This is a genomic window from Acinetobacter sp. YZS-X1-1 (assembly GCF_000804305.1).
In the GTDB taxonomy this organism is placed as follows: domain Bacteria; phylum Pseudomonadota; class Gammaproteobacteria; order Pseudomonadales; family Moraxellaceae; genus Acinetobacter; species Acinetobacter variabilis.
Genome location: NZ_JWHB01000016.1, coordinates 1 through 57,671, shown reverse-complemented (window position 1 = coordinate 57,671; position 57,671 = coordinate 1). Strand labels below are relative to the sequence as shown.

The following is a 57,671-nucleotide window of genomic DNA, read 5'->3' as shown; positions in this document are numbered from 1 at the left end:
ACACCAGATCCAGTGTTGCGACACAGCCAATAAATACTGACAGGATATAGATGATGCGATAAGGGAATACAAATTTCTCACCGAGCAGATAGGTTGCACATTTTTCCCCGTAGTAGCTCCAGCCTAAAATGGTGGAATAGGCGAAGAAGATAATACCGAAGGTCACGATCCAGCCACCGATACCTGGCAGTAGTTTATTAAATGTAGAAACGGTCAGAACAGCACCGGTTTGTCCACCAAAATCACTGCCGGCCATGATGAAGCCCATCACCAGGACAATACCGGTAATCGAACAGACAATAATCGTGTCAATAAAGGTTCCGGTCATAGACACCAGACCTTGACGCGCAGGATGATCGGTTTTTGCAGCAGCAGCGGCAATCGGTGCCGAACCCATACCAGCTTCATTCGAGAAGACACCACGCGCGACACCATAACGAATTGCCGCACCAATTGCACCACCTACAGCAGCTTCACCAGTAAAGGCATAGGTAAAAATCATTTTCAGTGCAGGACCCACTAAATCCAGATGGGTGAAAATAATGATCAGACCGCCCGCTACATAGCCAATCGCCATGATCGGTACGATGAAAGAGGCAGCCCTAGAAATCCACTTAATCCCGCCCAGAATTACTAGTGCAGAAAACGCAGTAATCACGATACCTGTAACCCAGGTTTCTAGACCAAAACCATTTTCTACCGCGAGTGCAACGGTGTTGGACTGAACTGAACTACCAATTCCGAAAGACGCCACAGCACCAAAGAACGCAAAGATTAGTGCCAGCCATTTCCATTTCAGGCCACGCTCAATGTAATACATTGGACCGCCAGACATTTCACCGCGTTCATTTTTAACCCGGTATTTGACGGCCAGTACACCTTCGCCATATTTGGTTGCCATTCCGAACAGGGCAGTCATCCACATCCAGAACACGGCCCCTGGGCCGCCCAGTACACAAGCGGTTGCCACACCGGCAATATTACCGGTACCGATGGTAGCTGACAGTGCGGTCATGAGTGAGCCAAATTGGGAAATATCGCCTTCATGCGAAGGGTGTTTGCCAAAAACCTGTTTAAAGGCCAGTGGTAACATGCGGAACTGCCAGAACAGCAGGCGGAAGGTCAGGAATATACCGGTCCCGACAATGAGGACCAGCATATAAGGGCCCCAGACCCAGCCACTGACGGTTTCCATGATACTTTGTAAATTTTGCATAAATTTCTTCTTATTTATCCGTGTCAGCTTTATTTGAGATGTTGATTGAAAAGCAATTGCTATGCCATGCGCGCTCATCCTAAACGCGAATATTGGCGGATTTGTATTCTATTTTTTACATAGTTTCAGCGCTTTGACAAGAAAAATCCTGTATTCATTGCGCCTTAAAACCAAGACTAAAGATAAATGAATATTGATATAAGAAAAATAAATTAACTTGCAAGATTAGTTGGAAAATACAAATGATGCGAATTTTCTTTTTGTATTCCAGGTTTTTTACGTTAATTTGTCGCGATTAAAACTCAAAGTTGAAATGAAATAATGTCAGAAAAATATAGTCACTCATCATCGGAAGATGGTGAGCTACAGCGTAGTTTGTCCAACCGGCACCTGCAGTTAATTGCCATTGGGGGTGCGATTGGCACCGGCCTGTTTATGGGTTCAGGGAAAACCATTAGCCTGGCAGGACCATCTATTCTGGTGATTTATATGATCATCGGTTTTATGGTGTTTCTGGTCATGCGCGCGTTGGGTGAATTATTATTATCCAATCTGCAATATAAATCTTTTATCGATTTTGCCACCGATCTGATCGGGCCATGGGCAGGTTATTTTGTCGGCTGGACGTACTGGTTATGCTGGATCACGATTGGTATCGCGGATTTGTCTGCCATTATCTATTACTTGCAATTCTTCAATAACGGCCTGCCATTTACTCCGGGCGAAGGCGTACTGATCAGTATTGCCTCTATTGTCTTCATTATGGGCTTGAACCTGGCAACCGTGAAACTGTTTGGTGAAATGGAATTCTGGTTTGCTTTGATCAAGATTATCGCCATTATTGTACTGATCGCTGTAGGTTTATGGATGATCTTTACTGGTTTTACTAGTGATGCAGGTACGGTCGCTTCATTTGCCCATATCTGGGATCATGGCGGTTTGTTCCCGACTGGGACTATGGGCTTCCTAGCCGGTTTCCAAATTGCGATTTTTGCCTTTGTGGGTGTAGAGCTGGTTGGTACTACGGCTGCTGAAACCAAAGATCCAGAGCGTAACCTGCCTAAAGCGGTGAACTCGATTCCGATCCGTATCATTATTTTCTATGTGCTGGCTTTGATCATTGTGATGTCAGTGACACCATGGGATCAGATCAATCCAAATGTTTCTCCGTTCGTGAATCTGTTTAGTCAGGCAGGTATTGCGGCGGCTGCAATCATCATGAACCTGGTGGTGCTGTCATCAGTAATGTCATCAATGAACAGTGGGGTGTTCTCGACCAGTCGTATGCTGTTCGGTTTATCTCGTGAAGAACAGGCACCTAAAGCCTTTGGTCGTTTGAATTCGCGCGCCGTTCCAGCGAATGCTTTGTATTTCTCTGCGATTTGTTTATTGCTCGGTGCAGCATTACAGTACTTCGTGCCGAATACGGTTGAAGCATTTACCTTAGCAACGACTCTATCGACCATTCTGTTTATCTGTGTATGGCTGATCATTATCTGGAGCTACATGATCTATTACCGTACTCGTCCAGAATTGCATGCTAAATCCATATTCAAGCTGCCTGGTGGATTGGTGACTTGCTGGATCGTGATTATTTTCTTTGTCGGCATGATTGGTGTGTTATCGCTGGAAGATGATACCCGTCGTGCCTTGATGGTCAGCCCGGTCTGGTTCATTTTACTGATTATTGGATATTTAGGCTTCTATAAACAGAAACATAAATAATCCATATCAATAAAAACGTCAGCGATCTGCTGGCGTTTTTTTATGTCTGAATATACTCTCTAGCGTTTAGCGCTTTGGTCATGCGGATGATCGCGTTATACTTCATCGAAAATACTCATATAGGTGGTCAGATGCGTCAGATCATTTGCTACATCAGTTTAATTGCAATCGGTTTTGCCTTGGTCGGTTGTGGGCAGTCGGGAGCTTTACATCTTCCCAATGATCCAAACTACGATAAACGTGCCAAGTATTTACTCTATAAAAATACTGAATCTGCACCGCAAGTATCAGATGAACAACAGGATGCGCCGGTCAAGCAGCAATTTGAAGCGCCCGCTGAATCCGATTCAACACCATCTCCTTAAGACTTTCAGAGAAAGGATACATTCATGAGTTTCACCCGCATTAATGGGGTATTGCATGCTGAGCAATGTTCACTGCAACGGCTCGCAGAGCAATTTGGCACACCACTTTATGTTTATTCAAAAGCAACTTTTGAAAAGCATTATCTGGATATGGACCGTGCTTTTAGCTTTATCGATCATCAAATCTGTTTTGCGGTAAAGTCAAACTCTAATCTTGCGGTATTGAATGTATTAGCCAAGCAGGGTGCTGGTTTTGATATCGTGACTGGTGGTGAACTGGCTCGTGTATTGAAAGCCGGTGGTGAACCTTCAAAAATCGTATTCTCAGGTCTGGGTAAATCAGAAGCAGATATTAAAAAGGCATTGGAAGTAGGCATCGCCTGTTTTAATGTCGAGTCATATGCCGAACTGGACCGTATTCAGAAAGTAGCGGCTGAACTTAATGTTAAAGCGCCAATTTCACTACGTGTGAATCCGGATGTCGATGCCAAAACCCATCCATATATTTCAACAGGCTTAAAAGAAAACAAATTTGGTATTCCATCAGATAGCGTATTTGAAACTTATCAATATGCAGCGTCATTGCCAAATCTTGAAGTTGTAGGTATTGACTGCCATATTGGTTCACAGTTGACTGAAACCCAGCCTTTTGTTGATGCGCTGGAGCGTGTCATTGTCATGATCGATAAGCTGAAAGACATGGGAATCAACTTGAAACACATCGATATCGGTGGTGGTCTGGGTGTGACATATAAAGATGAAACACCGCCATCGGTTGAAGAATATGCCAATGCCATGCGTCCTGCTTTAGAAAAACTGGGTCTGAAAGTTTATATGGAGCCGGGTCGTAGTATCTCTGCCAATGCAGGTGTTTTACTGACCAAAGTGGATTTACTGAAACCAACCAATCACCGTAACTTTGCCATCATTGATGCCGCGATGAATGACCTGATTCGTCCAGCTTTATATGAAGCATGGATGGATATTCAATCCGTGACACCGCGTACGGATATGGAAACAAAAGAATGGGATGTGGTGGGTGCGATCTGTGAAACTGGCGATTTTCTGGGTAAGGAACGTGAGCTTGCCATTAAAGAAAATGATGTGCTGGCAGTACTGGGAGCTGGTGCATATGGTTTCGTAATGAGTTCAAACTATAACAGTCGTGGCCGTGCTGCTGAAGTGATGGTCAATGGTGATCAGGCGCATCTGATCCGTGAACGAGAAACGATTGAATCACTTTGGGAACGTGAGCGTTTATTGCCTTAAGGAGACTGAGTAATGTTGCTTGAATTTACCAAGATGCATGGCCTGGGCAATGATTTTATGGTGGTAGACCTGATTAGCCAGCGTGCTTATCTGGATACTCTCACTATTCAGCGCTTGGCAAATCGTAACTTTGGTGTGGGTTTTGACCAGCTCTTGATTGTTGAACCGCCTGATATTCCAAGTGCAGATTTTAAATACCGTATTTTTAATGCGGATGGTTCTGAGGTTGAACAGTGCGGTAATGGTGTGCGCTGTTTTGCCCGTTTTGTGCATGAGCGTCAATTGACCACAAAAACCAAAATCAAAGTACAGACCAAAGCCGGAATCGTGGAACCTGAACTTGGTGCCAATGGCTGGGTGCGAGTCAATATGGGTTATCCAAAATTCCTGCCTCAGGAAATTCCATTTTTGGCTGAAGAACCGGAAAATCTGTATGACATCGATCTGGCGGGTGGAGAGAAGCTGACGATTGATGTGGTCAATATGGGGAATCCACATGCAGTGACGATTGTTCCGGATGTATTGACTGCCGATGTGGCTAAGATTGGCCCACAGGTGGAATCCCATGTGCGTTTCCCGGCACGCGTTAATGCTGGATTTATGCAGATCATTGATGAAAAGCATGCTCGTTTACGTGTTTATGAGCGTGGTGTAGGCGAGACACTGGCTTGTGGTACAGGTGCCTGTGCTGCAGCAGTGTCTGGTATGCGCCGTGGTCTGTTATCTAGCAAGGTCGAAATTGAACTTGCGGGTGGTAAATTGCAGATTGAATGGAAAGAAGGTGATGTGGTCTGGATGACAGGTCCAACCGCCAATGTTTATGAAGGTCGACTGGACTTGCGCTACTTCCAGGGTTAATCCCAACATTTATTTCTCTAAAAAGCACCGCACATAGTACGGTGCTTTTTTATGATAGGATGAATTCCATATTTAATTGATATCACAACACTGCTATGAATCAGCTTGTGTTTTTACCGGGTGCATCAGGCAGCCGAGACTTTTGGCAGCCCTTGTTGGCTCATTTAAAAACAGATCAATCTACAAAAATATTGGCATATCCGGGCTTCGATGGGGTAGAACCAGATTCGACTATTCAAAATCTTCATGATCTGCAGGAATTCATCACAAGGCAGATTGAAGATGATTCAATTCTGGTTGCTCAATCTATGGGGGGAGTATTGGCAGTTGCAATTGCACTGCATCATCCACAGAAAGTCAAAGGACTGGTTTTATTGGCAACTTCAGGTGGTCTGGATCTATCCCAGTTCGGTTGTGGTGACTGGCGGATAGATTATCGCGAGCAGTTTAAAGATGTTCCTGACTGGTTTTTACAAGATCAAACCATATTTAGCCTGAAACAGTTAAGCAATCTTGAGATTCCTGTTCTACTGATCTGGGGTGATCAAGACACTTTAAGCACCGTTCAGGTGGGGCAATGCTTAAAGCAAAATTTTAAACATGCAAACCTGCATGTAATTCAAGGCGGGGATCATTTCTTTGCGGCGACTCATCCAGTACAGACCGCAGAACTGATTGAAGCCTGGCTGGAGTCAATTGAATGGAGCAAGTAATAAACCTTTCTGCAAAAGACTTGCTCGAAATCTGGCTCAAAGAACGTGAGATCCAGAACCAGTCTAAACATACCTTGCAGGCCTATGAACGTGATGTGGCTGATTTTCTGGAATTCTGCGCAGTACAACAACTTGCACTCAATGATGTGGAAGCCACAGATTTACGTCAATTTCTGGCTGAAAAAGTCGAGCAGCACGGATTAAGTTCGAGTAGCTTGCAGCGGATGCTCTCTTCGATTCGCCAGTTCATGAAATGGGCAGAGCAGGCGCAGTATCTGGCGTTTAATCCGGCTGACGATTTTCAGTTGAAACGTCAGTCACGTCCTTTACCGGGTATGGTCGATATTGAAACTGTGAACCAGATTCTGGACCAGCCTGCTCCAGAAACCGAAGCGCAGCAACAAATGTGGTTGAGAGATAAGGCAATTCTCGAATTACTCTATTCCAGTGGTTTACGTTTGGCAGAAATTCAGAGCTTAAGAATCAAGGATGTTGATTTTAATCGTCAGCTCCTGCGTATTACCGGTAAAGGCAATAAAACCCGGGTGGTGCCTTTTGGTTCAAAAGCCAAAGATAGTCTGATGGAATGGCTAAAAATTTATCCGCTCTGGAATGGTGATTTTGTACCTGACGCGAATGTATTTATCACCCAAAAAGGCAATCCGCTCGGTGCACGGCAAATTGAAAACCGGGTCAAGTTTCAGGCACAGCGTGCAGGGGTTAATGTTGACCTGCATCCGCATTTGTTACGGCATTGTTTTGCCAGCCATATGCTGTCGAATAGTGGTGATCTTCGTGCCGTTCAGGAAATGTTGGGGCATAGCAATTTGAGTACTACACAAATTTATACTCATATTGATTTTGATCGACTTGCGCAGATTTATGATCAGGCGCATCCGCGGGCACAGCATAAAGAATAGAAAAAATTTAAAGTTTTCTTCCGCTTGTGGGATGATTAGGATTCATGGCATAAAACTTTCATGTATCATGCTTAAAATATGACCTGAACAGAATGTTTGAAAGATATTTCACTATTGTCTTATTTTTCAAATGGCTGTTTTTGGATATAAGTATAAATAGTAATCAATTTTTAAAAGAAAATCAGCGATCTCGATACTGGAATTTTTATGGACACAGCAATTATCCCGGATATACAACAAAAGCATGCGCAGTTAAGCCCAGCCCAAAAAGATATGTTTGCGGGTTATGGTTTACGCCAGATTAAACATTTTGTTGAGATTAGCTTGCCCACTATTGAAGCCGTTCTCCCTAAAGGAGCAATCGTGCAAGGGATTAATGCAGAAGGGAAAATGCAGGCTTATAATCCTGAAACAGGCCAGTATTATCTATGGATTTCTGATCTGCAATGGCAGACCACGCAGCGTGCCAGTCAAGCTGTTGACCTGAAAGAAGATGCGCTCGAAATCTGGAATATTTTCGATCTGAAGTCTTATGAACTGATTGAACTGAGTCATGTGCATCGTGACTTTCTGCAAGTTTAATGAACATGAAGGATGACTAAGGTCATCCTTTTTTATTGCTAAAATACTTTACAAGTCATCCAGCGGTAACTGAAAACTTTGCTTGATGATCTGGCTGGGTAAATCTGTTTTAACACTGGTAATGCCATTTTTCTTGGTCAAATGTGTGGACTGAAATTTGCGGTAACTTTCCAGATCAGGCACCACAACTTTTAACATCGCATCACATTCACCCAGAATGATATAACACTCCATCACCTGAGGCAGTTCTTTCATTGCCTCGATAAAAGTATCAATGGTTTCTGCATCCTGACCGACCAGCCAGATCCGTGAAAACAGAATCAACTGAAAACCGATTTTCTGTGAATCGACAATGGTGGTGTAATTCTGAATCACACCCGCATCTTCGAGCAACTTTACTCGACGCAGACAGGAAGAAGGGGATAGTCCAATTTCCCGCGCCAGATCATTATTCTGAATACGGCCATTGGCTTGCAATTGATGAATGATATTTTTATCAATTCGATCAAGTTTTACTCGCACAGATTTGGAAGATACTTTCATAAATTAGAATATAATTCGAAAAATAATGCTTATTATAAAATAAATTGAAAGCCTATTTTGTAAAAATTCATAGATACTAATTCCACTTTCCGAAGATTTAAAGGAAAAGGAAATGTCTGTATTTGCACTTTTTGCACTAACCGTGCTTCCCCTGATTTTTACACCTGGACCAGATATGCTGTTTATCCTGTCTCAAGTGATGGGTAAAGATGCAAAAGCAGGCATGATGGCAACCATCGGGATCTGTTCAGGTTATCTGGTACATTCCATTTTGGTAGCAATAGGAATCGCAGCGATTATCGTGTCTTTTCCGGTATTGTTTGAGGTGATTCGCTGGCTGGGTATTGCTTATTTGCTCTATCTGGCTTGTAGCCTGTTGAAATCAGTATTTAGTAAAAACTCAATGAAAATTGAGAAAAAATCTGCTGCTAATCCAGTGAAAAAAGGCTTCTTTACGGCCTTACTCAATCCTAAAGGTATGCTGATCTATTTTGCGATCTTGCCGCAGTTTATTGATAAAAGCGGAAATACAGTGAGCCAAGGCTTAATTCTCTCTTTTATTTTTATCGGCATGATTTTCATTGTTTATTGTGCTCTCAGCATTCTGTTCAGCAGAATTACCCGCAATACACAAATTGATGAACGTAAACAGAAATGGGTTGATGGCACCTCAGGTGGTTTACTTGCTCTTGCCGCAAGCTGGTTAATTATTAATTAAGCAATGGCGTATTTTAAAAAAGCATACTGCTCCCAGTATGCTTTTTTTATATTTATAGATTGATGACAACCCAATTTTTAGACCTGCCCAGCAAAGTAAAGCGGAGTAAATTGAGCAGATATGCAGAATAAATCCTGATTAATTTCGCTTTATGTCCAAACTGACCAAAGCGGTCATTTTTAAATATAAGTCATTTTTCACAAATCTAAGGACAGATTTGTACATTTAATAAGCAGAAATCAAAAGTTCTGATGTGTTTCATCAAATAAAAACATAATAAAAATCAAAGGTTAAATTTTATTAAATATTAATAAAATTCATTGTAATAAATCGATACGGATTAATTGTGAACGCATCGTTCAAGGAAAATTACGCATTTTTACAGCTCTTTGTTGAATTGTGACTTGACCGAAATGCCGTGCACATTGCAAGATAGGGCACCTAAAAAAATTTAAGTGAAGAGTTATTATAACTTTTCTCAACATTTACATTTGCTAAAACAGCCGAGGATTACATGAAGGCTCTTGTTGCTGTAAAACGTGTGGTTGATGCCAACGTTAAGGTTCGCGTTAAGCCGGACAACAGTGGTGTTGACTTAACAAACGTTAAAATGTCAATTAACCCATTCTGTGAAATCGCGGTGGAAGAAGCGGTTCGTTTAAAAGAAAAAGGAACTGTTTCAGAAATCGTTGTTGTTTCTATTGGTCCTAAAGAAGCTCAAGAACAAATCCGTTCTGCAATGGCGCTTGGTGCTGACCGCGGTATTCTGGTTGAAGCTGATGACAGCCAACTAGGTGCGCTAGAAGTTGCTAAAATTCTAAAAGGTGTTGTTGAAGCTGAACAACCACAATTGATCCTTCTTGGTAAACAAGCAATTGATGACGACTCTAACCAGGTTGGTCAGATGCTTGGTGCACTTCTAGGTGCAGGTCAAGGTACATTCGCTTCAGAAGTTAAAGTTGAAGGCGACAAAGTACAAGTGACTCGTGAAGTCGACGGTGGTCTACAAACTGTTGAATTATCACTTCCAGCGATCGTAACTACTGACTTACGTTTGAACGAGCCACGTTATGCAGCTCTTCCAAACATCATGAAAGCGCGTAAAAAACCGCTTGATACTAAGTCACCTGCAGATTTCGGTGTAACTACTACAACTAAACTGAAAACAGTAAAAGTTGAATCTCCTGCAGAGCGTAAAGCTGGCGTACAAGTGAAGTCTGTAGACGAACTTGTAGAAAAATTGAAAAACGAAGCGAAAGTGATCTAATACAGAAGGATAAAATCATGAGTATTTTAGTAATCGCTGAGCACGACAACAAAGCACTTAACGCTGCTACTTTAAACGTTGTTGCTGCGGCGCAAAAAATCGGTGGTGATATCACTGTATTGGTTGCTGGTTCTGGCGCTCAAGCAGTTGCTGATCAGGCAGCTAAAGTTGCGGGTGTAAGCAAAGTTTTACTTGCTGACGACGCTGCTTATGCAAACCAACTGGCTGAAAACGTAGCAAAACTGGTTGCAGAATTAGGTAAAGGCTACAACCATATCCTTGCTGCTTCTACTACAACTGGCAAAAACATTCTGCCACGCGCTGCTGCACTTCTTGATGTCAGCATGATCACAGACATCATCGCTGTTGATTCTGCAAATACATTCAAGCGTCCGATCTATGCAGGTAACGCGATTGCAACTGTTGAGTCTTCTGAATCAGTAATCGTTGCAACTGTTCGTGGTACTGCATTTGATGCGGTTGCTGCTGAAGGTGGTTCTGCTGCGGTTGAAGCTGCTGCTTCTACTGGTGATGCTGGTATTTCTAAGTTCATTAATGAAGAAATCGTTAAATCTGAACGTCCTGAATTGACAGCTGCTCGTATCGTGGTTTCTGGTGGTCGTGGTGTAGGTTCTGGTGAGAACTACCACAAAATCCTTGATCCACTAGCTGACAAACTTGGCGCTGCTCAAGGTGCTTCACGTGCTGCAGTTGATGCTGGTTTCGTTCCTAACGATATGCAGGTTGGTCAAACTGGTAAGATCGTTGCACCTGACCTGTACATCGCTGTAGGTATCTCTGGTGCGATCCAGCACTTGGCAGGTATGAAAGAATCTAAAGTGATCGTTGCGATCAACAAAGATGAAGAAGCTCCAATTAATGCAGTAGCAGACTACTGGTTAGTAGGTGACCTGAACACTGTAATTCCTGAATTGGTTTCTAAAATCTAATTTCTGAATCAGTTTCAAAAAAACGCTCCTTTAGGAGCGTTTTTCTTTTTTTTTAATCTAAATAATTAATCTAACTAACAAGTTGTCCATTTCTGACTCGAAATTTTGGCTATTGTATATTTTGTGTTAATATTAAGCTTTTATTAAGCTTTTATTAAGCTTGCCATTTGGCGGAGTGTTCGTGAAATTTGATTTTCAGTTACCAGTCAGTATTTTGGTGATGATGATCTGCTGTTTGATTTTCCCTTTTCTCCCGAGTCTGCACCTTCCTTTGTTAGGAGGTATGACGGTTACAGCAGTTGAGTCAATTCAAGCATTGATGTTGTTTGGTTTTGCCGTATTTAGTTTTTTCTATATCCGTCCATTTGAATTAGGTAAAGGTCAAAAACAATTTTGGCTCTGGTCAGTTGCATGGTGGATTATGCTGTTTGGTAGAAGTACCAGCTGGGGACGTGACTATTTCCCGGAAATGCCAAAAATCTATTTCCGTGGTATTTCGGTTCTTGTGATTGCACCCGTGGTGTTTATGCTGTTTTTAGCACCTTTGCGTCAAGAAATTGCTTATAAGTTTAAGCATGTATCACTTCCAATTTGGGCACTCATATTAGCTTTCATTGGCTTGCTGATGTCTGATGGCATTGAACATAATCGGTTTTTTATTCATTTTATTTTTACAGATTTTATCTATAAAGATTTGATGGAAGAACTATACGAATTTCCGCTTATTATCGGCTTATTCCTGGTCGCTTATCCATTAATGAAGCAAGATTGTGCTGTGACAAAATCAACTAGTCAGGTCATAGCTGAAGATGATTTTTCCGATATAGAGTCTAAACTTCATATTTAAGTGACTTGTTTTTTTAAAGAAAAAAATGAACCTCTGCAAGCAGAGGTTTTTTAATATCAAAATATTGTGAAGTGATTAAAATTTCTACTAAAAATCCTGTGGGTAGTTGGGGATGAAACAGATAAATTTAGCCTAGATTATGCTATACTGTACGACTAAATTTTAATATTGGTTCAGCTTTTTTTGAGCCGATTTATAGCTGGATTTACGACATATAAATGCAAGCTAAATCTGGCTTGTAGAATAAGGAGTATGCATGAGCGTATCGGAAATTAGACCGATTGCCATTGAGGATGAACTCAAGCACTCGTATTTAGACTATGCAATGAGCGTGATTGTTTCACGTGCCTTGCCGGATGTACGAGATGGTCTAAAACCTGTTCATCGTCGTGTGCTTTTCGCAATGCACGAATTGGGCAATGACTACAACAAAGCTTACAAGAAGTCTGCCCGTGTTGTAGGTGATGTCATCGGTAAATATCACCCACATGGTGATTCTGCTGTTTATGAAACCATTGTCCGTATGGCTCAGGACTTTAGTCTGCGCTACCAATTGGTTGATGGTCAAGGGAACTTTGGTTCGATTGATGGCGATAGCGCTGCGGCAATGCGTTATACCGAAGTTCGTATGCGTAAGCTGACCCATGAATTATTGGCTGATCTGGAAAAAGATACAGTTGACTGGGAAGATAACTACGACGGTTCTGAGCGTATTCCGCAAGTCATGCCAACTCGTATTCCAAACCTGTTGGTGAATGGTGCGGCTGGTATTGCAGTCGGTATGGCGACCAATATGGCGCCACACAACATGACTGAAGTAGTGAATGCATGTCTGGCTTATGCAGATAATCCGAATATCAGCATCGAAGGATTGATGGAATATATTTCCGGTCCAGATTTCCCGACAGGTGGCATTATTTACGGTAAGTCAGGCATCGTGGATGCTTATCGCACCGGTAAAGGCCGTTTGCATATTCGTGGTAAATATCACTTTGAAGAAGATGCTAAATCTGGCCGTACTACGATTGTCTTCACAGAAATTCCTTATCAGGTCAACAAAGCGAAAACGATTGAACGTATCGCCGAGCTGGTCAAAGAGAAAAAACTTGAAGGCATTTCTGAACTTCGTGATGAATCGGACAAGGAAGGGATGCGTATTGCGATTGACCTGAAGCGTGGTGAAAATGCTGAAGTCATCGTCAATAACCTGTTCCAGAATACACAGTTAGAAAATTCTTTCAGCATCAATATGGTTTGCCTGGACAACGGCCAGCCGAAGTTGATGAACCTGAAAGACATCATTGCGGCATTCATCCGTCACCGTCAAGAAGTCGTGACACGTCGTACCATGTACGAACTGCGCAAAGCACGTGAACGTGGTCATATTTTAGAAGGTTTAACCGTTGCTCTGGCAAATATTGATGCCATCATCGAAACCATCAAAACTTCTGCCAACCCAGCTGAAGCGCGTGAGCGTTTACAAGCAGGTGAGTGGGCAGCAGGCGGTGTGGCAGCCTTACTCGAAAAAGCAGGTGCTGTTTCTGTGCGTCCGGACGAAATTGAAGGCGAAGATCCAGAGCGTCCATTTGGTATTGATGGTGAGGTGTATCGCTTATCTCCTACTCAAGTCAACGCGATTATGGAACTGCGTTTGCACCGTTTGACCGGTCTTGAGCAGGATAAACTTCAAGCTGAATATTCTGAAATCTTAGGTCAAATTGCTGAATACACAGCCATCTTAAATGACTTCAACTTATTGATGAATGTTATTAAAGAAGAGTTGGCATTGATTCTTCAGCAATATGGCGATGCACGTAAAACAGATATTGTTGAATCTCGTATCGACTTCTCTCGTGAAGATCTAATTCCTGAAGAGCAAATGGTTCTTACGGTTTCAAAAACAGGCTATGCGAAAACTCAACCATTATCTGACTATGCTGCTCAGCGTCGTGGTGGTCGTGGTAAGTCTGCAACCAGCATGAAAGAAGATGATTACATCCAGCACATGGTGGTGACGTCGAATCATGCCACTGTGCTTTGCTTCACCAATGTCGGTAAGGTTTATCGTCTGAAAGTTTATGAAGTACCACAAGCTTCGCGTGGTGCCAAAGGTCGCCCAATGGTGAACTTGTTGCCACTGGATGACAATGAAACCATTACTGCTATCTTGCCAGTAATTGATGCACCGAAGAAATTTAAAGAACGTCTGGCTGACTTTAAAGTATTTGTGAAAACCAATGCTGCACAGCTGCAAACCAATGAAGTGATCAATAGTCACTTTGCGGCACTAGAAGCTGCACTTGCTGAATCGGAAGATGGTGCAGATGATATTTCTGATGCACTGCGTGTTCAGTTGAAAGAACTCGGCTTAGCACTTTCTACGACTGATCTTGATGATGACATCATCAATGACTTTGCTCAGCAGGCTGAAGCCGTTCGTAAAAATTTCTATGTGTTTATGGCGACTGAGTACGGTACGATTAAACGTGTAGAACTGGAACAGTTCTCAAATGTTCGTTCAAACGGTTTACGTGCGATTGAACTGAATGGCGATGACACCTTAATAGGTGTTGCGATTACTGACGGTGAACAGCAAATCATGTTGTTCTCGAACGAAGGTAAAGCTATTCGCTTCGCAGAAACAGACGTACGTTCAATGGGTCGTTCAGCTAAAGGTGTACGCGGTATGCGCGTAACGATTGGTGCTTCTCAAGTTGAAGATGCAGAAGATGTAGATGTTGAATCTGATGATGAAGATGCAACTGAAGCTAACTTCATTAGCCGTATCGTATCTCTAGTGGTTGTACCTGAAACCGGTGAAGTGCTGTGTGCTTCTGCAAATGGTTATGGTAAACGTACCCCGGTAGATGACTTCCCGACCAAGAAACGTGGCGGTAAGGGCGTAATTGCGATTAAGACCTCAGAACGTAACGGTGAGCTGGTCGGTGCGGTTGCGATTGATGCATCTAAAGAACTGATGCTGATTTCTGATGGCGGTACACTGGTTCGTACCCGTGCTTCTGAAGTGGCACAGACTGGTCGTAATGCACAAGGTGTTCGTCTGATCCGTCTGGCTGAAGATGAAAAACTGGTCGGTGTAGAGGCGATTGAAGCAGTTGAAGATGAGTTGGAAATATTGGAAGATATTGAAAATACTGAATCTGCAGCTGATGATGTGGCTGATGCACAAGAAGCTGAAAAAGATGATGATAATACAGTAGAGGAATAAGTTCTGCTACTGATGAAAAAGGGCGCTTCGGCGTCCTTTTTTACACATCGGCTAAATGAGAGGTAAATAATGAAAACCAGATTGATGCTTTTGACTGCAGCTATTGCACTCAGTGGCTGTAATAATGCTATGGACAGTATGCCTGATCCAAGCCCTGAACAGGAAAAGGCAGCACAGATGGCTTATGAAGATTTGCGTGATGGAAAATATGACGAGTTTTTAGCTCAGCTTGAGCCGAAGTTACAGGCAGAGTTTCAAAACAATGAAAAAATCATGAAGCGTTTTTCACGTTCAATTCCACAAGGTGAATATAAGTCCAAGACTATCATGAGAAAGAACTTCGAGGAAAATAACGGCAAACCGAGTGAATACAAGGTCAGCTATGAAATTGCCTATCCAAAAAACCTGGTTCAGTATGATGTGAGTTTTGACCAGCCGAATGGCAGTACTAAAATCCGCAACTTTAATATTCAGGTATTTGGCGAATAATTTTCGATGTAAATAGACTGAATAAATTCAGGTCTAAGAATGTGGGCGTAGCCGATAATAGCCTAAGCTCATACAGATGATGCCGATCACCAATAGATAAGCAAGCTTTCCTAGAACCATATAAGTAGGCACCCCCATCTGATTGAGTTGAATAAACATCTGCACGATTTGGGTCGAAGGTAAGGCTTGCCCAATGAGTTGGGCCCACACTGGCATGGCAGCATGCGGCCAGGCGACTCCTGAAAGCATAAAGAGCGGAATCGAAGTAAAAACAATGATATGACCGGCGCGTTCTGGCATGTCCATAAAACTGGCAAACAAGGTAGTAATCCCAATCATGCAGAATACAAAGATGGGTACAGCGAGCAGCATGCCCCAAAAATTTCCGCCACGGGGATAATCAAAATACCATAAAGTAAAACCAAACAGGTAATAACAGCCCAAACATCCAATGGTCAGAATCGCCAAACTGATTCCGAATAAGGTGGTTAAATTGATCCTCTGTCTACTTTCCCGATACAGCGCAATCAGCATACTGAGGCCAAGAAAGATCGTCTGATGAATAATCAACGGTGCAACAGCGGGAAACACATAGCTACCATAGCCAGAGAGTGTATTAAATAATGGAATCTGGTGAATGGATAGTGCAGGAGAGAAGTGTGAAATCTCGCTAAAGCGTTCCGCATATTCGCTTAAGGTATTTTCTACTGAAGAGGCCAAGCCCAAACCAATCTGTTTGGTAATTAAAAAGTTAGCAGCACTTAAGTACAGCCCAATCCCGCCATTTTCACCGTGCCGGATAGATTGTGAAAGATTATCTGGTAATAATAAAATCCCGTCGGCTTTTTGAGTTTCCACCCAGTGTTTAGCTTCAGCAAAATTTCCAGTCACCGCCTTGATTTGTACATTGGGGCTTTGGCTGACATGACTGATAATGGTATTGGTTAAAGCACTTTGCTCTTCGTCAACAATAATAATCGGCAAGGCTTCTGCCTGCTCTGCCTTATATGCGGTCGGATAGAAAAAGCTGTAAAACAGAACTGATAAAATCAGCGTGGTAAAAATACTGGTATTGCTAATAATGTCTTTAAAAGTTTGGCAATAAGCTTTCCAGAGTGATTTCATGCTGACACTCCTTTGGCTGTTTTTTTGAGAAAGGCATAGGCCAGCACAGCATAAAGCAAGACATAAATGATGAGTACGAATATCGGTTGCAGTGAAAGATAGAGCGGACTGCCAATCACCCATTGCTCCGTCTGTAATTTGGCATAGGGTGTATAAGGAATAATATTGGACCAGAACTGGGTGAATAGTGGAGCATTATTAAGAGGTAAAGTTACCCCAGCAAAACTGAGCGATGAACCACCATAAACTGCTAGTAGACCAAAAGATTTGGTTAGGTCCTGAGTAGCTAGAACCACAGCACTACTGATAAAGGCATAGGCACTATAAAACAGTATTTGAGCCAGAAGAATTAGCCATAATGACCCGGCAACAAACCAGCCGCGAATTTCGACCAGCCAAAACATCCAAGCCCAAGTCCATAAACAAAAGATTGCTACATAAACCAGATTTTTAGACAGCAGTGCCGACCACAAGTTTTGTTGGGCAATCCAATGACTAACAGTATGCCGTTTAATTTCCTGACCCACAGCAAAAGCCACACAGCAACATAACAGCAAGTGCAAAATTGCCGGCACCATATAAGGTTCCAGATAAAATTCATAATTCAGCTGTGGGTTATACAATGGGGAAATTTTAATATTCGGTGTAGGTGCGTCCAGATAGGGGAGCGTGTTGCCTAGATACTGTTTACCGGTAAACTCAGCCAGAGCCTGCAAGGTGCTAAGTAGCATAGCCGAAGAAATGGTATTACCGATACTAAAATAACTCTGATTAAAAGCAATACTAATTTCAGCATCCTGAGCTTTGACCAGTCGTTGCTCGGCTCCGGTAGGAATATGAATATAGCCCCAGATTTTATTTTCGTTTAATAACTTTTCGATTTCGACCGTTTGATCAGAAACGGTATGCACGTGTAGGGTATGATTCAAAGATAAATGATCATAAATCTTGCTGCTCAGGCTACTTTGATCCTGATCAATAATGGCGATTGGTAGATGATCCGGTTTGCCTTTGGCAAACATGCTACCAAGTAAAATCAGAATACAGGCAGGGGCGAGCAGGACTAGAGCCAGATCCCATTTCTCTCTGCATAAATAGCGTATTTCACGCTGAATACCCGCCCAGAATCCAGAAGCCATTTATTTTGGCTCTTTCAATTTAAACAGCACGCTCATGCCGACTTTTAACTCAGGCATTTCAGTGACTGGCACAAGATGAACTTTAAAACTGCGGACATCATAACCGCCGGTTTGGCGCGTGGTTTTAATGGTGGCAAATTCACCTTCAGCACTAATATTTTTTACTTTAAAAGTGGCTGATTGATTCAGTGCCGGAATAAAACCTTCAAGCTGTTGCTGTTTACCTAAAGCGGCATATTGGTCTTCACGAATATTCAGGCTAATCCAGCGTTCTGCCGAGATCAGGCTGACCACTGGCACTGCGGTTGCTACCAGTTCAGTGGCATTGCCATAGGTTTTGGAAACTGTACCATCAATTGGTGCCAATAATTCAGTTTCTGCTTCTAGTGCATTGGCTTCAGCGACTGCTGCACGGGCTATATCGACCTGAGCATCTGCAGAACTTTTCTGTTCTGGTGTACTGCCGCGTTTAGCCCGGGCATATTGTTGATACGCAGCTTCTGTCATTTGCGACGCAGATTGTGAAGCTGCAAACAGTTCATCTCGGCGCTGGCGGGAAATAACGCCTTCCTTGAACAGGTTGGCTCCACGTTGATAGGAAGTTTTAGCGAGTTGTTCCTGTGCTTTTAGCGATTGCCAGTTGGCATACAGAGAAGCGATATTTTCTTCCTGAGAACCACGTTCTGCGGTAGACTGAAGTGCTAATGCAGACTGTAAAGTGGCTAAAGCCTGCTGCTTTTTCGCCTCAATTTCAGGACTATGCAATTTCACCAGCGCCTGGCCTTTCTTGACGTCATCGCCTTCCTGCACATAAATCTTTTCAATCCGGCTGGGAACTTTAGTGGCCACTTGAACCGTCTCTGCCTCAACCCGGCCTTGTAGCTCGATTTCTTTGGGTTGATAGGTTTTCCATAGGCCAAACCCAATCAAAGCAAGAGTCACAGGAATTAAAGCTAAAAGCAGATATTTTTTACGCGATTTTTTTTCTTTGCTTGCAGGATTATCTGGCTCTGATTCACTGTAATTGATTTCTGAAGCCGGTTCATCAACAGGATGTTCTGGCTTTTGCTCATCTGTCATGTCTGGCTCCATTAATGAATATAGTGGGTGTTGGCATGTTGCATATAGTTTGGAAATTCAACAATTGAGCCATGGCTCTGTAATAAGGTCGCAAGAGATATTACATATTTATAAGCGTTTAATGCCATTTCTGCCTTTAAACTGCTGAGCATGTTTTGGGCATCGATGACCTGAGTGACTGTCCCGACATCTTCCTTAAAGGATAACTCCTGAATACGCAGATTTTCCTGAGCTGCTTTCAGATTCTGCTGAAGTAGAGCATCACTTTGCTGAGCGCTGACTGCTTCACTAAATGATTTATAAATCAGGTTTTCAATCTCCTGCTGGGTACGCGTCGTCATGAGTTCAGCGGCATAGCGTTTTAATTCAGCAGCCTGAATATTCTTGTTTTTATCAATACCTGAGAACAGATTATAACGTGCTGCAACCCCTACAATCCAGTTTTGATGTTGATCCAGACTATATTCACCAAACGCAAAAACATTTGGCCTTTTAGCGGCCTGCTGGGCTTTGACATTGGCTTTGGCCAGCTCGGTATCCATCTGCATTTTTTTGATCAGTGGGGAGTTCTGGCTAAAACTGCTGAGCAGAATATTCACATTTTGTGGTTCAGTATGATTCACAAACAAAGGTGTGCTTAGCTCGGTGATATTGCTATCCAGCAACAGGTTATTTAGCTGAAATAGGGCAGCATTCAGATTGGCTTGAGCATTTTGTTGTGCGCGTTCAGCATTATTGCGTGCTACTTCAAACTGCATGCGCTGGCCTTTGCTAATAAAACCCTGCTGTTCCAGTTTTAGGGCATTACGATAATGTTGTTGCATGGCATTTGAATTAAAAAGTGCCGCATCCAGTAACTGTTTTTGTAGCTGCACATTGAAGTAGGACTGAATCAGTTCAAAACGCTGCGTGTCCTGTTGCTGCTGATTGCTAAGTTTGCTACGTCCTGACTGAATATTGGCAATTTCTTTGGCACTACGGGTGAGGCCTCCGGTATATAGTGGCATCATCACGGAAACAGTGGGACGAATTACCTGATCTTCAAGGACGACATTAGACGTATCCGGAATTAGACCCACTCCGCTGTGAATAGTATTGTTAAGTCCTTCACGCAGTGGATCGGTAATACCTGTGGGTAAATCAATGCCATTGTTGGCCTCCCACTCATTAAGCCGGCCATTCACGCCTTGGGAGAGTGAATTCTCCAGATTATTTTTAAACTGCTTTAATGGAATATCAACTTCACTGTGAAAGGCATAGGCACGAACATTCAGGTCAACACGAGGCAGACCAATGCCTTTCACAGCTTCGGCCTCAAGTTTAGACGCTTGCTCCAGACTTTGAAAAGCCTGGCTACTATAGGAACGTTGCAACAATTTTTGTTCTGCATCCTGAAAGCTAATGCTTTGTGCATACGCAAAACTGCCATACATCATGGATGCAAGTACAGTCACACCCCAGCAGACACATTGTTTATTTTTTTTCATATTCATAAAGTGGTAATGTAAAAGTCACATTAATTCAGTCTAAGCTGCATTATAAATCAAGTGCTTGCAGTGCAGGGATGGGTTAAGTTGTAGTATTGTTGTAATTCGAAGCGATTCACTTCTCAAGTTTCAAGTTGATAGTTCTAAGCATTGAATGAGACTGAATATTTTTACCTACGCAATTTCTCATAAATGAAATCACAAGGTTAGGGTAAAAAATCAAAGGTATTCAAATTATCCTCCGAATCTAGATTGGTTTTTTGACTCTATCTTCACTCTTGGATAGAAATAATTTTGTGCAAGCGGCGTCCAGATATGGTTAAATGCCATCATTTTATTGTGTTTCACTCTGAAAGGAAAAATCATGCGCGCGTACAACTTCTGTGCTGGTCCTGCTGCATTACCTACTGCCGTACTTGAAAAGGCTCAAGCTGAAATGCTTGACTGGCAGGGCAAAGGTCTTTCGATCATGGAAATGAGCCACCGTAGTGCAGACTATGTTGCAGTTGCGGAAAAAGCAGAAGCAGACCTTCGCAAGCTCATGAATATTCCTGAGAACTATAAAGTACTGTTCTTGCAGGGTGGCGCATCTTTGCAATTCTCGGCAATTCCATTGAACCTGCTGGGTAAAAACAACAAAGCTGACTATATCCGTACCGGTATCTGGTCTGAAAAAGCATTGAAAGAAGCTAAACGCTATGGCGACATCAATGTGGTTGAAGCAGGTATTAAAACTGAAGATGGTAAATTGGCGATTGCTGATCAAAGCATTTGGAATCTTTCTGATGATGCCGCTTATGTACATTATGTAGATAATGAAACTATTGGCGGTCTGCAATTTGCCCATGTGCCAGAAACTGATAAGCCACTCGTATGTGATTTCTCTTCAAGCATTTTGTCTGCGCCGATTGATGTTTCTAAATTCGGTCTGATTTATGCCGGTGCGCAAAAGAATATTGGCCCTGCAGGTTTAACACTGGTTATTATCCGTGAAGATCTGCTTGATCAGGCAAAACCTGAAATTCCAAGCATCCTGAAATATGCAGATCAAGCGAAAAACGGTTCGATGGTGAATACACCATCAACTTACGCGTGGTATTTATCTGGTTTGGTATTTGAATGGTTACTGGAACAGGGCGGTGTAGAAGCGATTCACAAAGTGAACCTGCAAAAAGCTGAATTGCTCTATGGCTATATCGATTCTAGCGACTTCTATGCAAATCCGATTGCCAAAGAAAACCGTTCAATCATGAATGTTCCATTTACTCTGGCAAATCCTGAACTTGAAAAACAGTTCCTGCAAGAAGCAAAAGAAAACCATTTACTTAACCTTGCCGGCCACCGTTCAGTAGGTGGTATGCGTGCCAGCATTTACAATGCCGTACCGTTAGAAGGTGTACAGGCATTGGTAAACTTCATGGATGACTTTGCTAAACGCAATGCTTAATCCTTGAGAATTAAAAAACCCGGCAATTGGCCGGGTTTTTTTATCATTTAATTCGGGTTAAAAAACAAAGTTATGTAAGATATAGCCGCAAATGAGCATACCCAATACGAAAAATAGGCATGACATCATATCAAGCTGATAACGCGAGCCAAGATGATGCTCAACCTGCTGTAAATTTTCTTCTTGAACGATTTTCATAGATATTTATTATCCGATCTATTTATCGTAAATGATTATTTGTTGATCGTATTTTTACCATAAAAAATTGATTAAATAAAGTACATTCTTAACTAAACTTCATAAAGTATTAATTTTATTTAAATAACTGGCCTCAATATATTCAGAAAAATAGGACTATTATATTAAGTCATTATTTTTATGATGTTTTTAATATGATTATTCAGTTTAAGATAACATTGAAAATGAATTTGTTTGAATTTAAATCTGTGGATAAATCTATTTTTAATGAATTCGAAATCCATTAATTCTGATTTTAATTATGGATAAAAAATAATCAGAATTGAGAGAATATCGCAGTAAAATAAATAAAAAACAGGAGGCTCATATAAAAATATGAGCCTCCGATCTGGATATTCAGCTTAAGCTGCTTTTCGATAGATATTGGCCTGAATCCACAGATTGCCCCGAATATATTGACCAATCTGGAAATCTTTATGCTTGTCATTGCGGGTGGCTACACGGATCAAGGTAGCCGGCTGGCCTTCATCATGAATCAGGGTGACATCATACAGCGTGTAGTCCTGATCCATAAACTGCATTGAAGTTTTACCGACAATATTGCCCTGAAACCAAGCTTCATCTTCCTGACCCATGGTCTCACCATACAGGTAAGCGACCATTTTGGAGAAATCAACTGTTACCGGTTCTTTGTCTTCTTCAGACTTTGGCTCCCAGGCATCAATCTGTTCCTGTAAGTTATCTGGTGCAACACCATTATTTTCCGCAAGAATTGCATTCAGGGCACGGTGATGTTTGATAGAGGCAGGATCATCCACGACTAAATGTTCATGATCAGTCACCACTTCCAGTTCATAAGCCCAGGCATTTAAGTTGACGATATAAGACTGGTCTTTTTCATAATGCGACCGGTTGACGCTGTACAGCGTATCAAAGGCATAGATGATATTGTTGGCACCCAGATTGAGACGCAACACAGCTTGGGTATCGGATTTACAAGAAATAATCCGGTCAATCGTGGCTTTTACCTGGTAAGGACTGTCAAAGCCTGGAAATGCGGTTTTCACAGCCTGTGGCTTGTTATTTTCTACGGCAATCACTTGGCTTAATTGTACCGCAGCTTTGCTCGGTCCCTGAATCAGCCAGGTGGTTTCATCCATATCGCATTCTTGTGTACACAAGCCCATCGGCATTACAGGTGCATCAAGGGCTTTGCCTAACCATTGGGGAACATCTGTGCCTGGGTTTTCAGTAAGTAAGGTCCAATGTTCGACATGACTACCGAAATTCTGATCATCAATAGTGATGATCTCTGGGCTATTCTGTTTTTTCATATGCACAATTGATCTTGGATGACTTATTTATAGTTAATCGAGGGTCATTGCGATTTTTCAAGTCAATCGAATGAATTTAAAAATTAAAATGCAAATCATGTGAAGTCAAATATTTTTCTAGTTGTGAGTGGCTGACTCATTTAATACGGCTGAGTTGAGTATTTAAAGACCAGGATATTCAGAGAAAGAGCAGTTTTAAGCATCAACCTGCATCCTCTGATTTGCTACACTAGTCCAAATTTCTCCCTTATGGAAAGCTGTGTGTTGCCATTCAAACTTTGGGTCGATGCAGATGCATTACCTCGTATTCTGAAAGATGTGATTATTCGTGCCTCCGATCGTTATCAGCTTGAAGTCACTTTTGTGGCTAATCAACCGGTAGGAATTACCCCGTCGATTCGCATCAATTCTATTCAGGTCATGAGCGGGGCAGATGCGGCAGATCAGGAAATTATCGATCGTATGAAAGAGCATGACATTGTGGTGACGCAGGATATTCCTTTGGCTGCTCAAGTCATCGAGAAAGGCGGTATAGCGATTCACCCGCGTGGTGAAATCTATACAGTGGCCAATGTCAAAGCACGTCTGCATTTACGTGATTTTATGGATACCTTGCGTGGTGCTGGTGTACAAACCGGGGGTCCACCGCCGATTTCTGAACGTGATAAGCGTGAGTTTTCCAGCTCTCTAGATCAAACCATTCAAAAACAGAAACGTAAAACTGCGATTAAATAAAAAACGAGATCAAGTATGCCCCCAAAAAGTAACCTGATGTTGACCTATGCCTTGCTGGTTTTCATCTGGTCCACCACACCGCTCGCGATTGTCTGGAGTGTGGAAGATTTGCATCCGATGTGGGCATTGGCGATCCGGTTTTTTCTAGCACTTCCTTTAGCCTTAGTATTACTGTGGTTATTTAAAACCAGATTACCGCTTGATCGTGTTTCCCTACATAGTTACTTGGCGGGTGCATGCAGTTTTATCGGCTCGCAAATTTTTACTTACTGGTCTACGGATTATTTAAGTTCTGGCATCATTGCCTTAATGTTCGGCTTGGCACCCCTCATTTCAGGCCTGATTGGGCGTTTTGTTTTTCAGATGCAGCTTTCGCTGAATCAATGGCTGGGGATGGGAATTGCTTTAACCGGACTTTCGGTGATCTGTCTAGGCGATGCAGATCAGCATATACAGCCAATTGGAATCGTGATCGCTCTGGTTGGGGTATTAGTTTATTGCGTATCCATGTTCTGGGTGAAGAAAATCAATGCACCTATTGATCCTATGGCACAGGCGGCCGGTTCGATTGGTTTGTCAGTCGTTTTCTCTATCGGTATGTTGCCATTTATCTGGCAATACGCACCCACTGCTATGCCACATGCCAAGTCCTTATTTGGTCTGGTGTATGCGGTAATTATGGCTTCGCTGATTGCGATGTTTTGTTATTTCAAGCTGGTACAGAAAATTAAGCCAACCACCTTATCTTTAACTACAGTCCTGACACCGATGCTGGCCTTGCTGGTAGGCGTATTATTGAATAATGAGAAATTGCCGCTCATTGCTTTGGTGGGTGTAGTAATTTTATTGTTCGGCTTAGTGGTATATTTCGCTAAAGAAATTAAGGCGAGCTATAAAGCCCGCCTTTAATAAAAAGATAGATGCCAGTCTTAAGCAAAGCTGGCTTTCACACATTCGCCCAGTTTGACGCGATCCTGAGGGTGCAAGGTAATGAAATAAGCACCCGTACGATATTTTCCGTTTTCTTCTGCACGACTGTAGGCCACCTGAGCGGTTGCCGCGATGTGGAAGAAGTTTTCCGGGTGACTTAAAGTCACATGCAGATAGGTTCCTTCACTAATCGGCTGATCGCTAAAGAAGCTAAAACCAGTCTCTGAAAAGTTCACATGTTCCGGTACAGGTAACATGCTTTGTACAATTGCGTCATACAAAGAACCGGTAATAAGGTTTAATTTTTGGTTGAATAAGGATAAGATTCGAGTAATTTGTTGATCTTTTTCAGATAATTGTTCTAATTCGTAGTTAACTGCATGATCAAATTGATCTAGCTCTGCAAGTAGTAGAAAATAGCGGGGCAATACGAAATTAGCATCGTAAGGGTCATTCAAGGCAACATCATCGGAAATAATCTGATAATTGATTCGTAAAGCAGCATCGATTCGAGACATGACTCGTCTTTCAGTGGATCCGTTTGGATGCTGTACATTTTCCATAATTTATTACCTCGGACTAGATGGTTATGTTCAAACCAATCTCGCTGTATATAGGGTTGAAATATACTCGCGCACGGCGTAGTAACCACTTCATTTCTTTTATCGCATTGGTCTCAATGATCGGTCTCACGCTCGGTGTAGCAGTCCTCATTACAGTTTTGTCTGTCATGAATGGTTTTGACCGAGAGTTGAAAAATCGCGTCTTGGGGATGGTTCCTCAAGCCACTGTTTCTTCGACGCAAATTCTAACAAATTGGCCTGAACTTGCAAAGCAGATTGAGCGGCATGAACACGTTCAAGGTGTGGCTCCGTTTACCCAGTTACAAGGGATGCTCACGGCTCAAGGGCAAGTTGCCGGAATTATGGTCAGCGGGATTGAACCAAAGTATGAGAAGAAAGTTTCGATCATCCAGAACCATATGGTCGAGGGTAGTATTGATAACCTGAAAAAAGGTGAATTTGGGATTGTTTTAGGCAAGCAAATGGCAGATGCCATGGGCGTAGGCTTGAATGATAACATTACCTTGGTTCTGCCTGAAGCGACGCCTTCACCAGCGGGTGTCGTACCCCGTTTTAAACGCTTTAAAGTGGTCGGGATCTTCAGCATTGGTGCAGAAGTTGATTCGATGATGGGCTATATTGCTCTGAATGATGCTTCAACCTTGTTACGTCTGCCAGATGGTGCACAAGGCGTACGTATGAAGCTGGATGACATTTTTGCTGCTCCTCAGGTTTCTCAGGAAATTGTGCGTGATTTACCGGGTAACTTCTATGCCTCTGACTGGACTTATACTCACGGTAATTTGTTCAGTGCAATCCAGATGGAAAAAGCGATGGTGAGCTTATTATTATTCCTGATTGTTCTGGTCGCAGCATTTAATATCGTGTCTTCACTGGTGATGGTGGTCACAGATAAAAAATCGGATATCGCAATTTTACGTACTTTGGGTGCTTCACCTGCCACGATTACCCGAATCTTTATGGTTCAAGGTACTGTGATTGGCGTGATCGGTACCTGTGCGGGCGCCATCCTCGGGATTATTGCCGCCACTAGCATCAGTAGTTTTATTGGCTGGTTAAACAATTCACTTGGCCTGAATATGTTTGATGCTTACTTCATCAACTACCTACCTTCTTATCTGCGCTGGCAGGATGTGGTCGTGATTGTAGGTCTGTCACTTGCTTTAAGTTTCTTAGCCACTATTTATCCAGCATTCCGTGCTGCTAAAATTCAACCGGCGGAGGCATTGCGTTATGAGTAATCTGGTTCTAGATGCCCAAAATATCGAGAAATCTTTTACAGATGGAAAATCTACGGTTGATGTGATCAAAGGGATTTCATTACAGGTAAAGGCCGGGGAATTTGTTTCTATTGTCGGTTCAAGTGGTTCCGGTAAAAGTACCTTATTGCATATTCTCGGAGGATTGGATCGTCCTTCTGCCGGACAGGTGATGGTCAATGGTCGCCGTTTTGACAATTTATCTGAAGCAGACCGTGGCTATGTCCGTAATGAAAATTTGGGCTTTGTATATCAATTCCACCATTTATTGCCAGAGTTTACTGCGCTAGAAAATGTCGCGATGCCATTGATGCTGCGTAAAAACGTCAAGTTTAAAGAAGCGAAACAGCAGGCAGAATACTTGCTGGAACGTGTTGGGTTAACCCATCGTTTAACCCATCAACCCGGTGAACTCTCCGGTGGTGAGCGTCAGCGTGTAGCGCTTGCACGTGCTGTAGTCACCAAGCCGAAGTTAATGATGGCAGATGAGCCAACAGGTAACTTGGACCGTAAAACAGCCGATAAAATCTTTGAGTTGCTGACGGAATTACGTAGCGAATTCAATATGGCCATGTTAATTGTGACCCATGATGAACAATTGGCACATTCGGCAGACCGGATTCTACATATGCGTGATGGTCTATGGATGAATGACTAATTGCAGGAATAATCCTCTTTAATTGAAGCTCACCTCGGTGGGCTTTATTATTGCCTGTACATAATAATAAAAAAGAAAATTTTCATGTTGCAATGGCTGTGTCTGGGCTGGATTTTAGGCCTGGCTTGTATGGGAAAATCTTTTCTGAGTATTGAGTTGAATTCAATCTCAGTGATATTTCTTGCTGTGCTCTGTTATTTCTGTAGTTCTAAGTTTAATGCGCTTCTAAAAAATTCCTTACATAAAGGAGTGCTGGTTGGCACTTGGATTCTAATCGGGATATTTCTGGGACATGGTTATGCCAATCAACAGCTCAGCCAACGGCTATTAAATGTCGAGCATGAAGTACAGCAAAAAGACATTATCGTTTATGTCAAACGCTTGAATAAACTCGGTGATCAATCTATACAGCAGCCTTTGGAAGTATTAAACCATGATGGACGCACGGTAACCTGGATGGGTTTTCTATCTGTAAAACCTCCGAATACTTCACAACTATCAGCGAATCATGAAAATTTAAATACGCTTGAACTGGGTCAGTATTACCGGCTGCAAGGTCAGGTACGTCCTAATCACAGTTATGCAACGCCCGGTGCTTTTGATGCTGAAAAATGGGCACTGCAACAAAATGTGATGGCCGGTTTCCGGATCAAGCAGATAGAGCAACTTGATTCAGCTACTGTTTCTACACTGGGGCATAGTAAGTGTATTCGAGAGCAAAGAGCTTTAACTCAGCAATTTCTACTTTGGGTAGAACAAGAACGGCTGCAATTAAGAGAGTTCATAGCAAAGCAACCTGTACAAAATAAAGGTCTGCTTCTGGCTTTGCTCACCGGAGATGAAAGCCTTTTAAATCCTGCAACTGAGCAGCAATTTCGACGTATGGGGATGAGTCACCTACTCGCGATTTCTGGCCCACATGTGCTGATCTTTGCCCTGATGGTCTGCTCCGTACTTCGATTATTCATTGCTCGAAGTATGCCTCAGCTTTATCTAAGATGGCCACGCCAGTATTTTCTGGCTTTGCCTTTTCTGTTTTGTGTGGTGCTGTACTGTGCCTTTGTGGGTTTTGAAATCCCGGCAATCCGCACTCTGCTGATCTGTATGATTGGCGTTCTTCTCATGCTGCTCCGACAAAATTTGCAGGCTTTAAAACTTTTGATTCTGAGCGCTGCCTTACTGTTATTCATTGATCCCTTTAGTATTTTGTCCACGGCTTTCTGGCTGTCCTATGGGGCCTGTTTTGTATTGCTCAGAATTTATCAGACCATTCAACAGCGACCATCCGAGCAAAATCAGACAGCAATACAAAAACTGTATTTTGCAGCTAAAGTGCTGGTGGAATCACAGTGGAAAATCTTTCTCGCTTTATTTCCTTTAATGATGCTGTTTTTTAAGCAGATTGCTTGGATCACGCCGTTCAGCAATCTGGTCGCAATCCCTTGGATCAGTCTGCTGATTGTACCGATCGATATTCTGGCAGCGATGATATTTTTTATCGCTGAACCGGTGTCAAGCATGCTATTTCAGCTTAATGATCTGTTGCTGAATATCCTGTTGGGCTTCTTAAATCTGCTGGATCACTGGTTTAAACCGCAGTTAATACCAGTTGCGATGAATCTCTGGATGATTGGTCTATGCATCCTGTCTTTGCTGATTTTATTCTTACCACGAGGCGTATTACCAAAATCCTGGATAGCTGTCGCGGCGGTACCAATTTGTATTCCTCAATTCTATCATCCACCATTTCAGCTTTCAGTGCTGGACGTCGGTCAAGGACAGGCGATATTCCTTCGTCATGGAATCCATAACATGATGATCGATATGGGCGGTTATTATGATGAGGAAAAATTTAGTATTGGGAAGCAGGTGATCATACCATTTCTGTCGGTACAAGGTGTTTCTCAACTGGATCAACTGATTTTAACGCATCTGGATCAGGACCATAGTGGTGCTTATCACAGCATTAAAGACCAGCTCAAGATTCAGAATATCTATGCCAATGAAGTGACCGAAACTGCAATCGCTTCAAACTTTCAATTATGTTATCAGGGACAGCAGTGGCAATGGCAGAATGATCTGCAGATTAAGGTCATTGCACCAAAACTAGAACAATTAAATACCGCTAATTTCAATAAAAATGACCTGTCTTGTGTGGTCTATTTGCAGCTCAAAAATGCCTGGCCTTATCAAAGTTTTCTGCTAATGGGAGATGCAGGTTGGCAGACTGAATATCAGTTACTCAAAGACTATCCAGATTTAAAAGTGGATGTTTTGGTATTAGGCCATCATGGCAGTCAGCACAGTTCAGCTTATCAATTCTTGCAGCATTATCGTCCTAAACTGGCGATTGCCTCTGCGGGAAAATTTAATCGTTATGGGCATCCAAGTCAGTTGACTCAACAGCGTCTCAAAGAATTGGATATTCCTCTATTGACTACAGCCGAGCATGGCAGCCTGCATTTCTATCAGCAAGGAACTCAAATTATTCTAGAAACTGAAAGAAGTCGCTGGAAGTGGTTACAAAAACAAAATCTAAATGACTGATTCTACAGATAGTTCAACAGGAGCCGGATTAGAAGTTCTTAACTGGTTCACTTTGGACAAAGCTTGGTCATGATCAAGCTTATAAATATTTCCCAGATCTTCGTGAGCTCTAAAGCGTTTATAGCTCCAGTGATAATGTTCAGGATGACGCTGAATCAGGTTTTCAATCGTGTTGATGATGATACCTGTACCCTGATTAGCATCTCCCTGATAAACTTTTTCATCTATGGTCTCGATATGAATATCAAAGCCAGCATCCTCATTACGCAGGGCATAAAGGAACAGGGCACGAGCTTTAGTTTTCTGGATCAGCTTGGCACTCAGATTGCTGGTAGCCAAAGGAACGCCAAAGTAAGGAATATATTCACCGCCAACGTTGGGTGTATGATCCGGCAGAATGACAGTAGTACCACCTTGCTTCAATGCCTTGAAAATCTGTCGTACACCAGACTCATCTGTCGGTACCAGATTGGCCTGTTCGCGGCTACGTGCTGCACGAACAAATTGATCCGCTGCCTGATTTTTTACAGGTTTATACATGATGGTCATTGAAGTGAATTGCGCAACATAGGCATTCATAATTTCCCAAGTGCCAAAGTGCGGCACAATCAATACCAGACCTTTATTTTGTGCCAAGGCATCATGCAGTAAATCTTCGCCTATAACTTTATGCACTCTCTCAATATTTTTCTGATTAGTAGAGCCCCAAATACTAAAAAATTCAAAATAAGACATCAGTTCATTGCGAATCGCAGCACGGGTAATCCGTTCTCTTTCCAGTGTCGACAGTTCAGACAAACTGATCTCAAGGTTCAGGCGAATTACATCAGAAGTTTTAGAAACTTTAAAAATATTAACGATTAAGGCAAGAATACGCGCAATCCATCGGGAAACTGAAAGCGGTTGGCGGCTAATATATTTGAGTAAACCGTAAGCTGAATTCTTTGAGCTGCGTTCAGTCATTGAGTTGTAATATTGATAAAATAAAAAAGAATAGCACTTATTATAGGCGAAAACGGTTTCTTTAGACAGAATTACCCTTTTCGGTGTATATAATGGGTTCAATATAAATTAATTTATTGGATTATTTATGTCCGATTGGCCACCAAAACCTGAAAATCAAATACAAAATACGCAACAACCAGTTCAGCCGACTGGCCCAGAATGGAAACTGCTGGAGAAAGCAGTTTTAGCTTCAGTAGAAGAGCAACGACGGGCACGTCGCTGGGGGATTTTCTTTAAATTTCTAACCTTTGCTTATCTGCTGGTTGTCATTCTTGCGCTGGGTAAAGGCTGTAGCATGAGTGCTTCTGATCCGAGTGCAGGCGCAGGTGCACACATTGCTGTGGTTGATATTATTGGTACGATTGCCGCAGACAAGCAAAGCGTAAACAGTAGTAATACCATCAAATCACTTAAAAAAGCCTTTGAAAACAAGCAAAGTAAGGCTGTTGTTTTAAATATTAATTCACCGGGTGGTTCACCAGTCCAGTCAGATGAAATCTGGCAGGAAATCCAGTATCTGAAAAAACAGCATCCTGAGAAAAAACTCTATGCCGTGATTGGTGATACCGGGGCTTCTGGTGCTTACTATATTGCATCTGCTGCAGATGAAATCATTGTCAATCCATCGAGTCTGGTCGGTTCAATCGGTGTGATCATGCCGAACTATGGTGTGAATAACCTGCTGCAAAAACTTGGAGTTGAAGACCGCACCATGACTTCAGGTGAAAATAAAGCTTTGCTGTCAATGACACAGCCGGTTGATCCTGCGCAAAAAGCGCATGTACAAGGTGTGCTGGATAATGTGCATGGTCACTTTATTAATGCTGTAAAGCAGGGGCGTGGAGCGAAATTAAAATCGACTGATCCTGCTATTTTCTCTGGTCTGTTCTGGACCGGTGAACAGGCGGTAAAATTGGGTATTGCAGACCGTATTGGCAGTTTAAATACTTTGAAGCGTGAACTAAAAACTGAAAAAGCACTTAATTACACTATTGAATATAGTCCATTTGAGTCAGTATTGGGTCGTATGGGCTCATCGATTGGTGAAGGAATTGCAACTTCAGTGTCACAGAAACTTCAGTCAGAAAATAAAACGACATTACAATGAAACCATTGATTCATTTTGCGCACGCCAATGGTGTGCCATCTAAAGTCTATCAAAAGCTGTTTGAAGGACTGCAAGATGATTACGATATTATCTATGTGCCGCTATTAGGGCCTGATAAGCGTTATCCGATTGATAATCACTGGAAAAGTCTGACTCAGCAGGTGATTGACAGTATTGTACGTCAGTCTCATGGACGTCCAGTGATTGGTTTGGGGCATTCATTAGGTTCAGTCCTGAGTTTTCAGGCCTCCTTACAGCGTCCGGAACTTTTTTCGCAAATGATTATGCTTGATCCACCGATGATCATGGGTAAAGAAGCCTTTGCATTGCATATTGCAAAAACTTTCCGCTTAAAAGCACTGGACCAGATGTCACCTGCAGGTTTGTCGAAACGCCGTCGTGATCATTGGGAGTCTCGGGAACAGGCAGCTGAACTGTTACGTCCAAAAGGCTTTTATCAGGATTTTGATGCAGATTGCTTCCAGGCTTATATTGACTATGCCTTAAAGGATGATCCAGTTCGAGGTGGAGTTGAACTCACCATTCCTAAAATGGATGAAGTAAATATCTTTAGAACTAATCCATCGCTATGGTGGTTACCTCAGGCTAAACCAAAAGTACCAGTGCATCTGGTGGTTGCCAAGAAAGGTCCATTTTTGGCGCGCAAATTTCCGCAGCAAGTGCAAAAGAAATTTGGCATTCCATTTACAGTGGTAGATGGTGGGCATATGTTCCCATTGGAGCAGCCTGAGCAAGTAGCGAGTCTGGTCAAACAACTGATTCAGCAACAGTCTGCTTAAAATTCATCTCATCTAAAGAAATATAAAAAACGCATCCGAGGATGCGTTTTTTATATTTGGACTTTTAGAATTTGCAGAATTGAACGGGTTCCTGCATTTTTGCATTACGGTACAACACACCTTGTTCAGTATGCTGAATTGTCCCATTACAGATCCATTCTACCACTTGTGGGTAAATCAGATGTTCCAGTACATGTACACGCTGAGCTAAAGTGTGAGTCGTATCTTGATGCGATATTTTTAACACACCCTGTGCTAAGGCTTGCCCAGCATCCAGTTCGGGAGTGACATAATGCACTGTACAACCATGCAGAACATCACCGGTATTCAGGACGCGCTGATGGGTATGCATGCCTTTGTAATATGGCAAAAGGGAAGGGTGAATATTCAGCATTTTTCCTTCCCAGGCTTTCACAAATTTTTCACTTAAAATTCGCATAAAGCCCGCAAGTACCACTAGATCAACATCCCAGTCCAGAAGCTGCTGATGCATGACATCATCAAAAGCTTCCCGGCTTGGATACTGCTTATGTTCAATGACTGCAGTCGGAATTCCTGCTTTATGAGCGCGCTCTAAAGCAAATGCTTCAGGCTTGTTGGAAAGCACCCCGACAATTTCTCCTGACAGATTGGCATCAATCAGGGCTTGCAGGTTCGATCCACTGCCTGAAACAAGTACAGCAATTTTAATCATGCGAAATTACGCGAAGATCACACGGATTTTTTCGTCAGCGCCTTCTACAGACTCGGCATTATCTGCAATGTGACCCATTGCCCATGCTTTCTCGCCCAAACCGTTGAGTAACTCTACAGTTTTGTCTGCTTCTGCTGCATCAACAACAAGAACCATACCTACGCCACAGTTAAAGGTACGATACATTTCGAACTGCTCTACACCGCCTTCACGTTGAAGAAGTTTGAACAGCTCAGGCCACTCCCAAGAAGATTCATTTACGACTGCTTGAGCACCGTTTGGTAATACGCGAGGCAGGTTGCCTGGTAAACCGCCACCAGTGATGTGTGCCATTGCATGTACATCAACCTGTTTTAGCAGTTCAAGAATCGATTTCACATAAATGCGTGTTGGCTCCATTGCAACATCAGCAAGTGGACGACCATCAACGATTTGATTCAGGTCAACATTTTTAACTTCAAGAATTTTACGAAGCAAAGAATAACCGTTTGAATGTGCACCCGAAGATGCAACACCAATGAGTACATCACCCGCTTTTACTTTAGAGCCATCAATAATTTTGCTTTGCTCAACTACACCGACACAGAAGCCTGCAAGATCGTAATCTTCACCTTCGTACATGCCTGGCATTTCAGCAGTTTCACCACCAACCAGTGCACAGCCAGCAAGTTCACAGCCAGCACCGATTCCTGTTACGACATTTGCAGCCACGTCCACATTTAGGTGACCAGTCGCATAATAGTCCAGGAAGAAGAGTGGTTCAGCACCACAAACGAGAAGGTCGTTCACACACATTGCAACCAGATCTTGACCAATGGTGTCATGACGGTTCAAATTCAGTGCCAGACGTAATTTTGTACCAACACCATCTGTGCCTGATACGAGAACAGGTTCTTCATAACCTTTAGGGATTTTACAAAGGGCGCCGAAACCGCCTAATCCGCCCATTACTTCAGGACGTTTAGTACGCTTAGCGACGGACTTGATTCGGTCGACTAACGCGTCTCCCGCTTCAATATCGACACCTGCATCTTTGTAGCTTAAACCAGTGTTTGGGGTAGAAGTTGAGTTGCTCATAATGAAGTCTCCGCATTCGCGCGGGGGATTATAACCTGAATATGCAAAACTCTTATGGTATTTATGCCCTAAAATGCTATCTTTATTAAAATATTTTACTTTTTATAACGATTAATAGAGAGAAGGCGAAACTTTATGGTAGATCGCACATTGCGTCGCGTGTTTATCCTAGCTGGGATAGCTTTGTTGTTGTGGATTCTATATTTACTAAAACCCGTTGTAATTCCATTTGTTGCAGCGTTTTTAATGGCTTATCTGTTCAGCCCGCTGGTAGATAAACTGCACGATATCGGTCTGCCACGTTGGCTCTCTATTAGTATCGTTTTTACTGGAATCGGGATCGTTATGATTCTGGCGATCTGGTATCTGGTCCCGCTGATCTGGCAGCAGCTGATTTATGCGCGTGACAATATACCTGCAGTCATTGGCTGGATTAATTCAACCTTTTTGCCGTGGCTGTCGAATACCTTCAATGTCGTTGAAATGGAAATTGATACCACACAGATTTCTGATGTGGTCATGGACTATGTGCAAACCAATTATAGTGCCGACAGCATTCAGGCCTTCCTGCTACGCCTTGCACAATCTGGAATTAACTTTCTGCAGATTGGCGGTACGATTGTCCTGATTCCAATTATTGCATTCTATTTCCTGCTGGATTGGGATCGTATGCTGGAAAGCTTACGTCGCCTGATTCCACGTCCCTATGAACAAAGTACATTAAGAATCGTCGGTGAATGTCACAGTGTACTTGGGGCCTTTGTGAAAGGACAATTTCTGGTGATGATTCTGCTGGGGATCGTTTATGCGATTGGTTTGCAATTGATTGGTCTTGAAGTTGGTCTGATTATTGGCATGGTGGCAGGTCTGGCCAGTATTATTCCTTATCTGGGATTTGCGGTCGGGATTATTGCAGCTGTCATTGCGACCTTTCTGCAATTCGGGATTGACTGGTGGCAACTGGTTCTGGTGGGTGTCGTATTTATGGTCGGCCAGGCAGTAGAAGGCTATGTATTACAGCCATTCCTGCTCGGCGATAAAATAGGTTTATCTCCAGTTGCTGTGGTTTTTGCGGTATTGGCGGGTGCACAACTGGCTGGCTTCCTGGGAATGCTGATTGCTCTACCAGTTGCAGCGGTAATTGTGGTTCTGCTGAGACATGCACGTGAATATTATGAATGCACATCATTTTATGGAAATCAGGCAGTCGTCATGAATGATCCGGCTACAGGTTCCTTAAGCGTAGAAACTTCAGACTTAGATGTTGATATTGAAATGAAAAAGTCAGAAGCAAAACCACTGCAAGAGGGAGAGAAATCAAGTAAGATGAATGTACCTCTTCATAAAGACTCATAAGGCCATCAGAATCATATGCGTCAATTGCAGCTAGATATAGAACCTCAACTCGATGCCCGAATTAGTGATTTTTCGGGCCCGGGATGGGGTCATGTAATTGATGCAGTCCGACAGCTGCATGCAGGCCTAATCAGCCGCTTTTACGTGTATGGCGGAGCTGGAACAGGGAAAAGTCACTTACTCTCTGCCATCTGTGATTCTTATCTGGAAATCGGCAAAACCGCTATACAGGTGTCTTTGCTGGAACTTCTGGATGCGCCCACTGAAGCGATTACTTCACTGGACCGGTTTGACTTGATCGCACTAGATGATATTGAAGCCATTAGTGGGGTTCCACACTGGCAACGCGCCGTTTTTCACTTGATTAATTATAATGATGAAGGCGGTGGTCAGTTGGTATTTTCTTCCCGTTTGGCGCCCATTGAATTAAAACTTGAATTGCCTGATTTGCAGTCCCGACTCACGCAGGCAGTCAGTGTTCGTGTCCCAAATGGCAGTCTTTATGCTGACCGATTTGCCTTGGTATCCTCGGTATTGGACCGACGTGGTATTCATCTTGACCCACAGATTTTTGATTATTTGCTGAATCACGGACCACATCAAACTTCCGTACTTTTGCAAACATTAGAACAGATTATTCAATTACTTAAAGGCGAAAAGCTGAAAGTCAGCAATGCTAACCTGCGGCAGATTTATGCATTAATTGATGAATATCGTTAAATTATAAAACATCTTGAGTAATTACTCAGTCTATGCGAAAGTAAGGCAAAATAATTCGCTGTTGCAAGGAAGATGCAACTTTAGAAGAAAAAGAAAGAAATAAAAAATTAAGGAGAAGGGTATGCTCAAGAAGAGCATAGGCATGGCTTTGCTATGTATGGCGGGGCAGGCATATAGTGCAGAAATTATTGTAACTACCACAGAAGACATTGAAAAAGATGACAAGGAATGTTCACTTCGAGAAGCTGTTGAATATGTGAATCGTGGCCTGGCTAAAGAAGGTTATATGGGCTGTGGTGGCGAAAATGCTATTGGCACCATTATCTTAAAAGAAAAAACGACCTATGTACTGAATAAGCATATTCCGATCAAGAAATCAGTAACGATTAAATCTATCGCAGAAGTAGATGGTGAATTTAGTAGTACCGATAAGGTAATGGGGTTATATAACGCTCATATTCAAATTAAAGGGACAGATAATCTCTTCCGTATTAGCAATGATGAAGAGTTGATTCAAGTCAATTTAAAAGAACTCGACCTTGAAGGTTGTGGTAAAAGCAGCTGTGCCGAACAAGGTGGCCTAATTCATAATAAAGGAAAATTGATAATTGATTACAGCCGCTTATATAAGGGGGCTGCGAGTCAAGGTGGTGCCATTTATAATGTGGGGAAATTTGGCCAGAATCTGATTGCTTTTGTCGAAATAAAAACCAGCCTGATTGAAGATAATCAGGCGCAACAGGGTGGCATACTCTATAGCCAGCTTCCATACTTTCTGGTTTATCAAAGCGTTTTAAAGAATAACCAGACGCTGAATAATAATGCTACCAATATTTATACAGCGGGCCAAGTCGATAATCCTGCCGATATTCAATCCATTAATGCTGAAGTCCTAAGCAGTACCCTGTTAAAAAATAAGGGAGCACTGATCAATGTGATTGATGGGGTGGGAATCAATAACCTGACAATAGTGGATAATACGGGTACAGCACTACGTATGAATGCCCCGAATGGTAAAGCCTATGTGGCGAATAGTATTATTTTAAGAAATGGTACGCAGGATTGTCAGATTGAAACTACGGATAAAAGTACGATTCACAATAATCTAGTGACAGCATCTTGTGGTACAGGTGATGCTGCGTATCCAAACCAGATCTGGACAGGTACTCGCTTGTTTGCAGAGGCTTCAGATCAAAGTGAAGGTGTCTGTCTAAATTTAAAACAAAATAATGATGCTATTCTATGTCCTTATAGCGTTCCTAAAGATCAGTTCTTGGGCTATCTACGTCCTCGTATCCTGTTGAATTATAATCAGGTCAGTGATTCACCGATTGTAAATAGAGGGATTAGCTACAATAGCAGCAATCCTTCAGTAAGCTGTGAGGCGGTAGACCAACGCGGTGTAGACCGTTTACTGGATAACTTATTTTGTGATCGTGGTGCGATTGAAATTACAGTTCCAACATCTACCAGTCTGGTTGGGCAGGATCTTCTAAAAGGAGAGACTGCAAAGTTTTCAATTGAATCTGTTTTAGGAGATAGTGATTTAATCCCTAAAGAACAATGCAATAACATTATTGGAGAGAATCCAAAGGGTGCGCCTTGGCAAGATGGCTGCTTACAGGTTATCCAAACCAAAACTGTTTCCAAGGGCAAAATAGTCATTGATATTGATGGGAATGTTGTTTATACCCCAGATTCACAATGGCATGGTGATGACATTTTTGAAATTCAGGTAGTAACTTCATCTACACGATTTAATAAGTCCAAACCTTATCTAGTTTTAAGTACCCAGATTGTACAGGAACCTAAAAATGAAATGAAAGACAAGTCTGTGAAAACCTCTGGTGGGGCATGGGGAATCGCTGGCTTAATGGGCTTGATAGGGTTGATCGGCCTACGTCGAAGATTAAAAGATTAAGGAAAAATCATGAAAAATTATAAAAAAGGACTGCTTGCAGCCATGATTTTATCTGCCATGAGTTTAATGGCAGCCGAAGATAAAACCATATATGTCACTACATTTGCTGACGAGGATGGGGAAAATACCAGTGCCTGTTCCCTGCGTGAAGCCATTAAGACAGCCAAGCTGGATAAATCCTATGGAGGGTGTAATGTTGGCCGTACATTGCGTAATGACGGTTCTGCTCCAGATGTCATCCAACTCGAAGCTGGGGAATACAAACTCAATAGTGAAATTATTGTTGAATCCCATGTCAATGTTTTGGGAAAATCACCCTTCAATTATACTCAAAGAAGTCCTATTACCTTTTTATATCCAATACGTGAGGCTTTAACAACCACCATTTCAGGCCAAGGGAAAACCCGCTTATTTAATACGGTCGCTAGCCAAGCCAGCATGGTGGTAAATGGTATCATCCTGAAAGATGGTTATGCTGCAAAAACTAGTCTGGATAAAGGTAATGGTGGAACATTTTATGTCGCCGGTCCTCTAAGCCTCGTGAATAGTGAAATTGTAAATTCACGAGCGGCTGCAGAAGGGGGAGCAATTTATGCAGTGGCAATGAATAATGAAAAAATTATCAGGATTCAGGATTCCTTAATTCATCAGAATAAAGCAGCTACATATGGCAGTGTCTTGGCCATGGATTGTGTGGGGAATTTGGGCAGTACAGAGACCAAGCTAGAAATTAGTGCAAGCAGCATTGTCAAAAATGGTTCTACTGATACGGCCAGTATTCTGGACTTTTGTGGTTATGCCAAAGCTGATATTAGTAACTCTACAATTGCAAAAAATACGACCAGTGCCACAGGTCATATTTTCCGAATGGCCAATGAAATCAGCCGTCCATTAAGTTCTTTCTTCACTTTTAGTGCCATTAATAACACGATTGTCGAAAATACTGCTCACTCTACCATCTTTTATGACAATACTGGTAATTCGAGTCTGGCTTATAACGTGTTGGCCTTTAACCAGGGCTTGTCTTGTGAATATGCCTTGAATGGTGGAAACCCAAGTAAAGAACAGGATGTAGATTTATTTACTGCTTATAATGCGATCCATACAAGTGGTTCCTCGCGCTGTGTGTTACCTGAATTGGCAGAAAATAGTGTTTCAACGAATATTGATGTATCCAGTAATCAGATCACAGATCTATTAACTGCTTATATCGAACCTTCTGTAAATAACCGTTATTTAGGAATGTATTATCCTATTGATCGACAATCGAATACGGATCTGGTCAATATCGGTACAGAAAGTTGTGAAGAAACTGATCAGCGTGGAATTGAGCGGTTGACTAAGGCAACCTTATTATTTAATCCGGACGCAAAAAATTCCTGTGAAATTGGGTCGGTCGAAATCCGGCGCTTAACTGCAGCAGATATTTCTGGTCTAAAAAATAGTTCTTTAACAGAGTTGCTGGATTATTATCAGGATAATATTGATGATATTAATTCTATTCTGACAGATAAGAATACAAAACCTGAAGAAATACAGGGCTTAAAGGAAGAGCTAAAAGAATATGAGGATCTTTTAAAATATACCAAGCAATACCAGAAATATCGTGCCATATACGTTAATCCATTTAGTTTGGTCATGCCTCAAGAAACTTTAAATAATACTCAAGTACAAGCTAAAGCATTAAATTCACAAAATTATGAAATTACAGTGCAATCTTTAGGTGTAGGGTCTTTATCTGGATCAGGCAGTTCATTAATTGTTCAAGGTGCGCCTAATGACCCAAATTTAAAATGTGAATGGAAGCCTGATTTAAACCGTATCATGATGTATCGTACTGATGGCAAAGTAACCAGTCTCTCAGATACGGAGTATTGCCGTTATACAATTAAAGACAAGCAGACAGGTGCCAGCAGTACAGGTATTTTGCAGGGCGCATTTGTAAATATTAAACCGATTGTAAAAAATGACGAATATAGAATTAGCGCAGAAAACAATCTGACCGTAATTGTGAATCCCTTAGAGAATGACAGTGATGATGGGGATGGTCTACGGATGAATGGCAAGGCTGCTTTCTATCGTGATAAAGATGGTCGTGAGATTCCAATTCGCATTGTCAAGCTCCCTGCTGGAGTAAGCCTTTCTGCAGAGCGAGAAGGACCATGCCCAGGGAATTTTGCAGGTGAAACCTGTTATGGTGGAAAATTGACCTTTAGTGTGAAAAATACTTTTAGTCAGTCAGATTATGATATGCAGTATCATGTTTTTGATGCAGATAAGTTGATGTCAGATACAGCTAGAATTAACTTAAAAAATACGGCTAAAAATACCAATACATCATCAAGTGGTGGTGGTTCATTTGGAATTTGGGGATTGTTCGGATTATTAGGTCTGGCAGGATATCGCCGAGTTAGAAAATAATTGCAGTATGAAAAAAAGCCTCCAGATGGAGGCTTTTTTATTTAATTAAAATTAATGAGTTTTAGGTTGAGTGAGTTGCTGGTATTTCTGGATATATTCTTCACGGATCGCCAGTCGTTCTTCTGGCGTTGCTTTTTGCATCCGCGCACCTAACTCCTTACGTTCCTGACTGCTCATCATTTGCCAGGTTTCACGCATACGCTGCTTTTCAGCTTCAGGAAGCTGAGTGAACCAGTCCATGCGTTGCTGTAAATTAATACGTTGCTGTTCAGGTATTTCTTTTAAGGACTGATAACGTTTGATTAATGCCAGTTGTTCGGAATCAGAAAGGGTATCCCAAGTTTCGTTGACCTGCGTATTGGCATCTTTGGAAAAAATCCAAAAACGTTCAAATCCCGCAAAGCTGGTTTGCAGGAAGCTGAATGCACAAAATGCAATTGCTAATCTTTTAGCTGCCATGTGGAACTTTGTCCTCACCTAAAACCATTAACATTTCCAGATCTTCAAGCATCTGTGGAGAGAGTTTGGGGGTGGATACTGCCTGAGTCTGAGGTTCGTTATGGCTAACAATATTCGGTAGCACTACCACACCAGCAATCGCAGCAGCCAAAGCAAAGCCAGACATTTTTAGAAATGCAAAGCGTGAATGTTGTGCGTCATGAATATGCTCCAGCACATGATTCATCACCACCGGTTTATCTTTGTGGTGCTGTGCCAGTCCATCAAGTTTGGAAGTTACTTGCTTTAAGAAATCATCTTGCTTCATTCGGATGATCCTCCCAGATATGGATTTAAGTGTGCTAGAGAGGCACGTAGACCTTGAATAGCACGGTGATAATGGGTTTTCACACTGCCTTCTGTACAGTTCATAATTTGCGCTGTAGTTTGAGTATCAAAGCCTTCCCAGGCTCTGAGCATAAATGCTTGCTGCTGACGCACAGGTAATTTGGCAACCGCCTCCTGAATTTCTTCAGCAGTTACTGCCTGATCCAGAAATTCTAAAGGTGAGGGCGTAGATTCATCTACCAGATTGTCAAATTCGACTTCGTCGTCATCGAAGCTGACTTTTTTGAAAAAGGAAAATGGCTGGTTGCGACGTGCTTCTTTACGACGCCAATCCTGTAATTTGTTATTCAGAATCGTATAGAACAGGGGATACCACTCTTCAGTGCTTTTCTCTGCATAAGATTTATGCAAAGAAATAAAAGCTTCCTGAACCAGATCCATTGCGATTCCATGTTGTCCTTGAGTCGCACTTTCCATCATCACCAAAGCACGCCCAGTCACGTCCTGCATGAAATTTTTCAGGCGAGACTCTGCCGTACTCTTTAGAATACTCGCATCTTGTGACTGCAACGGTTTCGGTGCTAAATCCATAGAGATGGAAAATCCTGTCATTGGATACCCACCATTATTCCCAAGTTCATGTGCATATAACGTTGGGAATAACGATTTGGTTGACAATAAAACTTATTATTTTTGTAGTGTAATCTATTTTATAAATACACTGACTGGAATTAAAACAATGTAACCTAAATACCGTATTAGATACGTTGACGTACCATCTCAAAGAAACAGATAGAGCCTGCAATCGCAACATTCAGGGATTCCTGTCCACCTGGCTGTGGAATAGTCACCGCTTCGGCATGTTGCAGGGCATAGTCAGATACACCTTGGCCTTCATTGCCCAGAATCCAGACGCAGGCTTTATGCAAGTCCTTGCTATACAGGCTGCTAGAACGATGTGAGCTGGTGACATATACCGGAATCTTGAATTGCGGTAAAAGGTCTTCTAGTGCAATATTTTCAAAAGTTTGCAAAGAAAAATGTGCGCCCATACCTGCACGTAATACCCGTGGTGACCAAAGAGATGCTGAACCCTTGGTACAAATGACCTGATCAATACCGGCAGCTGCTGCTGAACGTAGCAGGGTACCGACATTGCCGGGATCCTGCACATTTTCAAGGATCAGGGTGTCAGCCGTAAAATCAAGTGCCTGGTTTGAGCTTGGAATATCCACAATCGCCATACAGGCAATTGAAGTGCCTAAGGTACTCAGGTCTTTATAAAGCGATTCACCAATGACAAAGACCACACCAGTATATTTGTTTAAAATAATGTCGAAATCAGGATGCTCTAAAGCATGTTCAGTCGTGAAGATCGAATTGATTTTCTTGTTTTCATGTAACCATGCAAGACACAGGTGCGTGCCTTCAAGCACAGTCTGTCCTTGTTTTTTTCGATAAGAATTCTGTTCAATTAAACCGCGTAAGTTTTTGATTTTAGGATTGTCTTTGGATTCAAGGAAGATGGTTGGCATAAGAAGAAAGTCCACGGCAGTCAATCAAGGATCAACTGCCGTTTAAAAATTAGTGGTGGTAGCTGGTCACAAGCTCAACTTCATTTTTTGAGCCAATGATGACAGGAACACGTTGATGCAGATTTGTAGGTTCGATTTCAAGAATGCGGACACGACCAGTCGTTGATGCACCGCCAGCCTGTTCCATTAGCATACTCATTGGATTGGCTTCATACATTAAACGTAAACGACCTGCTTTAGTTGGGTCTTTTAAGTCGTATGGGTACATGAAGATCCCGCTACGGCACAGAATACGGTGAATATCGCCGACCATACAAGCAACCCAGCGCATATTGAAATCTTTGGCGCGAGGACCTGTTTTACCTGCCAGCAATTCATCGATATAACGCTGTACAGGCGCTTCCCAGTGACGCTGATTCGATGCATTGATTGCATATTCTTTAGTATCAGCAGCCACCTGAATCGCTTCAGAAGTCAGCAGAAACTCTTGAGTTTCAGGATCGAAAGTGAAGAATACCACACCAGCACCCACAGTAAGTGCCATCATGGTTGATGGGCCATACAGGACATAACCAGCAGCAACCTGATTGACACCAGCCTGCATGAAGTCTTCTGCCTGGGTTACACTATTTTTTGCAGGAAGAATCGAAAAAATGGTACCCACACACATGTTGATATCAATATTGCTTGAACCATCAAGTGGATCGAACAATACTAGATATTGACCATTTTCCTGAGCTGAAGTGAATTCATCCAGTTCTTCAGAAGCTAAACCGCCTACATGTGGATGTACTTTTAATGCATCAATCAGATAATCATTGGAAATCACATCCAGTTTCTTTTGCTCTTCGCCTTGAACATTTTCATGCTGAGCACTACCTAATACACCCGCTAGAGCACCTTTTTGCAGGAGTTGGTCAATACGCTTGCAGGTATTTCCAATTGTTTCAATTACTTGTGCAAGTTCAGGTGTGAGGTTCCCGTTTTGTTGTTGTAGAAATTGGGATAAGGTGCGGTATGACATAAGGGAAAAACTCCAAGACTTATAATCGGGGAAAAAGATCAAAACGATATACGGCTATATTTTAGATGAGAACGTTCGAAAAGGACAATTAAACTGAATTATTTGTTGTGATTTTGCCCTTGCAACTCCTGTGGAAAGTGCTATGTTGAATCAAAGGAAAAAATGATCATAGGAGCACAGAGATGACAACATTAAAGTTTGATGCGACTCCAACGCCGAGCGAAGCGATTAATCTCGATGAAATTTCTGAAGACAAAATGAAAGAAGCGTGGAAGGATTACGAAGCAAAACCTGAATATAAAAAATTCAATAAACACGACATGATTGAATCCATGCAAACTGCCGAAGAAGTTGAAGGCAAAGAGTAATTTTATTCTTTGATCTTTCAAATATCTTCCTAATAAAAAAGCACTCAATTGAGTGCTTTTTTATTAATGATGCATTATTTAAATGATCACTTATTTTAGTAGTGGTGGAACAGCTTCGTAGTTGATTTCTACACGGCGGTTTTCTTTCCATGCACTTTCATCATGACCAGGATTAACTGGCATTTCTTTACCATAGCTCACTGCTTCAAGTTGGCCTGCATTTACACCAGAGGTGATCAGGAAACTTTCTACTGCTTTGGCACGACGTTCACCAAGCGCCATGTTGTATTCACGTGTACCACGTTCATCTGTATGGCCTGTCAGAGCTACACGAGAGTTTGCATTTGCCATCAGGAACTGGGCATGTGCTTGCAGAGTGCGGATATCGTCATTGCTCAGTTCACTGCTGTCATAGTCAAAGTGAACTACACGTTTAGCTAAATAAGCCTTATTTTCCGCAGTTACGCCTTTAGCAGATGCACCAGCCATATTTTGAGCGCTTAAAGCTGCATCTTCACTTAGACCTTCAGTGCTTACAGTGGTGGTGCCACTCGTATCTAGGTTGCCAGTTTGAACTTCAGCTGCTGGTTTACGGCTGGCACAACCAGTCATTACGACTGCGGCTGCAAGTAAAGGAAGTGCAAATAATTTTACTTTGTTCATTCTTCATCTCCATGAAGGTTGATTATGGGGTAAAGCATTTATAAATATTGAACTATTATTTTGGTGCCCAAGCAGGTTCGCGGACTTCACCTGTTTCACTTGGTAAATTCATGCGGAACCGACCATCAAGAGACATGATGGATAACAATCCACGGTTACCTTCGCGAGTGGCATAGACCACCATCTGACCATTTGGTGAGAAGCTAGGTGATTCGTCCAGGCTGGTTGGCGTCAGGATATTGGTCACACCTGAGCTAATATCCTGTACAGCCACTTTATAGTTACTGCCACTTGGACGATGAACCAATGCAAGTTTCTTACCATCTGCACTTAAGGTTGCACGGGCATTAAATGCGCCACGGAAAGTCAGACGTTTGGTACTTTCACTATTAAAATCATAGCGGTAAATCTGTGGAGAACCACCACGATCTGAAGTAAAGATAAATGATTTTCCATCCGGCGCATAACGTGCTTCTGTATCAATTGCGCTATCGTTGGTCATGCGTTTTAACTGACGTGTTTCCAGATCCATCTGATAGATTTCCGGGTTGCCATGCATGGACGCAGTGAACAGCATGCTCTTGCCATCTGGAGAGAAGCTTGGCGCACCGTTTAATCCACGGAAGCTGGCCAGTTTTTCACGTTGACCAGTCGCCAGATCCTGTACATAAATGGCCGGACGTTTGGTCTCAAAAGACACATAGGCAATTTTTTTCGCATCCGGTGTCCAGGCAGGTGACAGGATTGGATCACGTGAAGTCAAAATGGTCTTTGGCTGTTCACCATCCGTATCGGCAATCTGCAAGGTATAACGCTGATCAGGCGTTGCCGGGTTACGCAAGACATAAGCAATACGGCCAGTGAAATCTCCCGGAATACCAGTTAATGCCTGATAGATGGCATCACTGATCATATGGGCTGCCTGACGGGTACGTGATGCAGGAACAGTCAGCAACTCATTCAATAAGTATTGACGTTTTTCGACATCATACAATTGATACTGAATGCTATAAGAACCATCCGGATTGGTCTTGGATGAACCGGTCACCACATAAGGTACGCCTGCAGCTGCCCATGCTTCAGCATTTGGCGAATTCAGTTGTGCTGTAGCAGGTAAATTCTTCGAGGCACTGGCAAATTTTCCAGAACGATTCAGGTCATTTTCCACCACCGGATAAATACTCTGATCCTGGCTAAAAGGCACAATGGCAATTTTAGGGGCAGCTTCAGGAGCTTTGGTAATTTCCAGATGCAGTTGGGCCTGAGACTGGGTCGCAGTGACGGCACCCAAAGTGGTCATGATTGCAAGGCAGAGTAGGTGTTTGCGTGTCTTTTCCATCATTCGTTATTTACTCAAATCAACGGAGTTATTTATAAGTGATTGGGCTACATCATTGCATGGATTTATGCGAAATAGACCACGAATTTATCATCAAACTGTTATATCACTATAAAGAGTGATTATTATTTAATCTGTTTCAATTGAAGTTTAACTCAAAAAAAACAGCCATAACACTTTTTCTTTATTATGGCTGTTTCTTATTAATGAGCTGTAAAGGTTGAAGTAAAACTTCGTGCTTCACGGCGTGCATCCGGATCTGAAGGCATTGGATAAGGTGCAGCAGCACGTACTGCCGCTTCTACACTGGCTTTCATATCTGGATCACTGGCACTCACCACCACAGAAACCACAGAACCACTATCGCTTAAAGTGACCCGAGCAGTCGCTTTCTGGCCTGAAGAGCCCACTGGGGTATCCCATGCACGTCTGATTTTATTTTCGAAATCACGTTTTGCAGTAGAGGCAATTCGTTTAGATTCCGCTTTTTTCTGTGCAGCTTCTTCAGCAGCCTGTTTGGCTGCAGAGGCTTTGGCATCAGCTTCTGCCTTGGCTTTCGCATCTGCATCTGCTTTAGCCTTTGCCGCAGCGTCAGCTTTATGTTTAGCATCCGCCTCTGCTTTAGCTTTTGCAGCGGCATCAGCTTTATGCTTGGCATCAGCATCCGCTTTGGCCTTCGCAGCCGCATCAGCTTTACGTTTAGCTTCGGCCTCTGCTTTAGCCTTCGCAGCCGCATCAGCTTTACGTTTAGCTTCAGCCTCTGCTTTGGCTTTTGCCGCAGCGTCAGCTTTATGTTTAGCTTCGGCATCTGCTTTAGCCTTCGCTGCCGCTTCAGCTTTACGTTTAGCTTCAGCCTCTGCTTTGGCTTTTGCAGCAGCGTCAGCTTTATGTTTAGCATCCGCCTCTGCTTTAGCCTTTGCAGCCGCATCAGCTTTACGTTTAGCTTCGGTATCTGCCTTGGCTTTTGCCGCAGCATCCGCTTTTGCCTTGGCTTGAGCCTCGGCTTTTTGCTTGGCGGCTAAATCAGCCTTTTTCTGCGCTTCAAGTTTGGCTTTTTGCGCAGCATCGGCTTTACGCTGTGCTTCTACTTCGGCCTTACGCGATGCTTCAGCTTCAGCCTTAGATTTTTGTGCAGCCTCTGCTTTGGCTTTGGCAGCAGCCTGTTTTGCTTGTTCGGCGGCTTCAGCACGTTTTGCAGCTTCGGCGGCTTGTTGGGCAGCCTTGGCTTGAGCAAGCTCTGCTGCTTTTGCTTCTTGCTGAGCTTTTTGAATATCGATCTGTGGGGGTGCTGGTGCAGGCTGCGGTGCCGGTGCAGCTGCCGTTGGAACCACAGGCGCAGGCTCTACACTCGGTTCCGCAGTTTGGGTAATTTCTTCTGCAATATTTTCATGTGCAGTTTCTTCAAACTCGGTTTCTTCACGAGTCACTGGCTTGAGGTCTTCAGGTTTAATTAAGATCGTTTTAATCTGTTTTGGCGGTTCAGGTGGCTTACTCATGCCCAGAAAAAGCAGGCCCACCAAAGCAACTGCATGGATTCCTAGCGTAAACCCAATTGCAATTGCTTTCTTCTGAAACGGTGGTTTCTGATAATTTTTCATACTTTATTCTAATGGCTTGGTTAGTAAGCCCACTTGGGATAAACCGGCATCCTGCAGGCTTGACATCAAGGCCATCACATCGCCATAAGGGCGAGTAGTATGACCATTGATCACGACATTTAGGATCTTGTTTTCACTTTCAGCAGTGCTTTGCGCTTCTATCAAAGTCTGCGTCAAAGCCTCTAGGGTGACAGGACCTGTGGTCTGATTTTTATATTCCAGAAAATAAGTACCATCTTCTTTTAAAGTGACAATAGTAGGCGCATCTTTGGATTCGATTGGCAAGCCATTGGCCTGCGGCAAATCGACCTTGATGCCACTAGTAATCATTGGGGCAGTCACCATGAAAATGACCAGAAGTACCAGCATTACATCGATGTAAGGCACTACATTCATGTCACTTTTCAGTGGTTTTTTAATACGCTCGAAGCGTCCTGAACGTTGAATGGCCATTAGTCATTGTCCTGCGTAGCGCCCACAGATTGACGTTGCAGTAGTGCCACCATTTCTTCAGCGAACAGAGCACGGTCAGAGTACAGTGCTTCACCTTTAGATGTGAAATGGTTAAAGGCTAAAACCGCAGGAATTGCAGCAAATAAACCAATCGCCGTTGCAATCAGGGCCTCTGCAATACCAGGTGCGACAGTGGCCAAAGTGACCTGATCCACATCTGCCAGACCAATAAAGGCATTCATGATGCCCCAGACGGTACCAAACAGACCGACATAAGGAGCAACTGAACCAATACTGGCCAGCGCACCCAAGCCTTGTTCCAGATGTCCCTGATCACGACTTAAACCTACACGCAGAATACGTTCGGTTCCTTCAATCGACTGGGCAGTTGGTGCATGGCGTTTTTTAAGTTTAAGGAACTCGCCCAGACCCTGATAGAAGATATCTTCCAGACCGGTACGTTTGGAATTGAGCTGGGCATTGTTATAAAGCGTCTTGAGTTCGGCACCTGACCAGAAAATTTTCTGGAAACGATCGTCGTCAGCCTGAGCCTTTTTATAGCTCATGGTTAACTTGGCAATCAGATACCAGCTGTACAACGAGGCTAACAGGAGAGAAAGCATCACCAGTTGTACGACAGGGCTTGCTTGTAAAATAAGATCTGAGACTTGAAGAGATGATTCTAACTGAGTTGCCATAGCTGTTACGTGTGCCAAATAATTTTTTTAGTCTTGTTCCAATTCTTTATGAATCAGTTCGCGGATTTCATCAGGAAGACGACGTGGTTTCATGTCTGCACTAATACATGCCAACTCGACCTCACCAGATGCAAGCATGATTTCACCACGATAAATATTTTGTTGCAATACAAATGATGAAGCTTTACATGAAATGACACGTGCAGTCACGGTAATCAGGTCATCCATGAGGATTGGGCGCATATATTTGACGTTAATTTTGTGCACAACAAAGTTGTAGTCGGACTGATGCCAGTAGTGACTTACTCCGGAAGCACGTAACCATTCAGTACGGGTACGTTCCATATAGCGAATATGGTTAGCGTGGTAGACAATGCCACCCGCATCAGTATCTTCAATATAGACGCGGATATTGAATTCAAAGTGATTCGCCATAGTTTTGTTCCATGCAGATTTTACGAAATTATCGCTTGTTTTTAGAGGCTGGAGCAGGCTTAGAATTTGCCTTATTCATTCCAAAAGTCAAGCAATTTAGCGCGTCAAAGTTTAGCACTGTGAGCTTTTAGACCAATGGCACAAGATGTCAAATCTGGATGGAGTAGGGGCTAAGCCAGTACGGAACGGCCAATTGCTTATTAATACGGCGAAGTAAAAGCATGAATGAGACCAGTCATTCATGCTTGAGGAACTAAGAATCAGCTTTTGTTATTTTGTTTCCAGCTTGCTTGTACCTGATTAGCCACTTTCGGATAATCCAGAATAAAGCGGACATGACTTTCTACGCCGGTTTTTAAAGTCGCATCATCGACTATAAAATTCGGGTTATGGTTTGGTGCTGCTTTGGCTGGATCCTGATCTGCTGGCGTTGCACCGACGAACACAAAGAGCGATGGCATCAGCTTGCCATAATACGCGAAGTCTTCACTGGCACTGGCATTGTTATCAAGTAGATGCAGTTTATCTTCACCATTCACTTTAGCCAGAGTCGAGCGCATCAACTCGGTCAAGGTTTTATCATTGGTGGTAACAGGTGCATAAGGTGCAATTTCTACTTTGACTTTGACATCATTGGCTGCGGCATTGTGTTCCAGCATTTTCGGCAAGTCTTTTAAAATACCTTGACGGACATCTTCACTATTAGAACGAATCGTACCGACCATATTCACCTGATTAGGAATTACGTTTCCTGTGGTACCCCCCTGAATACTTCCAATACTGACCACGCCCATGCCTTTGGTTAAATCAGCTTTACGACTTACCAGACTTTGTAAATTATTAATCATCTGTGCAGAAGCATAGATGGGATCACGACCTGCCCAAGGCATTGAACCATGTACCTGATGGCCATCTACCTGAATACGTAAATGATCCGCGCTATTGAGAATCGCACCATCTTTATAGAAAATATTGCCGCTTGGCATACCAGCCATCACATGCATTCCAAAAATGACTTCAGGCTGGGGATTCTTGAGTGCACCATCGGCAAGCATTTTACGTGAGCCGATCTGATCGCCCTGGCTAAAGTTATCAATATCTGCACCGCCTTCTTCAGCAGGCTGGAATACAAATACCACGGTTCCGGCAATCTTATCTTTATTGGCAGCGAGCACTTTGGCGGCACCTAGTAGCATTGCAGTATGCGCATCATGACCGCAGGCATGCATCACATAAGTTTCCTTACCTTGATAAATGCCTTTCTGCTTGCTGGCAAAAGGTACGGCTGCCGTTTCCTGAATCGGCAAGGCATCCATATCTGCACGTAATGCCATGACTGGGCCAGGTTTTGAACCTTTTAGAACGCCGATCACACCTGTTTTGGCATAACCTTTACGTACTTCAATGCCATAGGACTTTAATTCTTTTTGTATTAATTCCGAGGTTTTAAATTCCATATTGCCCAGTTCAGGATATTGGTGAATATGCTGGCGCAGTTTGATGGTATGCGCTTCGGCTGCTTTAACTGAATCATCTACCCAATCTGCTAAAGCTAGTTGACTACAGAATAGAAGAGGGAGACAAAGTGAAAGCGTCTTATGCATGTTCATATCAGGGAGAACCTTAAAAATCTGAATAGAGTTAAAGTGATGCCTGAGCATTACATAATGCACTACATTTGACCAAAACCCTCTGAGTATGGGTTTCATACCTTTTTGGTATATTCATTTTTAGTACTTGCTGATAAAGGGAATTTTACAGAGGTAGATATTGTAAAATTATGTAATTATAAAAATCTAATGGTCTATTTTATTTAAAAAATTCAAACTAATAGGGAATTGTTGAAGGGAATTTATATCTGATTTAAAAAACTCTCATTATGTAAGTTTCAACTATTTCTCTAAGTTAAATACTATTTTGGCATAAAAGTTGCTTTGGTTATTTCATAATTATTATTGATAGAATTTTTAAAAGAAATAGCCTAAGTATTCGTTTGAAGGGCAATAATTATATAGCTAAATAAACTACTTAATAATAAAGATTTGAGTTTGTGCTTTTGGAGCTAATTGATTGCAGTAGTCAATTAGCTCTTTTTCTTTGCGATAAAAAATGGCTAAGCCAAAAGAATTTTATCTTTACTTTGGCTCAGGGGGCGTCATGCCAAATTGTAAATAAGCCATATTGGTCGCAATACGACCGCGCGCAGTACGCATCACATAACCTTGCTGAATCAGATAAGGCTCAATCACATCTTCCAGAGTACCTGAATCTTCTGCCATTGCTGCTGCCAAAGCTTCTACACCCGCCGGGCCACCATCAAAGCGTTCCAATAACATCGACAGGTAACGACGGTCAAGCGTATCCAGGCCATCTTTATCCACGTTCAACATATCTAATGCACGTTGAGCCATTTCCTGAGTGACTTCACCTGTGCCTTTGACTTGAGCATAGTCACGTACACGACGTAATAAACGATTGGCAATACGCGGTGTACCACGTGAACGACGTGCAATTTCTTTTGCGCCATCTTCGGTCATTGGCACATCCATCAAACTCGCAGAACGTTTCACGATATGGGTCAGATCATCAACTGAATAGAATTCCAGACGCTGCACAATCCCGAAACGGTCGCGTAGTGGAGAGGTGAGTAGACCAGCACGTGTGGTTGCAGCGACCAAAGTAAATGGTGGTAAGTCCAATTTAATCGAACGGGCAGCAGGGCCTTCACCAATCATGATATCCAGCTGGTAGTCTTCCATGGCTGGATAAAGGATTTCTTCAATCACGGGTGACAGGCGGTGAATCTCGTCAATAAACAGAACATCACCTTCCTCAAGGTTGGTCAGCATTGCTGCCAGATCGCCCGCACGTTCTAGTACTGGGCCAGAAGTCGATTTGAGATTGCCACCCATTTCACGGGCAATAATATTCGCTAACGTCGTTTTACCCAGACCTGGAGGTCCAAAGATCAAAGTATGATCGAGAGCTTCAGCACGGCCACGGGCTGCACCAATAAAGATTTCCATTTGCTCACGTACCACAGGTTGACCGATATAGTCATCGAGGGAAGTCGGGCGGATGGCACGATCAAAATGATCTTCGGGTTTTTCAGAACCACTGATGAGACGGTCTTGCATATCTATTAACTTAATCTCTTTATCGAAGCTGTTTGATGCTGCGGAAACAGCCTCAAATAATGATTTGTGTTTAGCTGCCATTGTGTAGGCGTTGTTTTACTTTTGAAAGATCAAAAGTAACAAAAATCTTTTTGTTGAGTTGAGGGTACGTCCTGTACCCCAACTCAACTGGCGACATCCATGTCGCGAGTAATTTATATAAATAGGAGAATAAACATTCTTATTTAAAGTAAAGTCATTTTCCTATTATCTATTCATCGACTTTAATGCCGCGCGGATAATATCGCTGGCTTCAGTAAATTCACCTTTGGCAGCGTTCACCAGTTTTTGTGCTTCAGCAGGTTTATAGCCCAATGACTGTAATGCAGCTTCCGCTTCAGCTACAGCTGAATTGCCCATAAACTGAATTTGTGGAGCTGTCGAATTGCTTGGAGCAGTGCCAGCAGACATGGCTTTAAAGCGGTCGCGCAGTTCAATCATCAAACGTTCAGCCGTTTTCTTGCCGACACCTGGGACTTTAACCAAAGTATTTACATCTTCAATTTCAACAGTATGGATCAGCACCTCAACACTTAAAGTTGAAAGAATGCCAAGTGCCATTTTCGGGCCAACGCCGTTCACTTTTAATAAAGTGCGGAAAATGGTTTTTTCCTGAGCATTTAAAAACCCATACAGTAATTGTGCATCTTCACGTACGGCCAGATGTGTCCACAGGGTAATTTTCTGGCCTTTTTGCAACTGGCAAAAAGTGGTGAGCGGCGTATCAATTTCATAACCTACACCATTCACATTTAATAATACAGTCGGTGCTTCCAGCGCCAGCACTTCACCAATCAGGCATCCAATCATCTTTTATCATTACTCAATTCAGTTTTGCAGCATAGTAGTCAGCATTTTCAGGAAAGGCAAAATCTCCTTCTGCAAAACAGGTGATTTTGCTGCAATAAGCATCTAATTCAGCAAGATGTTTTATAACAATCCGGCTTTATTGCCTTGCAATTCCTGTGACAGGTTATAAGCCTGGTGATCCGAAAATTTCGAGATAATATCCAGCACCTGCATGATATTGTCATAATGGCTGTCTTTAAAATTCGCCCCTGAACGTTGCAGAATCGACATTAAACGTTGCTCCTTAAAGCTCAGGTTTTTATGCGGTGTGGTCAGAGGAATAAAAGCATCCAGAATATTTTGTAGACTTTGATGGGCAATGATTTCTAAGCCTGCTTTCTGTGGATGTTCAAAAATCTTGTCACGTGCCAGTTCTTTAGCGCGATTAATACCACTTTCAATATCTGACGAACAATACTGTAGTAAAGTGCCTTGTAACTGACCAGACAAAATCTGATCATGGAGGCGTGCAAAAGCAGTAGTGACTTCATTCACCAGACGTTTCATCACACGGCCACGCAGTGCAGCAATTTTCTGTTGCCAGGTCGTGTCAGGCATGCCGATTTCAGAAGGCGTGCCATAATCTCCGAGCAGATTTAAAAATACCGGTTCCACTTCAGCATAGCTGAGCATGTTCAAGCTGATGCCATCTTCTAGGTCAATCAGGGCATAGCAGATATCATCGGCTGCTTCGAGTAGATAGGTCAGTGGATGACGACAATATCGATACTCGCCGAGCTGGATCAGTCCAAGCTCTTCCGCGATCTGCTTTAAAATCTCTTTTTCTGCCTGATAGCAGCCAAACTTGGCACGGCTACTGGCAGGCAAATCTACCTGCGATGCCATGGTTTTTGACAGCCACGGATATTTTAAATAAGCACCTAAAGTGGCATAGGTCAGGCGCATGCCACCATCATTTGGATGATAGTCAATTTTGGTAAGCAGGCGCAGGCCTTGGGCGTTACCTTCAAACTGACGTACATCTGCTTCCTGTTCAGGACTTAAATCTTTTAAGAAGTCAGTATGTGATACATCATCAAACCATTCCCGGATCGCATATTCACCGGCATGGCCAAAAGGCGGGTTACCAATATCATGCGCCAAACAGGCAGCTTGAATGATGGCACCTACATCAGCGGGTGACACCCAAGGGGGAAGCTGATCTTTAATTTTCTCTGCGGCCAGCATCCCTAGCGAGCGGCCAATACAGGAGACTTCCAGTGAATGCGTCAGGCGAGTATGAATACCATCGTGCTGGGTTAAGGGATGCACCTGGGTTTTACGGTTGAGCTGCCGGAAGCTCTGGGAAAAAATAATACGGTCATAATCTTTGTGGAACGGGCTACGTGCCAGTTCAGTGCTCTGCTTTTTACTACCAATCCGAACTGTCGAAAGCAGTTCCAACCAACGCATTTGAGTCATTTATCATTATTCAGTTCTCTACTTTCTGCATCATGCCAAAAAAGAGCGTAAAGCACTAGGGCAGTGCGACATGAAATGTCATTTTGAATTAGCTTAGCTGAAATACAGCGAAAGATTGTCAATTTGGTGACAGGATTGAGCCAGCAATTTCAGGCAAATTACCACCATAATAAAATCAATTTGCAGACCAAATATGACCACAGCACAAACTACTCAACCAAATATTTTACTCATCGTCGCTGATGATCTGGGCTTTTCTGATCTGGGTGCATTTGGTGGAGAGATCCAGACACCACATTTAGATGCGATTGCCCTGGAAGGATTACGTTTAACTAATTTCCATACTGCATCGACCTGTTCAGCCATCCGTTCCATGCTGCTTTCCGGCACAGACCATCATCTGGCAGGATTGGGTTCCATGGCCGAAGCCATACGACCTGAACAGAAAGGTCAACCGGGTTATGAGGGGTATTTAAATGATCAGGTTGCGGCTCTACCGGAACTGTTACATGATGCAGGCTATTACACCATCATGTCTGGAAAATGGCATCTGGGCTTAACTCCACCGTTTTCCGACACGCCGTGGTTTTGAAAAGTCATTTACCTTGCTCCCGGGTGCAGCCAATCACTATGCGTTTGAACCGGATATTCCAGAAGAAGAAACCCCGGAATTGTTGAAAGTGATTCGTGGGCTCTATGCAGAAAATGATGAATACATTACTGCATTGCCGGAAGATTTTTATAGTTCAGACTATTTTACAGATCGCTTGCTGAGTTATCTGCAAGATGATGAGAGTCGTGCAGAACACCCATTCTTTGCCTATTTACCATTTTCAGCACCACACTGGCCTTTGCAAGCCTACCCAGAAGATATTGCCAAATATAAAGGTACGTATAATGAAGGTCCTGAAGTATTACGTCAGAAGCGTTTAGCTAAAATCAAAGAGCTCGGTTTAGTAGGTAAGGATGTTACGATTCATCCAGTATTGGCAAAAACTAAATTTTGGGACAGCTTAACGGATGAAGAAAAGCAGTTCTCGGCACGTACCATGGAAGTCTACGCAGCAATGGTTGATCGCATGGACCAGAATATTGGTCGTGTGATTAAACATTTAAAACAGACTGGTCAATACGACAATACCATTATTATTTTTCTTTCGGACAATGGGGCAGAAGGTGCGCAGCTGGAAGCATTACCAGTCTTTGGTCCTGATATTGAGACAGTGATTGCCAAATATTATGACAATCGTCTGGAAAATATTGGCAAGGGTAATTCCTATGTCTGGTATGGTGAGCATTGGGCACAGGCGGCCACAGCGCCATCTCGACTTTATAAAGCGCATACCAGTGAAGGTGGAATTCGTACACCGGCATTTATCAAGCATCAGGGCTTTGCACGTCAAAATGGCATCAGTCATGAGTTTTTAACGGTGATGGATCTACTGCCTACTTTACTGGAAACATTAAATATTCAGCATCCGGGACAGCAGTATAAAGGTCGGAAACTGGTGACACTACGTGGTAAAAGCATTCTGCCGTATTTGCAGCAACAGCAGGCCTATATTCATGCTGAAGACCATGTCACGGGTTGGGAACTCTTTGGGCAGAAAGCCTTACGCAAAGGGATTGGAAAGCCTTGTTTATTCCTGCACCGAATGGCCCAAACAAATGGCAACTCTATAACCTGGCAGAAGATGTCGGTGAAACAGATGATCTGGCAGAGCGTTATCCAGAAAAATTACAGGAGCTGCTGGCCGACTGGAAAGTTTATGTACGAGAAAATGGTGTGATAGAAATTGAAGGCGGGGGAATTTTATTAAATAAAACTGCTTGAGCTAATCTTATTAGGGTATCGAATTTCAAAAATAAACGGATATTCGTGAGAATAAACTAAAAATAAAAAACAGGTCAAACGGCCTGTTTTTTTATAAAGCAATAATTTTGATAGAAAGTAAATCTTAATCTGTAAGCTGAATAGTTAGGGTGTGTTGACACTTTTAGCTTAAAAA

General features: G+C 42.7%; 52 protein-coding genes and 1 pseudogene (1 of these 53 running past the window's edge). 27 read left to right on the top strand and 26 right to left on the bottom strand.

Annotated features, from left to right (window positions below; all coding sequences use genetic code 11):
• Positions 1–1,216 carry the 5' portion of a sodium:alanine symporter family protein gene (locus RJ01_RS09965; protein WP_034170962.1) on the bottom strand. 131 nt of this gene lie to the left of the window's left edge, so 1,216 of the gene's 1,347 nt are visible here — the first part of the coding sequence; the start codon lies at positions 1,214–1,216; the stop codon falls past the left edge of the window.
• Positions 1,217–1,537: 321 nt separating this feature from the next.
• Between RJ01_RS09965 and RJ01_RS09960 the strand changes: the two genes are divergently transcribed.
• From RJ01_RS09960 to RJ01_RS09930, 7 genes are all read left to right on the top strand, one after another.
• Positions 1,538–2,941: an amino acid permease gene (locus tag RJ01_RS09960; RefSeq protein WP_034170961.1), complete on the top strand. Its 1,404-nt coding sequence runs from the start codon at positions 1,538–1,540 to the stop codon at positions 2,939–2,941.
• A gap of 131 nt (positions 2,942–3,072) precedes the next feature.
• Complete coding sequence (locus RJ01_RS09955) at positions 3,073–3,306, top strand: lipoprotein (protein WP_034170960.1); 234 nt, start codon at positions 3,073–3,075, stop codon at positions 3,304–3,306.
• 24 nt (positions 3,307–3,330) lie between these two features.
• Positions 3,331–4,575, top strand: a complete 1,245-nt coding sequence (gene lysA, locus RJ01_RS09950) for a diaminopimelate decarboxylase (RefSeq protein WP_034170959.1) — start codon at positions 3,331–3,333, stop codon at positions 4,573–4,575.
• 12 nt (positions 4,576–4,587) lie between these two features.
• Positions 4,588–5,433: a diaminopimelate epimerase gene (gene dapF / locus RJ01_RS09945; protein WP_034170958.1), complete on the top strand. Its 846-nt coding sequence runs from the start codon at positions 4,588–4,590 to the stop codon at positions 5,431–5,433.
• Positions 5,434–5,528: 95 nt separating this feature from the next.
• A complete protein-coding gene (locus RJ01_RS09940; RefSeq protein WP_034170957.1) occupies positions 5,529–6,146 on the top strand; it encodes an alpha/beta fold hydrolase in 618 nt (205 codons plus the stop codon).
• Between the two features lie 29 nt (positions 6,147–6,175).
• Positions 6,176–7,066 (top strand): site-specific tyrosine recombinase/integron integrase, encoded by an 891-nt coding sequence (gene xerA, locus RJ01_RS09935; protein WP_171069894.1) that lies wholly within the window; start codon positions 6,176–6,178, stop codon positions 7,064–7,066.
• A 207-nt stretch (positions 7,067–7,273) separates the two neighbouring features.
• Positions 7,274–7,648, top strand: a complete 375-nt coding sequence (locus RJ01_RS09930; RefSeq protein WP_034170955.1) for a hypothetical protein — start codon at positions 7,274–7,276, stop codon at positions 7,646–7,648.
• A 48-nt stretch (positions 7,649–7,696) separates the two neighbouring features.
• Here RJ01_RS09930 and RJ01_RS09925 read toward each other — a convergent pair whose 3' ends face one another.
• Positions 7,697–8,191, bottom strand: a complete 495-nt coding sequence (locus RJ01_RS09925; protein ID WP_034170954.1) for an Lrp/AsnC family transcriptional regulator — start codon at positions 8,189–8,191, stop codon at positions 7,697–7,699.
• Between the two features lie 112 nt (positions 8,192–8,303).
• Here RJ01_RS09925 and RJ01_RS09920 point away from each other — a divergent pair, with 112 nt between their 5' ends.
• From RJ01_RS09920 to RJ01_RS09895, 6 genes are all read left to right on the top strand, one after another.
• Positions 8,304–8,909 carry a LysE family translocator gene (locus RJ01_RS09920; protein ID WP_034170953.1) on the top strand — a complete coding sequence of 202 codons (606 nt, stop codon included), beginning with the start codon at positions 8,304–8,306 and terminating at the stop codon, positions 8,907–8,909.
• A gap of 514 nt (positions 8,910–9,423) precedes the next feature.
• Positions 9,424–10,176 (top strand): electron transfer flavoprotein subunit beta/FixA family protein, encoded by a 753-nt coding sequence (locus RJ01_RS09915; RefSeq protein WP_004784673.1) that lies wholly within the window; start codon positions 9,424–9,426, stop codon positions 10,174–10,176.
• 17 nt (positions 10,177–10,193) lie between these two features.
• Complete coding sequence (locus tag RJ01_RS09910) at positions 10,194–11,126, top strand: electron transfer flavoprotein subunit alpha/FixB family protein (protein ID WP_004784671.1); 933 nt, start codon at positions 10,194–10,196, stop codon at positions 11,124–11,126.
• A 181-nt stretch (positions 11,127–11,307) separates the two neighbouring features.
• Positions 11,308–11,973 (top strand): hypothetical protein, encoded by a 666-nt coding sequence (locus tag RJ01_RS09905; RefSeq protein ID WP_034170952.1) that lies wholly within the window; start codon positions 11,308–11,310, stop codon positions 11,971–11,973.
• 256 nt (positions 11,974–12,229) lie between these two features.
• Positions 12,230–15,202: a DNA gyrase subunit A gene (gene gyrA / locus RJ01_RS09900; RefSeq protein ID WP_034170951.1), complete on the top strand. Its 2,973-nt coding sequence runs from the start codon at positions 12,230–12,232 to the stop codon at positions 15,200–15,202.
• 69 nt (positions 15,203–15,271) lie between these two features.
• Positions 15,272–15,691: a hypothetical protein gene (locus RJ01_RS09895; protein WP_034170950.1), complete on the top strand. Its 420-nt coding sequence runs from the start codon at positions 15,272–15,274 to the stop codon at positions 15,689–15,691.
• 33 nt (positions 15,692–15,724) lie between these two features.
• Here RJ01_RS09895 and RJ01_RS09890 read toward each other — a convergent pair whose 3' ends face one another.
• From RJ01_RS09890 to RJ01_RS09875, 4 genes are read right to left on the bottom strand one after another with little or no spacing between them, the layout of a single operon-like run.
• Complete coding sequence (locus RJ01_RS09890) at positions 15,725–16,816, bottom strand: ABC transporter permease (protein ID WP_034170949.1); 1,092 nt, start codon at positions 16,814–16,816, stop codon at positions 15,725–15,727.
• Entirely contained in the window at positions 16,813–17,955 is a 1,143-nt protein-coding gene (locus RJ01_RS09885) for an ABC transporter permease (protein WP_034170948.1), read from the bottom strand. Before RJ01_RS09885 ends, RJ01_RS09890 begins: the two co-directional genes overlap by 4 nt.
• A complete protein-coding gene (locus RJ01_RS09880) occupies positions 17,956–19,035 on the bottom strand; it encodes an HlyD family secretion protein (protein WP_034170947.1) in 1,080 nt (359 codons plus the stop codon).
• Between the two features lie 11 nt (positions 19,036–19,046).
• Entirely contained in the window at positions 19,047–20,528 is a 1,482-nt protein-coding gene (locus tag RJ01_RS09875; protein ID WP_034170946.1) for a TolC family protein, read from the bottom strand.
• Between the two features lie 358 nt (positions 20,529–20,886).
• Between RJ01_RS09875 and serC the strand changes: the two genes are divergently transcribed.
• Positions 20,887–21,969 (top strand): 3-phosphoserine/phosphohydroxythreonine transaminase, encoded by a 1,083-nt coding sequence (gene serC, locus RJ01_RS09870; protein WP_034170945.1) that lies wholly within the window; start codon positions 20,887–20,889, stop codon positions 21,967–21,969.
• 599 nt (positions 21,970–22,568) lie between these two features.
• Here the strand turns inward: serC and RJ01_RS09865 are convergent.
• Complete coding sequence (locus tag RJ01_RS09865; protein WP_004784650.1) at positions 22,569–23,501, bottom strand: hypothetical protein; 933 nt, start codon at positions 23,499–23,501, stop codon at positions 22,569–22,571.
• A gap of 249 nt (positions 23,502–23,750) precedes the next feature.
• On the opposite strand from RJ01_RS09865, the gene RJ01_RS09860 reads away from it, so the two are divergent.
• A complete protein-coding gene (locus tag RJ01_RS09860; RefSeq protein WP_005236716.1) occupies positions 23,751–24,236 on the top strand; it encodes a YaiI/YqxD family protein in 486 nt (161 codons plus the stop codon).
• A 15-nt stretch (positions 24,237–24,251) separates the two neighbouring features.
• Entirely contained in the window at positions 24,252–25,145 is an 894-nt protein-coding gene (locus RJ01_RS09855; protein WP_004784646.1) for a DMT family transporter, read from the top strand.
• 20 nt (positions 25,146–25,165) lie between these two features.
• On the opposite strand, the gene RJ01_RS09850 is transcribed toward RJ01_RS09855, so the two are convergent.
• Entirely contained in the window at positions 25,166–25,729 is a 564-nt protein-coding gene (locus RJ01_RS09850; protein WP_034170944.1) for a PilZ domain-containing protein, read from the bottom strand.
• Between the two features lie 26 nt (positions 25,730–25,755).
• Between RJ01_RS09850 and RJ01_RS09845 the strand changes: the two genes are divergently transcribed.
• The 3 genes from RJ01_RS09845 (at position 25,756) to RJ01_RS09835 (ending at position 30,214) form a co-directional block, all read left to right on the top strand.
• Positions 25,756–26,991: a lipoprotein-releasing ABC transporter permease subunit gene (locus RJ01_RS09845; RefSeq protein ID WP_034170943.1), complete on the top strand. Its 1,236-nt coding sequence runs from the start codon at positions 25,756–25,758 to the stop codon at positions 26,989–26,991.
• Positions 26,984–27,667 (top strand): lipoprotein-releasing ABC transporter ATP-binding protein LolD, encoded by a 684-nt coding sequence (gene lolD, locus RJ01_RS09840; RefSeq protein ID WP_034170942.1) that lies wholly within the window; start codon positions 26,984–26,986, stop codon positions 27,665–27,667. The genes RJ01_RS09845 and lolD overlap by 8 nt, the downstream gene beginning before the upstream one ends.
• Before the next feature lie 84 nt (positions 27,668–27,751).
• Complete coding sequence (locus RJ01_RS09835) at positions 27,752–30,214, top strand: DNA internalization-related competence protein ComEC/Rec2 (protein WP_034170941.1); 2,463 nt, start codon at positions 27,752–27,754, stop codon at positions 30,212–30,214.
• On the opposite strand, the gene RJ01_RS09830 is transcribed toward RJ01_RS09835, so the two are convergent.
• Entirely contained in the window at positions 30,203–31,177 is a 975-nt protein-coding gene (locus RJ01_RS09830) for a lysophospholipid acyltransferase family protein (RefSeq protein WP_034170940.1), read from the bottom strand. The genes RJ01_RS09835 and RJ01_RS09830 overlap by 12 nt on opposite strands.
• A 127-nt stretch (positions 31,178–31,304) precedes the next feature.
• Between RJ01_RS09830 and sppA the strand changes: the two genes are divergently transcribed.
• Both sppA and RJ01_RS09820 read left to right on the top strand, forming a co-directional pair.
• A complete protein-coding gene (gene sppA / locus RJ01_RS09825; RefSeq protein WP_034170939.1) occupies positions 31,305–32,327 on the top strand; it encodes a signal peptide peptidase SppA in 1,023 nt (340 codons plus the stop codon).
• On the top strand, positions 32,324–33,127 hold the full coding sequence (locus tag RJ01_RS09820) for an alpha/beta fold hydrolase (RefSeq protein ID WP_034170938.1): 804 nt from the start codon (positions 32,324–32,326) through the stop codon (positions 33,125–33,127). The genes sppA and RJ01_RS09820 overlap by 4 nt, the downstream gene beginning before the upstream one ends.
• A gap of 64 nt (positions 33,128–33,191) precedes the next feature.
• Here the strand turns inward: RJ01_RS09820 and purN are convergent, their stop codons facing one another.
• Positions 33,192–33,821, bottom strand: a complete 630-nt coding sequence (gene purN, locus RJ01_RS09815) for a phosphoribosylglycinamide formyltransferase (RefSeq protein WP_034170937.1) — start codon at positions 33,819–33,821, stop codon at positions 33,192–33,194.
• 6 nt (positions 33,822–33,827) lie between these two features.
• Entirely contained in the window at positions 33,828–34,898 is a 1,071-nt protein-coding gene (purM, locus tag RJ01_RS09810; protein WP_034170936.1) for a phosphoribosylformylglycinamidine cyclo-ligase, read from the bottom strand.
• 135 nt (positions 34,899–35,033) lie between these two features.
• Between purM and cxpE the strand changes: the two genes are divergently transcribed.
• The 4 genes from cxpE to RJ01_RS09790 all read left to right on the top strand — a co-directional run bounded on the left by cxpE (position 35,034) and on the right by RJ01_RS09790 (position 41,316).
• A complete protein-coding gene (cxpE, locus tag RJ01_RS09805; RefSeq protein WP_034170935.1) occupies positions 35,034–36,254 on the top strand; it encodes a chloramphenicol efflux transporter CxpE in 1,221 nt (406 codons plus the stop codon).
• 15 nt (positions 36,255–36,269) lie between these two features.
• Positions 36,270–36,974, top strand: coding sequence for a DnaA regulatory inactivator Hda (gene hda / locus RJ01_RS09800; RefSeq protein WP_034170934.1), 705 nt, complete (start codon positions 36,270–36,272; stop codon positions 36,972–36,974).
• A 121-nt stretch (positions 36,975–37,095) separates the two neighbouring features.
• Entirely contained in the window at positions 37,096–38,895 is a 1,800-nt protein-coding gene (gene rbtA / locus RJ01_RS09795) for a rhombotarget A (RefSeq protein WP_034170933.1), read from the top strand.
• 9 nt (positions 38,896–38,904) lie between these two features.
• Positions 38,905–41,316 (top strand): CSLREA domain-containing protein, encoded by a 2,412-nt coding sequence (locus RJ01_RS09790; protein ID WP_034170932.1) that lies wholly within the window; start codon positions 38,905–38,907, stop codon positions 41,314–41,316.
• Between the two features lie 51 nt (positions 41,317–41,367).
• Here RJ01_RS09790 and RJ01_RS09785 read toward each other — a convergent pair whose 3' ends face one another.
• The 5 genes from RJ01_RS09785 to RJ01_RS09765 form a co-directional block, all read right to left on the bottom strand.
• A complete protein-coding gene (locus tag RJ01_RS09785; protein ID WP_004784619.1) occupies positions 41,368–41,775 on the bottom strand; it encodes a DUF3106 domain-containing protein in 408 nt (135 codons plus the stop codon).
• The gene (locus RJ01_RS09780; protein WP_034170931.1) at positions 41,765–42,082 is read right to left on the bottom strand and encodes a hypothetical protein; all 318 of its coding nucleotides are present in this window, start codon (positions 42,080–42,082) and stop codon (positions 41,765–41,767) included. Before RJ01_RS09780 ends, RJ01_RS09785 begins: the two co-directional genes overlap by 11 nt.
• The gene (locus tag RJ01_RS09775; protein WP_034170930.1) at positions 42,079–42,693 is read right to left on the bottom strand and encodes an RNA polymerase sigma factor; all 615 of its coding nucleotides are present in this window, start codon (positions 42,691–42,693) and stop codon (positions 42,079–42,081) included. The genes RJ01_RS09780 and RJ01_RS09775 overlap by 4 nt, the downstream gene beginning before the upstream one ends.
• A 167-nt stretch (positions 42,694–42,860) precedes the next feature.
• Positions 42,861–43,637 carry an RNA methyltransferase gene (locus RJ01_RS09770; RefSeq protein WP_034170929.1) on the bottom strand — a complete coding sequence of 259 codons (777 nt, stop codon included), beginning with the start codon at positions 43,635–43,637 and terminating at the stop codon, positions 42,861–42,863.
• Between the two features lie 49 nt (positions 43,638–43,686).
• Positions 43,687–44,661 (bottom strand): class 1 fructose-bisphosphatase, encoded by a 975-nt coding sequence (locus RJ01_RS09765; RefSeq protein WP_034170928.1) that lies wholly within the window; start codon positions 44,659–44,661, stop codon positions 43,687–43,689.
• Positions 44,662–44,843: 182 nt separating this feature from the next.
• On the opposite strand from RJ01_RS09765, the gene RJ01_RS09760 reads away from it, so the two are divergent.
• A complete protein-coding gene (locus RJ01_RS09760; protein WP_004784609.1) occupies positions 44,844–45,029 on the top strand; it encodes an NF038105 family protein in 186 nt (61 codons plus the stop codon).
• Positions 45,030–45,119: 90 nt separating this feature from the next.
• Here the strand turns inward: RJ01_RS09760 and pal are convergent, their stop codons facing one another.
• From pal to RJ01_RS09710, 10 genes are all read right to left on the bottom strand, one after another.
• Positions 45,120–45,692, bottom strand: coding sequence for a peptidoglycan-associated lipoprotein Pal (gene pal, locus RJ01_RS09755; protein ID WP_004784608.1), 573 nt, complete (start codon positions 45,690–45,692; stop codon positions 45,120–45,122).
• Positions 45,693–45,747: 55 nt separating this feature from the next.
• The gene (tolB, locus tag RJ01_RS09750; protein ID WP_171248467.1) at positions 45,748–47,031 is read right to left on the bottom strand and encodes a Tol-Pal system beta propeller repeat protein TolB; all 1,284 of its coding nucleotides are present in this window, start codon (positions 47,029–47,031) and stop codon (positions 45,748–45,750) included.
• Positions 47,032–47,234: 203 nt separating this feature from the next.
• Positions 47,235–48,629: a cell envelope integrity protein TolA gene (tolA, locus tag RJ01_RS09745; RefSeq protein ID WP_034170926.1), complete on the bottom strand. Its 1,395-nt coding sequence runs from the start codon at positions 48,627–48,629 to the stop codon at positions 47,235–47,237.
• Positions 48,630–48,632: 3 nt separating this feature from the next.
• Positions 48,633–49,082, bottom strand: coding sequence for a protein TolR (gene tolR / locus RJ01_RS09740; RefSeq protein WP_034170925.1), 450 nt, complete (start codon positions 49,080–49,082; stop codon positions 48,633–48,635).
• Entirely contained in the window at positions 49,082–49,780 is a 699-nt protein-coding gene (gene tolQ / locus RJ01_RS09735) for a protein TolQ (protein WP_034170924.1), read from the bottom strand. Before tolQ ends, tolR begins: the two co-directional genes overlap by 1 nt.
• A 27-nt stretch (positions 49,781–49,807) precedes the next feature.
• Positions 49,808–50,215, bottom strand: a complete 408-nt coding sequence (ybgC, locus tag RJ01_RS09730) for a tol-pal system-associated acyl-CoA thioesterase (protein ID WP_034170923.1) — start codon at positions 50,213–50,215, stop codon at positions 49,808–49,810.
• Between the two features lie 260 nt (positions 50,216–50,475).
• Positions 50,476–51,825: an amidohydrolase gene (locus RJ01_RS09725; protein WP_034170922.1), complete on the bottom strand. Its 1,350-nt coding sequence runs from the start codon at positions 51,823–51,825 to the stop codon at positions 50,476–50,478.
• 525 nt (positions 51,826–52,350) lie between these two features.
• Positions 52,351–53,352: a Holliday junction branch migration DNA helicase RuvB gene (gene ruvB / locus RJ01_RS09720; protein ID WP_034170977.1), complete on the bottom strand. Its 1,002-nt coding sequence runs from the start codon at positions 53,350–53,352 to the stop codon at positions 52,351–52,353.
• 246 nt (positions 53,353–53,598) lie between these two features.
• Positions 53,599–54,201, bottom strand: coding sequence for a Holliday junction branch migration protein RuvA (ruvA, locus tag RJ01_RS09715; RefSeq protein ID WP_034170921.1), 603 nt, complete (start codon positions 54,199–54,201; stop codon positions 53,599–53,601).
• Positions 54,202–54,321: 120 nt separating this feature from the next.
• Positions 54,322–55,662: a deoxyguanosinetriphosphate triphosphohydrolase gene (locus RJ01_RS09710; RefSeq protein WP_034170920.1), complete on the bottom strand. Its 1,341-nt coding sequence runs from the start codon at positions 55,660–55,662 to the stop codon at positions 54,322–54,324.
• Positions 55,663–55,855: 193 nt separating this feature from the next.
• Between RJ01_RS09710 and RJ01_RS09705 the strand changes: the two are divergent.
• Positions 55,856–57,496 (top strand): annotated as a pseudogene (locus tag RJ01_RS09705) (arylsulfatase).
• Positions 57,497–57,671: the final 175 nt, after the last annotated feature.

Coding starts and splice junctions, on each gene's coding strand:
- RJ01_RS09835 (WP_034170941.1), top strand. CDS start 27,752: ATGTTGCAATGGCTGTGTCTGGGCTGGATTTTAGGCCTGGCTTGTATG.
- RJ01_RS09850 (WP_034170944.1), bottom strand. CDS start 25,729: ATGGAAAATGTACAGCATCCAAACGGATCCACTGAAAGACGAGTCATG.
- tolB (WP_171248467.1), bottom strand. CDS start 47,031: ATGGAAAAGACACGCAAACACCTACTCTGCCTTGCAATCATGACCACT.
- RJ01_RS09725 (WP_034170922.1), bottom strand. CDS start 51,825: ATGAACATGCATAAGACGCTTTCACTTTGTCTCCCTCTTCTATTCTGT.
- RJ01_RS09845 (WP_034170943.1), top strand. CDS start 25,756: ATGTTCAAACCAATCTCGCTGTATATAGGGTTGAAATATACTCGCGCA.
- RJ01_RS09760 (WP_004784609.1), top strand. CDS start 44,844: ATGACAACATTAAAGTTTGATGCGACTCCAACGCCGAGCGAAGCGATT.
- pal (WP_004784608.1), bottom strand. CDS start 45,692: ATGAACAAAGTAAAATTATTTGCACTTCCTTTACTTGCAGCCGCAGTC.
- purN (WP_034170937.1), bottom strand. CDS start 33,821: ATGATTAAAATTGCTGTACTTGTTTCAGGCAGTGGATCGAACCTGCAA.
- RJ01_RS09880 (WP_034170947.1), bottom strand. CDS start 19,035: ATGACAGATGAGCAAAAGCCAGAACATCCTGTTGATGAACCGGCTTCA.
- RJ01_RS09770 (WP_034170929.1), bottom strand. CDS start 43,637: ATGCCAACCATCTTCCTTGAATCCAAAGACAATCCTAAAATCAAAAAC.
- RJ01_RS09765 (WP_034170928.1), bottom strand. CDS start 44,661: ATGTCATACCGCACCTTATCCCAATTTCTACAACAACAAAACGGGAAC.
- RJ01_RS09955 (WP_034170960.1), top strand. CDS start 3,073: ATGCGTCAGATCATTTGCTACATCAGTTTAATTGCAATCGGTTTTGCC.
- RJ01_RS09780 (WP_034170931.1), bottom strand. CDS start 42,082: ATGAAGCAAGATGATTTCTTAAAGCAAGTAACTTCCAAACTTGATGGA.
- RJ01_RS09790 (WP_034170932.1), top strand. CDS start 38,905: ATGAAAAATTATAAAAAAGGACTGCTTGCAGCCATGATTTTATCTGCC.
- RJ01_RS09930 (WP_034170955.1), top strand. CDS start 7,274: ATGGACACAGCAATTATCCCGGATATACAACAAAAGCATGCGCAGTTA.
- gyrA (WP_034170951.1), top strand. CDS start 12,230: ATGAGCGTATCGGAAATTAGACCGATTGCCATTGAGGATGAACTCAAG.
- purM (WP_034170936.1), bottom strand. CDS start 34,898: ATGAGCAACTCAACTTCTACCCCAAACACTGGTTTAAGCTACAAAGAT.
- tolA (WP_034170926.1), bottom strand. CDS start 48,629: ATGAAAAATTATCAGAAACCACCGTTTCAGAAGAAAGCAATTGCAATT.
- RJ01_RS09910 (WP_004784671.1), top strand. CDS start 10,194: ATGAGTATTTTAGTAATCGCTGAGCACGACAACAAAGCACTTAACGCT.
- tolR (WP_034170925.1), bottom strand. CDS start 49,082: ATGGCCATTCAACGTTCAGGACGCTTCGAGCGTATTAAAAAACCACTG.
- RJ01_RS09830 (WP_034170940.1), bottom strand. CDS start 31,177: ATGACTGAACGCAGCTCAAAGAATTCAGCTTACGGTTTACTCAAATAT.
- rbtA (WP_034170933.1), top strand. CDS start 37,096: ATGCTCAAGAAGAGCATAGGCATGGCTTTGCTATGTATGGCGGGGCAG.
- RJ01_RS09920 (WP_034170953.1), top strand. CDS start 8,304: ATGTCTGTATTTGCACTTTTTGCACTAACCGTGCTTCCCCTGATTTTT.
- RJ01_RS09895 (WP_034170950.1), top strand. CDS start 15,272: ATGAAAACCAGATTGATGCTTTTGACTGCAGCTATTGCACTCAGTGGC.
- RJ01_RS09820 (WP_034170938.1), top strand. CDS start 32,324: ATGAAACCATTGATTCATTTTGCGCACGCCAATGGTGTGCCATCTAAA.
- lolD (WP_034170942.1), top strand. CDS start 26,984: ATGAGTAATCTGGTTCTAGATGCCCAAAATATCGAGAAATCTTTTACA.
- hda (WP_034170934.1), top strand. CDS start 36,270: ATGCGTCAATTGCAGCTAGATATAGAACCTCAACTCGATGCCCGAATT.
- lysA (WP_034170959.1), top strand. CDS start 3,331: ATGAGTTTCACCCGCATTAATGGGGTATTGCATGCTGAGCAATGTTCA.
- RJ01_RS09860 (WP_005236716.1), top strand. CDS start 23,751: ATGGAAAGCTGTGTGTTGCCATTCAAACTTTGGGTCGATGCAGATGCA.
- RJ01_RS09775 (WP_034170930.1), bottom strand. CDS start 42,693: ATGGATTTAGCACCGAAACCGTTGCAGTCACAAGATGCGAGTATTCTA.
- RJ01_RS09865 (WP_004784650.1), bottom strand. CDS start 23,501: ATGAAAAAACAGAATAGCCCAGAGATCATCACTATTGATGATCAGAAT.
- ruvB (WP_034170977.1), bottom strand. CDS start 53,352: ATGCAAGACCGTCTCATCAGTGGTTCTGAAAAACCCGAAGATCATTTT.
- dapF (WP_034170958.1), top strand. CDS start 4,588: ATGTTGCTTGAATTTACCAAGATGCATGGCCTGGGCAATGATTTTATG.
- RJ01_RS09710 (WP_034170920.1), bottom strand. CDS start 55,662: ATGACTCAAATGCGTTGGTTGGAACTGCTTTCGACAGTTCGGATTGGT.
- RJ01_RS09875 (WP_034170946.1), bottom strand. CDS start 20,528: ATGAATATGAAAAAAAATAAACAATGTGTCTGCTGGGGTGTGACTGTA.
- RJ01_RS09960 (WP_034170961.1), top strand. CDS start 1,538: ATGTCAGAAAAATATAGTCACTCATCATCGGAAGATGGTGAGCTACAG.
- tolQ (WP_034170924.1), bottom strand. CDS start 49,780: ATGGCAACTCAGTTAGAATCATCTCTTCAAGTCTCAGATCTTATTTTA.
- RJ01_RS09855 (WP_004784646.1), top strand. CDS start 24,252: ATGCCCCCAAAAAGTAACCTGATGTTGACCTATGCCTTGCTGGTTTTC.
- ruvA (WP_034170921.1), bottom strand. CDS start 54,201: ATGATTGGATGCCTGATTGGTGAAGTGCTGGCGCTGGAAGCACCGACT.
- RJ01_RS09785 (WP_004784619.1), bottom strand. CDS start 41,775: ATGGCAGCTAAAAGATTAGCAATTGCATTTTGTGCATTCAGCTTCCTG.
- ybgC (WP_034170923.1), bottom strand. CDS start 50,215: ATGGCGAATCACTTTGAATTCAATATCCGCGTCTATATTGAAGATACT.
- serC (WP_034170945.1), top strand. CDS start 20,887: ATGCGCGCGTACAACTTCTGTGCTGGTCCTGCTGCATTACCTACTGCC.
- RJ01_RS09885 (WP_034170948.1), bottom strand. CDS start 17,955: ATGGCTTCTGGATTCTGGGCGGGTATTCAGCGTGAAATACGCTATTTA.
- RJ01_RS09915 (WP_004784673.1), top strand. CDS start 9,424: ATGAAGGCTCTTGTTGCTGTAAAACGTGTGGTTGATGCCAACGTTAAG.
- RJ01_RS09925 (WP_034170954.1), bottom strand. CDS start 8,191: ATGAAAGTATCTTCCAAATCTGTGCGAGTAAAACTTGATCGAATTGAT.
- RJ01_RS09940 (WP_034170957.1), top strand. CDS start 5,529: ATGAATCAGCTTGTGTTTTTACCGGGTGCATCAGGCAGCCGAGACTTT.
- RJ01_RS09890 (WP_034170949.1), bottom strand. CDS start 16,816: ATGAAATCACTCTGGAAAGCTTATTGCCAAACTTTTAAAGACATTATT.
- sppA (WP_034170939.1), top strand. CDS start 31,305: ATGTCCGATTGGCCACCAAAACCTGAAAATCAAATACAAAATACGCAA.
- cxpE (WP_034170935.1), top strand. CDS start 35,034: ATGGTAGATCGCACATTGCGTCGCGTGTTTATCCTAGCTGGGATAGCT.